The organism is Pseudomonas sp. A125 (assembly GCF_055409485.1).
The window spans coordinates 57,672-100,241 of record NZ_JBUZVP010000029.1 but is presented as its reverse complement, the minus strand read 5'-3'; the positions used below and the strand labels follow the sequence as shown (position 1 = coordinate 100,241).

At 60.6% G+C, this 42,570-nt stretch carries 43 protein-coding genes and 1 pseudogene (1 of these 44 cut by a window edge); 13 read left to right on the top strand and 31 right to left on the bottom strand.

Features of this window, described 5'->3' with window-relative positions; all coding sequences use genetic code 11:
• Positions 1 to 395: 395 nt before the first annotated feature.
• On the bottom strand, positions 396 to 677 hold the full coding sequence (locus ACZRN6_RS29405) for a hypothetical protein (protein ID WP_464009480.1): 282 nt from the start codon (positions 675 to 677) through the stop codon (positions 396 to 398).
• A gap of 254 nt (positions 678 to 931) precedes the next feature.
• Between ACZRN6_RS29405 and ACZRN6_RS29400 the strand changes: the two genes are divergently transcribed.
• Positions 932 to 1,954, top strand: coding sequence for an IS110 family RNA-guided transposase (locus ACZRN6_RS29400; protein ID WP_464009479.1), 1,023 nt, complete (start codon positions 932 to 934; stop codon positions 1,952 to 1,954).
• A gap of 322 nt (positions 1,955 to 2,276) precedes the next feature.
• Here the strand turns inward: ACZRN6_RS29400 and ACZRN6_RS29395 are convergent, their stop codons facing one another.
• The 3 genes from ACZRN6_RS29395 to ACZRN6_RS29385 all read right to left on the bottom strand — a co-directional run bounded on the left by ACZRN6_RS29395 (position 2,277) and on the right by ACZRN6_RS29385 (position 6,186).
• On the bottom strand, positions 2,277 to 3,575 hold the full coding sequence (locus ACZRN6_RS29395; protein WP_464009478.1) for an NAD(P)/FAD-dependent oxidoreductase: 1,299 nt from the start codon (positions 3,573 to 3,575) through the stop codon (positions 2,277 to 2,279).
• Entirely contained in the window at positions 3,572 to 4,660 is a 1,089-nt protein-coding gene (locus ACZRN6_RS29390; RefSeq protein WP_177122004.1) for a polyamine ABC transporter substrate-binding protein, read from the bottom strand. Before ACZRN6_RS29390 ends, ACZRN6_RS29395 begins: the two co-directional genes overlap by 4 nt.
• Before the next feature lie 167 nt (positions 4,661 to 4,827).
• Complete coding sequence (locus ACZRN6_RS29385; RefSeq protein ID WP_322145980.1) at positions 4,828 to 6,186, bottom strand: glutamine synthetase family protein; 1,359 nt, start codon at positions 6,184 to 6,186, stop codon at positions 4,828 to 4,830.
• Positions 6,187 to 6,327: 141 nt separating this feature from the next.
• Between ACZRN6_RS29385 and ACZRN6_RS29380 the strand changes: the two genes are divergently transcribed.
• The gene (locus ACZRN6_RS29380; protein ID WP_322145981.1) at positions 6,328 to 7,230 is read left to right on the top strand and encodes a helix-turn-helix domain-containing protein; all 903 of its coding nucleotides are present in this window, start codon (positions 6,328 to 6,330) and stop codon (positions 7,228 to 7,230) included.
• A gap of 181 nt (positions 7,231 to 7,411) precedes the next feature.
• Positions 7,412 to 9,556, top strand: a complete 2,145-nt coding sequence (locus ACZRN6_RS29375; RefSeq protein WP_464009477.1) for a TonB-dependent siderophore receptor — start codon at positions 7,412 to 7,414, stop codon at positions 9,554 to 9,556.
• A gap of 59 nt (positions 9,557 to 9,615) precedes the next feature.
• Here ACZRN6_RS29375 and ACZRN6_RS29370 read toward each other — a convergent pair whose 3' ends face one another.
• The 3 genes from ACZRN6_RS29370 to ACZRN6_RS29360 all read right to left on the bottom strand — a co-directional run bounded on the left by ACZRN6_RS29370 (position 9,616) and on the right by ACZRN6_RS29360 (position 12,149).
• Complete coding sequence (locus ACZRN6_RS29370; RefSeq protein ID WP_322145983.1) at positions 9,616 to 10,053, bottom strand: carboxymuconolactone decarboxylase family protein; 438 nt, start codon at positions 10,051 to 10,053, stop codon at positions 9,616 to 9,618.
• Positions 10,054 to 10,148: 95 nt separating this feature from the next.
• Complete coding sequence (locus ACZRN6_RS29365; RefSeq protein ID WP_464009476.1) at positions 10,149 to 11,180, bottom strand: catalase family peroxidase; 1,032 nt, start codon at positions 11,178 to 11,180, stop codon at positions 10,149 to 10,151.
• Between the two features lie 51 nt (positions 11,181 to 11,231).
• Positions 11,232 to 12,149 carry an anti-sigma factor gene (locus tag ACZRN6_RS29360; RefSeq protein ID WP_464009475.1) on the bottom strand — a complete coding sequence of 306 codons (918 nt, stop codon included), beginning with the start codon at positions 12,147 to 12,149 and terminating at the stop codon, positions 11,232 to 11,234.
• A 438-nt stretch (positions 12,150 to 12,587) separates the two neighbouring features.
• On the opposite strand from ACZRN6_RS29360, the gene ACZRN6_RS29355 reads away from it, so the two are divergent.
• Positions 12,588 to 13,127 (top strand): RNA polymerase sigma factor, encoded by a 540-nt coding sequence (locus tag ACZRN6_RS29355; RefSeq protein ID WP_322145986.1) that lies wholly within the window; start codon positions 12,588 to 12,590, stop codon positions 13,125 to 13,127.
• A 41-nt stretch (positions 13,128 to 13,168) separates the two neighbouring features.
• Here ACZRN6_RS29355 and ACZRN6_RS29350 read toward each other — a convergent pair whose 3' ends face one another.
• Positions 13,169 to 14,206: an AraC family transcriptional regulator gene (locus ACZRN6_RS29350; protein ID WP_322145987.1), complete on the bottom strand. Its 1,038-nt coding sequence runs from the start codon at positions 14,204 to 14,206 to the stop codon at positions 13,169 to 13,171.
• A 203-nt stretch (positions 14,207 to 14,409) separates the two neighbouring features.
• Between ACZRN6_RS29350 and ACZRN6_RS29345 the strand changes: the two genes are divergently transcribed.
• On the top strand, positions 14,410 to 15,351 hold the full coding sequence (locus ACZRN6_RS29345) for a SphA family protein (RefSeq protein ID WP_322145988.1): 942 nt from the start codon (positions 14,410 to 14,412) through the stop codon (positions 15,349 to 15,351).
• 117 nt (positions 15,352 to 15,468) lie between these two features.
• On the opposite strand, the gene ACZRN6_RS29340 is transcribed toward ACZRN6_RS29345, so the two are convergent.
• The 4 genes from ACZRN6_RS29340 to ACZRN6_RS29325 all read right to left on the bottom strand — a co-directional run bounded on the left by ACZRN6_RS29340 (position 15,469) and on the right by ACZRN6_RS29325 (position 19,771).
• Entirely contained in the window at positions 15,469 to 16,677 is a 1,209-nt protein-coding gene (locus ACZRN6_RS29340; protein WP_464009483.1) for a DSD1 family PLP-dependent enzyme, read from the bottom strand.
• Between the two features lie 59 nt (positions 16,678 to 16,736).
• Complete coding sequence (locus ACZRN6_RS29335; RefSeq protein ID WP_464009482.1) at positions 16,737 to 18,065, bottom strand: D-arabinono-1,4-lactone oxidase; 1,329 nt, start codon at positions 18,063 to 18,065, stop codon at positions 16,737 to 16,739.
• A gap of 77 nt (positions 18,066 to 18,142) precedes the next feature.
• On the bottom strand, positions 18,143 to 18,511 hold the full coding sequence (locus tag ACZRN6_RS29330; protein WP_322145990.1) for a c-type cytochrome: 369 nt from the start codon (positions 18,509 to 18,511) through the stop codon (positions 18,143 to 18,145).
• A gap of 429 nt (positions 18,512 to 18,940) precedes the next feature.
• On the bottom strand, positions 18,941 to 19,771 hold the full coding sequence (locus tag ACZRN6_RS29325) for an arylamine N-acetyltransferase family protein (RefSeq protein ID WP_464009474.1): 831 nt from the start codon (positions 19,769 to 19,771) through the stop codon (positions 18,941 to 18,943).
• Between the two features lie 157 nt (positions 19,772 to 19,928).
• On the opposite strand from ACZRN6_RS29325, the gene ACZRN6_RS29320 reads away from it, so the two are divergent.
• The 5 genes from ACZRN6_RS29320 (at position 19,929) to ACZRN6_RS29300 (ending at position 25,161) form a co-directional block, all read left to right on the top strand.
• A complete protein-coding gene (locus ACZRN6_RS29320) occupies positions 19,929 to 20,174 on the top strand; it encodes a DUF6555 family protein (protein WP_322145992.1) in 246 nt (81 codons plus the stop codon).
• Between the two features lie 492 nt (positions 20,175 to 20,666).
• On the top strand, positions 20,667 to 22,490 hold the full coding sequence (locus tag ACZRN6_RS29315; RefSeq protein ID WP_464009473.1) for a phosphoenolpyruvate carboxylase: 1,824 nt from the start codon (positions 20,667 to 20,669) through the stop codon (positions 22,488 to 22,490).
• Positions 22,472 to 23,353 carry a hypothetical protein gene (locus tag ACZRN6_RS29310; RefSeq protein ID WP_464009472.1) on the top strand — a complete coding sequence of 294 codons (882 nt, stop codon included), beginning with the start codon at positions 22,472 to 22,474 and terminating at the stop codon, positions 23,351 to 23,353. The genes ACZRN6_RS29315 and ACZRN6_RS29310 overlap by 19 nt, the downstream gene beginning before the upstream one ends.
• A 70-nt stretch (positions 23,354 to 23,423) precedes the next feature.
• Positions 23,424 to 24,473 carry an NAD(P)-dependent oxidoreductase gene (locus ACZRN6_RS29305; RefSeq protein WP_464009471.1) on the top strand — a complete coding sequence of 350 codons (1,050 nt, stop codon included), beginning with the start codon at positions 23,424 to 23,426 and terminating at the stop codon, positions 24,471 to 24,473.
• 34 nt (positions 24,474 to 24,507) lie between these two features.
• Positions 24,508 to 25,161 (top strand): RraA family protein, encoded by a 654-nt coding sequence (locus ACZRN6_RS29300; protein WP_322145995.1) that lies wholly within the window; start codon positions 24,508 to 24,510, stop codon positions 25,159 to 25,161.
• A gap of 73 nt (positions 25,162 to 25,234) precedes the next feature.
• Here the strand turns inward: ACZRN6_RS29300 and ACZRN6_RS29295 are convergent, their stop codons facing one another.
• Both ACZRN6_RS29295 and ACZRN6_RS29290 read right to left on the bottom strand, forming a co-directional pair.
• Positions 25,235 to 25,429: a DUF6021 family protein gene (locus ACZRN6_RS29295; protein ID WP_322145996.1), complete on the bottom strand. Its 195-nt coding sequence runs from the start codon at positions 25,427 to 25,429 to the stop codon at positions 25,235 to 25,237.
• 24 nt (positions 25,430 to 25,453) lie between these two features.
• The gene (locus tag ACZRN6_RS29290) at positions 25,454 to 25,627 is read right to left on the bottom strand and encodes a hypothetical protein (protein WP_322145997.1); all 174 of its coding nucleotides are present in this window, start codon (positions 25,625 to 25,627) and stop codon (positions 25,454 to 25,456) included.
• Between the two features lie 152 nt (positions 25,628 to 25,779).
• Between ACZRN6_RS29290 and ACZRN6_RS29285 the strand changes: the two genes are divergently transcribed.
• Positions 25,780 to 26,301 (top strand): DUF3087 family protein, encoded by a 522-nt coding sequence (locus ACZRN6_RS29285; protein ID WP_322145998.1) that lies wholly within the window; start codon positions 25,780 to 25,782, stop codon positions 26,299 to 26,301.
• A 94-nt stretch (positions 26,302 to 26,395) separates the two neighbouring features.
• Here the strand turns inward: ACZRN6_RS29285 and ACZRN6_RS29280 are convergent, their stop codons facing one another.
• The 10 genes from ACZRN6_RS29280 to ACZRN6_RS29235 form a co-directional block, all read right to left on the bottom strand.
• Positions 26,396 to 26,872 carry an MEKHLA domain-containing protein gene (locus ACZRN6_RS29280; protein ID WP_322145999.1) on the bottom strand — a complete coding sequence of 159 codons (477 nt, stop codon included), beginning with the start codon at positions 26,870 to 26,872 and terminating at the stop codon, positions 26,396 to 26,398.
• A gap of 4 nt (positions 26,873 to 26,876) precedes the next feature.
• A complete protein-coding gene (locus ACZRN6_RS29275) occupies positions 26,877 to 28,007 on the bottom strand; it encodes an MFS transporter (RefSeq protein ID WP_322146000.1) in 1,131 nt (376 codons plus the stop codon).
• Positions 28,008 to 28,082: 75 nt separating this feature from the next.
• Entirely contained in the window at positions 28,083 to 29,447 is a 1,365-nt protein-coding gene (locus ACZRN6_RS29270; RefSeq protein WP_464009470.1) for an MFS transporter, read from the bottom strand.
• Positions 29,448 to 29,539: 92 nt separating this feature from the next.
• Entirely contained in the window at positions 29,540 to 30,076 is a 537-nt protein-coding gene (locus ACZRN6_RS29265) for an alpha/beta fold hydrolase (protein WP_464009469.1), read from the bottom strand.
• Between the two features lie 4 nt (positions 30,077 to 30,080).
• Positions 30,081 to 30,857 (bottom strand): DNA-binding domain-containing protein, encoded by a 777-nt coding sequence (locus ACZRN6_RS29260; RefSeq protein WP_322146003.1) that lies wholly within the window; start codon positions 30,855 to 30,857, stop codon positions 30,081 to 30,083.
• Positions 30,854 to 31,705: an MNIO family bufferin maturase gene (gene bufB, locus ACZRN6_RS29255; protein ID WP_464009481.1), complete on the bottom strand. Its 852-nt coding sequence runs from the start codon at positions 31,703 to 31,705 to the stop codon at positions 30,854 to 30,856. The genes ACZRN6_RS29260 and bufB overlap by 4 nt, the downstream gene beginning before the upstream one ends.
• A 55-nt stretch (positions 31,706 to 31,760) precedes the next feature.
• The gene (gene bufA2 / locus ACZRN6_RS29250) at positions 31,761 to 32,033 is read right to left on the bottom strand and encodes a BufA2 family periplasmic bufferin-type metallophore (RefSeq protein WP_464009468.1); all 273 of its coding nucleotides are present in this window, start codon (positions 32,031 to 32,033) and stop codon (positions 31,761 to 31,763) included.
• 24 nt (positions 32,034 to 32,057) lie between these two features.
• The gene (locus tag ACZRN6_RS29245; RefSeq protein WP_464009467.1) at positions 32,058 to 32,825 is read right to left on the bottom strand and encodes an alpha/beta fold hydrolase; all 768 of its coding nucleotides are present in this window, start codon (positions 32,823 to 32,825) and stop codon (positions 32,058 to 32,060) included.
• Between the two features lie 45 nt (positions 32,826 to 32,870).
• Positions 32,871 to 33,299: a DoxX family protein gene (locus ACZRN6_RS29240; RefSeq protein WP_464009466.1), complete on the bottom strand. Its 429-nt coding sequence runs from the start codon at positions 33,297 to 33,299 to the stop codon at positions 32,871 to 32,873.
• Positions 33,296 to 33,568: a BufA1 family periplasmic bufferin-type metallophore gene (locus ACZRN6_RS29235; RefSeq protein WP_322146006.1), complete on the bottom strand. Its 273-nt coding sequence runs from the start codon at positions 33,566 to 33,568 to the stop codon at positions 33,296 to 33,298. The genes ACZRN6_RS29240 and ACZRN6_RS29235 overlap by 4 nt, the downstream gene beginning before the upstream one ends.
• A 578-nt stretch (positions 33,569 to 34,146) precedes the next feature.
• Here ACZRN6_RS29235 and ACZRN6_RS29230 point away from each other — a divergent pair.
• Positions 34,147 to 36,972 (top strand): ATP-binding protein, encoded by a 2,826-nt coding sequence (locus tag ACZRN6_RS29230; RefSeq protein WP_464009465.1) that lies wholly within the window; start codon positions 34,147 to 34,149, stop codon positions 36,970 to 36,972.
• Between the two features lie 48 nt (positions 36,973 to 37,020).
• Here the strand turns inward: ACZRN6_RS29230 and ACZRN6_RS29225 are convergent, their stop codons facing one another.
• From ACZRN6_RS29225 to ACZRN6_RS29195, 7 genes and pseudogenes are all read right to left on the bottom strand, one after another.
• Complete coding sequence (locus ACZRN6_RS29225) at positions 37,021 to 38,100, bottom strand: sigma-54 interaction domain-containing protein (RefSeq protein ID WP_322146008.1); 1,080 nt, start codon at positions 38,098 to 38,100, stop codon at positions 37,021 to 37,023.
• Positions 38,101 to 38,200: 100 nt separating this feature from the next.
• Positions 38,201 to 38,866, bottom strand: coding sequence for a methionine ABC transporter permease (locus tag ACZRN6_RS29220; RefSeq protein WP_322146009.1), 666 nt, complete (start codon positions 38,864 to 38,866; stop codon positions 38,201 to 38,203).
• Complete coding sequence (locus ACZRN6_RS29215) at positions 38,863 to 39,609, bottom strand: methionine ABC transporter ATP-binding protein (protein WP_322146010.1); 747 nt, start codon at positions 39,607 to 39,609, stop codon at positions 38,863 to 38,865. The genes ACZRN6_RS29220 and ACZRN6_RS29215 overlap by 4 nt, the downstream gene beginning before the upstream one ends.
• Positions 39,606 to 40,400, bottom strand: a complete 795-nt coding sequence (locus ACZRN6_RS29210; RefSeq protein ID WP_322146011.1) for a MetQ/NlpA family ABC transporter substrate-binding protein — start codon at positions 40,398 to 40,400, stop codon at positions 39,606 to 39,608. Before ACZRN6_RS29210 ends, ACZRN6_RS29215 begins: the two co-directional genes overlap by 4 nt.
• Before the next feature lie 14 nt (positions 40,401 to 40,414).
• On the bottom strand, positions 40,415 to 41,452 hold the full coding sequence (locus tag ACZRN6_RS29205) for an isopenicillin N synthase family dioxygenase (RefSeq protein ID WP_464009464.1): 1,038 nt from the start codon (positions 41,450 to 41,452) through the stop codon (positions 40,415 to 40,417).
• 86 nt (positions 41,453 to 41,538) lie between these two features.
• Positions 41,539 to 42,057, bottom strand: a pseudogene (locus ACZRN6_RS29200) (thioredoxin family protein); the annotation flags it as partial.
• Positions 42,058 to 42,134: 77 nt separating this feature from the next.
• Complete coding sequence (locus tag ACZRN6_RS29195) at positions 42,135 to 42,323, bottom strand: hypothetical protein (RefSeq protein WP_322146013.1); 189 nt, start codon at positions 42,321 to 42,323, stop codon at positions 42,135 to 42,137.
• A 209-nt stretch (positions 42,324 to 42,532) separates the two neighbouring features.
• Between ACZRN6_RS29195 and ACZRN6_RS29190 the strand changes: the two genes are divergently transcribed.
• Positions 42,533 to 42,570, top strand: partial view of a response regulator gene (locus tag ACZRN6_RS29190; RefSeq protein WP_322146014.1) — the 5' end (the start) only. The gene runs 703 nt beyond the window's last position; the window shows 38 of its 741 coding nt (coding positions 1–38); the start codon lies at positions 42,533 to 42,535; the stop codon falls past the right edge of the window.

Genomic DNA, 42,570 nt, shown 5'->3' with positions numbered 1-42,570 from the left:
AGCGTGGTTGACGGGGCGCCTAAGATCAAGATCACAAGCAGATCAAGAACACAGCGGCCTACAGGCCGGCTTGAGTGTTAAAAGCAACAGCAAAATCAACGGCCGGCACGGTTCAAATGTAGGAGCTGGCTTGCCTGCGATGCAGACGCCTCGGTGCATCAGATACACCCAGTTGATGCCATCGCCGGCAAGCCAGCTCCTACAGAAAAGCAGCTCTGCTTTCGCTTTGGCTTTTAACACTCAGGTCGGCTTTCCGGCCGGCTGAGTGTTGTAGATCGAAAGCAACGGCAACGGCGAAAGCGGGCACGGTCAATGTAGGAGCTGGCTTGCCTGCGATGGCATCGCCGCGGCGTGTCTGAAAGACCGAGTTGCCTGCATCGCCGGCAAGCCAGCTCCTACAGAAAAGCAGCTCTGCTTTCGCTTTGGCTTTTAACACTCAGGTCGGCTTTCCGGCCGGCTGAGTGCTGTAGATCAAAAGCAACGGCAACGGCGAAAGCGGGCACGGTCAATGTGGGAGCTGGCTTGCCTGCGATGGCATCGCCGCGGCGTGTCTGAAAGACCGAGTTGCCTGCATCGCCGGCAAGCCAGCTCCTACAGCTTTTGCCCTGGCTTTTAACACTCAGGTCGGCTTTCAGGCCGCCGTGCACTTGATCTTGCTTTTGATCTGACTGCCCCATTCAGCCCGAGGCCGAACGCAGGGATTGAGGAGCGGGTAAACCGGCAGGACGCCGGTTTAGCCGCGACGGGCCAGGGACGGGCCAGGGACGGGCCGTCGCGGCGGCCCGCGGAGCAATTCCTTCGTTCGGGCACACCGAGCCTAAGCGAGGTGCCGACAGGCGGGGCAGAGCCCTAATGAGATGGTCAGCCCGGCACGGGCCCCCCGGTAAATCTAGACTTACCGGGGGGCCCACTTTCGCTAAGGAGACCGCTCATGAACAGCTTGGCATTACTTGGTCTTGATATTGGAAAAAGCACCTTTCACCTCGTAGGGCACGACGTACGCGGCCATGAGGTGCTGCGCAAGCAGTTCAATCGAAATCGACTGCTTCAGTTCTTGGCAAAGCTTGAGCCCTGCACGATAGTAATGGAGTCCTGCGGCGGCTCACATTGGCTCGCCAGGAAGCTTATTTCCTTCGGCCACCAGGTGAAACTTATAGCTGCGCAGCATGTGAAACCGTACGTCACCGGCAATAAAAATGACTACATAGATGCCGAGGCAATTTGCGAGGCGGCGTCCCGTCCCAAGGCACGCTATGTTGCGATCAAGACGGTGGAACAGCAGGTGCTCTCGACCCAGCACCGCCTCCGAGAGGCATTGGTGTGTCAAAGAACTCAAACCATCAATCGTATCCACGGATTCTTGCTGGAATTTGGAATTGCGCTACCGGCGACCAAAGCAGCCATGAACCAAATTCATCAAATACTGGATGACCCTGCCGCTGAGTTGCCTCAACAGTTGACGCAGTTTATCGAGCATCTGTTGGAAGACATCAAACGGCTTACGGTAGAGATTAAGTCCATCGACCACAGCATCAAGGAACAGTTGGCAGCTGATGACGCGGGAACACGCCTAATGAGCATCCCCGGCATCGGCCCCATCATCGCTAGCGCGCTGCTGGCCGACGTCGGGGACGCTTCCAATTTTCACTCAGCGCGAGACTTCGCTGCTTCGCTGGGGCTGGTGCCGAGGCAGTACTCAACAGGTGGCCAAACCGTCCTTTTGAACATCAGCAAACGTGGTGATAAATACCTTCGAAAGCTCTTGGTTCAAGGCTCGCGGGCAGTTTTGGTGCGCATAGATAAACGCAACGACGCCTTGGGGGCTTGGTGCCGAGACCTGCTGACGCGAAAGCACCCAAACAAGGTTGCCTGCACCCTGGCCAATAAACTAGCAAGAATCGTATGGGCCGTTTTAGCTCGCGGAGGTAGCTACAACGCGCAGTTGATGACTTGATCGAAACACTACCGGCTTTTGCGACGACAACGATGATGACGATAAACAGCTCAAATCCCGCCTGAGAACCTGGTAAGCAAAACAGCTTTTGAAGCTGAAGCCCTTTTCAAGGACAGACGGGAGCGACTATTCATCAAGGGCCAAGCGGTGAAACTGCCGACTATGAGCCCGGATACATTAGCGCAAGCATGCTTTACCGCTCATCGTCTGTGGTTGCAGGGGGTGGGCTGACCATACATTTGCTTACTTTGGGGCTTTTCCAAAGTGAGTCGCTGTAAAAGCGAAACCATAAACCGCCGTTACCGCAAAAACGGATATGTACTCAGCCAACCATCTCCCGCACCCGATACCACAACATCCCCAACGCCAGCAGCGGCGAGCGCAACACCTTTCCCCCCGGGAAAGTCATGTGCGGCACCTGGCTGAAAATATCCAACCCGCGGCTCTGCCCCGCATGAATCCCCTCAGCCAACAACCGCGCACACCAATGGGTAACGTTCAACCCATGCCCCGAATACCCCTGGGCATAAAACACATTCGGGTATTGCTTCAACCGTCCAACTTGAGGAAAACGATTGGCCGTAATCCCAATCTTCCCACCCCACTGAAACTCAATAGCCGTATCCACCAACTGTGGAAAAACCTTGAGCATCTTCGGCCGCATATACCCCGCAATATCCAACGGATCCCGCCCCGAATAATGACAAGCCCCACCAAACAACAACCGCCGATCCGCCGAAAGCCGGTAATAATCCAACCCCACTTTCTGATCACACAACGCCAGGTTCTGCGGAATCAACTGACTCGCCACCCCAACCGACAACGGCTCGGTAGCAATGATGTAGCTCCCCGCCGGCAACACCTTGCCGCTCAATTTGGGCTCCAGCTCCTCCAGATGCGCATTACACGCAAGCACCAGGCTACCCGCCCGCACGGTGCCGCCAGCGCAACGCACCTGTACCGTCGCACCATGAATCAACTCCAGTACCGGACTGTTTTCGAAAACCCGCACACCAAGTGATTCGGCGAAAGCCGCCTCCCCCAACACCAGGTTCAGCGGGTGCAAATGCCCGGACCCCATGTCCACCAGGCCGCCGGCATACACACCGGAGCCCACCACCTGCGCCATATCCTGCGCCGCCACCAACCGGGTCTCAGGCACATAACCCAAAGCTGCCAGGCTTTCCAACTCCCCCTGAAACGCCAAGAACTGCGCCGGCGTATTCGCCAACTCACAAAACCCCCAGCGCAGGTCACAGTCAATCCCGTACTCGCGAATCCGCTCGCCCACCAGCGCCACCGAATCGATCCCTGCCCGCTGAAGGTAACGCACGCCCTCCTCGCCCACATATCGGGCAAAGCCCGACACATCATGGCCAATGCCACGGATCAACTGCCCACCATTACGCCCACTGGCGCCCCAGCCAATCCGCCGGGCCTCCAGCAGGATCACCGACAGCCCACGCTGGGCCAGTTCGATGGCAGTGTTGACGCCGGTGAACCCACCGCCGACCACACACACATCGGCCGTCAGGTCCGCCCCAAGCAGCGGGCGCTCGGGCATGGCGTTGGCTGAAGCCAGGTAATACGAACGGGCGTGGTCGGACGCGGAAGGGTTCATTTGTTGGTCTTCACTTTGCTCCAGGACCGCGTCATCAAGCGCATGACGGCCGGCGTAGGGGTGGTCGAAATGTAGAGTTTGTCGAGCACTTCCTGGGACGGGTAGATCTCAGGGTTGTTCACCAGCTCCGGCGCCATGAAGGCCTTGGCCGCCGGGTTAGGGTTGGCGTAGCCGACGCTGGCGCTGACCTTGGCGATCACCTCTGGGTCCAGCAGGTAGTTGATAAAGGCGTGGGCGGCTTTCGGGTTGGCGGCATCTGCCGGGATGGCGAGCAGGTCGAACCACAGGTTGCTGCCTTCCTTGGGAATCGAGTAGGCGATGTTCACGCCGTTCTTGGCTTCCTTGGCGCGGTTGGCCGCCTGGAACACGTCGCCGGAATAACCGAAGGCTACGCAGATGTCGCCGTTGGCCAGGTCCGAGATGTACTTGGAGGAATGGAAATAGGTGATGTACGGCCGCAGGGTCAGCAGCTTGGCTTCGGCCTGTTTGTAGTCTTCGGGATTCTCGCTGCGTGGGTCCTTGCCCATGTAGTTGAGGATCGCCGGGAACAGTTCATCCGCCGAGTCGAGGAACGCTACGCCGCACTCGTGCAGCTTCTTGATGTTTTCGGGTTCAAACAGCACGGCCCACGAATCGATATGGTCGATGCCCAGCACTTGCTTGACCTTGTCCACGTTGTAGCCAATGCCATTGGTGCCCCACAGGTACGGCACCGAGTGCTCGTTGCCCGGGTCATTCTTCTCCAGCAACTTGAGCAGCTTGGGGTCGAGGTTCTTGTAGTTGGGCAGTTGCGAGCGGTCCAGTTTGAGGAACGCGCCGGCTTTTACCTGGCGCGCCAGGAAATGGTTGGACGGCACCACCACGTCGTAGCCCGTGCGGCCAGCGAGCAGTTTGCCTTCCAGGGTTTCGTTGGAGTCGAATACGTCATAGATCACCTTGATACCGGTCTTGGCCTGGAAGTCGGCCAAGGTGGTCTCGCCGATGTAGTCAGTCCAGTTGTACACGCTGACCGTCTGCGCGGCGTGGCCCGCGCTGCTGAATAACGCCGCCAAGGCCAGCGGGAGAAGCTTTTTCACCAGACGCATATCGACACCCCTTTGCTTGATTGATTTTTATGTATTCACCCAGCCATTGCGTAGCAGCTGTCGAGCCCCGGCGAGGCTGCGTAGCGTTGTATCAGACACAATTGCGGTGGGCCCGACGCAGCCTCGCTAAGGCTCGACAGCTGCTACGGGCAGGGTTGGACGTGTCGTCAGACACTCAGCAGCAGGAACTCACGCTCCCAGGAGCTGATCACCCGCTTGAAATTCTCGTGTTCGGCGCGCTTGACCGCGACGTAGCCGCGCACAAACTTGTCCCCCAAATACTGTTTGACGGTGTCGCACTCTTCCATGCGTGCCAGGGCGTCTTCGATGGTGATTGGCAGGCGCAGATTGCGGCGCTCGTAGGCACGGCCTTCTACCGGCGCGCTGGGCTCGACCTTTTCGATCATGCCGAGGTAACCACACAGCAGGCTCGCGGCGATGGCCAGGTACGGGTTGGCATCGGCGCCCGGCAGGCGGTTTTCGACACGCATGGCGTCGGGGCTGGAGCTCGGTACGCGCAGGCCGACGGTGCGGTTTTCTTCGCCCCACTCGACGTTGACCGGTGCCGAGGTGTCCGGCAGGAAGCGGCGAAACGAGTTCACGTTGGGCGCAAACATCGGCAGCAGCTTGGGGATGTACTTCTGCAAACCACCAATGTGGTTGAGGAACAACTGGCTTTTGTTGCCGTGCTCATCCACAAACACCTGCTTGCCGGTGGCGATCTCCACCACGCTCTGGTGCAGGTGCATGGCGCTGCCGGGCTCGTCGGCCACGGGTTTGGCCATGAAGGTCGCGGCCACGTTGTGCTTGAGCGCGGCCTCACGCAAGGTGCGTTTGAACACGGTGATCTGGTCTGCGAGGTCGAGGGCATCGCCGTGGCGGAAGTTGATTTCCATCTGCGCCGGGCCGTCTTCATGGATCAGTGTGTCGAGGTCCAGGCCTTGGGCTTCGCACCAGTCGTAGACGTCTTCGAACAGTGGGTCGAATTCGTTGGCGGCATCGATGGAGAACGATTGGCGGCCACTTTCGGCACGCCCGGAACGGCCCAGCGGGGTCTTCAGCGGCAGGTCCGGGTCTTCGCAGCGCTGGGTCAGGTAGAACTCCATTTCCGGCGCGACAATCGGCTGCCAGCCTTGGTCGGTATACAGTTGCAGGACCTTTTTCAGCACGTTGCGCGGCGACAATTCGATGGGGTTGCCCTGCTTGTCGAAGGTGTCGTGGATCACGATCGCGGTGGGCTCGATGGCCCATGGTATGACGTAGGTGGCGTTGGCCACCGGGCGGCAGATCATGTCGATGTCGGCCGGGTCCAGCAGGTCGTAGTAGATATCGTCGTCGACAAAGTCCCCGGTTACCGTTTGCAGCAACACACTTTCCGGCAGGCGCATGCCTCGCTCATGCAGGAACTTGTTGGTGGGCGAAATCTTGCCGCGTGCGATGCCAGTCAAATCACTGATCACGCATTCGACTTCGGTAATCTTGTGTTCTTTCAGCCAGGCGGACAGCTGATCGAAGGGGGCGTTCATAAGGACCTCGTCATGGGTTGGATGATGCGCCGGCGGGCTTCCCTCGCGGCGCATTGAGGTCTATCTTGGGCCAGCCGTCCAACGGCATCTATCCACTTTGCGCCAACCACAACGCACCAATAGAGTGCGCCCAGGTTACCCATGACACAGGCAACAGCTTTGCGCGTACAGGCCTTCACCACCGGTGATGTGGCCGCTCAATGCAGTGCGACACCCGGTTGGGTGCAGCAGTACCAGCAGATGTCCCCGGGGCATTTTGCCGGGCAGATTCGCTACCTCGACCTGCAAGGCGTGGAGGTATACGAAGAGCAGATGAACACCCGGGTGGAGCAAAATTTCAACGCGCCGCCGGGCTCGCTGGCGTTCTGTTTTGATGGCAGCGACAACGCGCTGTATGTGCTCAATGGCGAGAGCCGCAACACTTGGATCACCCCGGAAAACTACCGCGAAGTGGCGGTGGTGTTCGGTCCGCAGTTCGTGCAGCGCCATGGGCTGGATGTAGCGAACCTGGAGGGGTTGTTCATGGCCCCGCTCAACTCCCTGCAAAACGCGTTGTTCAGCCGCTGGCTCAGCGGCACGCTGACACGGCTGTCGGCGACGTTCGACCCGCCGAGTCGTGATGCCCTCACCCAGCAGCTGCTGGACGATTGCCTGTTCATCCTCGACAACGCGTGCGTGTGCCTGGACCAGGGTTCATGGCAACGGCGTACCGAGGCGCGAATCATCATGGCGCGCATTGGCGAATGGGCAGCGGATAGGCCGGATGAAACCGTCAACCTGCTGGAACTGGCGCGCATTGCCGGGGTGCCGTTGCGCCAGTTGCAGCATGGGTTCAAGACGTATACCGGAATGAGCCCGGCGCAGTGGTTGAGGCTGCGCCGGTTGAACAGTGCACGGCGCGAGTTGTTGAATCCGCCGTCAGTGGAAACCACCGTGGCCGAGGTGGCGATGAACTGGTCGTTCTGGCATCTGGGACGGTTTTCCAACAGTTATCGGGCGTTGTTTCAGGAGTTGCCGAGCGAGACCCTCAAACGCCACAAATAAATGTAGGCACCCGCCCCCACATTTTGACCGCGTGATTCAGCCATTTCAGCGGTACCGAATCCGGCCCCGCCAGGTACGACACCCGCGGCGTCTCAAAGCGAACCATTCTCGAAAACTTGTAAAACGCCGCCGTTATGCCTAGCTTATGCGCCCTCTGCTCTGCGCTCTCAGGCCTTCCCCCATGGTTTTGCGTCTTCGCCCCGCTGTTCGTTCACATTTCGCCCTTGGCTTGTTACTCAGCGCAGGTATTGGTAGCAGCCAGGCGGCTGACATTGAATTGCCGCAGGTGAAGGTCCAGGGCCAGGATGAGTCCGGCTATAACAGCGATACCGCCTCGGTGGGCGGGTTCAATGAGGCGCCGTTGCTTGATACACCGGCCTCGATCGCGGTGTTCAACGAGTCGCTGATCAAGGACCAACAGGCTCGCTTGCTCAGCGAGGTGCTGCGCAATGACGCCTCGGTGGGCGACAGCTACGCGCCTGTCGGCTACTACGAAAACTTCGTGGTACGCGGCTTCTCGCTGAATGCCGCCAGCAGCTACAAGATCAACGGCCGCACCATCACCGGCGAGCAGAACGTAGCCCTGGAAAACAAGCAACGCGTGGAGTTGCTCAAGGGCTTGTCGGGTATGCAAAGCGGGATTTCCGAACCCAGCGGCGTGATCAATTACGTGACCAAGCGCCCGGAGGATGTGCGCTCGGTGACGGTGTCCACCGATGATCGCGGCAGCGGTTACCTGGCTACCGATGTAGGCGGTTGGTTTGGCAGCGAGCAACAGTTCGGCCTGCGCGCCAACGTGGCCCATGAAGACCTCAATTCCTATGTCGAACATGCCAATGGCCACCGGGATTTCCTGTCCCTGGCGTTCGACTGGAACATCAGCCCCGATGCGGTTTTACAGTTGGATGCCGAGTATCAGAACAAGCAGCAGCGCTCGGTGCCGGGTTATCAGTTGCTGGGCGGGACCGAGGTGCCGCACAACGCGTCGCCGAAAAAATTGTTGGGGCACCAGAGCGGCGCGAACCAGGTGGGCATTGATTCGCTGAACCTCAATGGCAAGTTTGAATACCGCTTCAGTGACCAGTGGAAAGGCAGCGTGAGCGCAGCGCGCAGCAAGGTGGTGATTGATGATTACAGTTCGTTTGCGTGGGGTGGCGACACTGCCGGCAACGGTAATTACTTCAGCCCGGAAGGCGACTACGGCATCTACGACTTCCGCAGCCCGGATGACACCCGCCGCGATGATGAAATCCAGGCCGCGATGACCGGGTTATTCAACACCGGTGGGCTGGGGCATGAGCTGACCTTTGGCACCAGCGCGTTCCGCCGAATCGTGGACAACCGTGAGCCAATCAATGAATGGGTCGGCACGGGCAACATCAACCAGGAACCGGAAAATTTCCCACGCTACGAGGGCGAACTCAATCCCAGCCACCGTCGCCTGGATAGCCGCCAATACGGCCTGTTCCTGACTGACACCCTAAGCTTCAACGAACAATGGCAGGCCGTGCTGGGTGGCCGTGAAGTACGCCTGGACGAGCGCGCCTACGATACCAACGGCGATGAAGCGCGCCATACCCAGCAATACGTGTTCCTGCCCCAGGCTGCGCTGATCTACAAGCCGATCGAAAACCTGTCGCTGTACACCAGCTACAGCAAAGGCCTGTCCTTGGGCGGCACGGCCCCGTGGTATGCCCTTAACAACCTTGACACCCTCGCCCCCACTGTCTCCCGCCAGATCGAAGCCGGCGTCAAATACGACTGGCACCGCATCAGCTTCGCCGCCGCGATCTTCCAGACGCGCCAAGCCTATCAATACGCCAAGCCGGATGACGGCGGTGACTACACCTACGTACAACAAGGCGACCAGAAAAACACCGGCCTGGAACTGTCTGCCAATGGCTGGGCCACCCAGCGCTTGCAGATTGCTACCAGCGTCGCGGCGATTCGCGCACGGGTGACGGGCAGCGGCACTCCGGACTACGAAGGCCATCAGGCGATCAACGTGCCGAAGCTTCGCGCGAGTGTGTATGCCGACTATGCCCTGCCCTGGGTCGATGGCCTGGCGTTGCTGGGCGGCGTGCAATACAGCGCCAGCAAGTACGCCAATCGCACGGGGGACGTGGAGGTGGGCGACTACGCGATCGTCAATGTCGGCAGCCGCTACACCACCAGGCTCGATGGCTATGAAACGGTGTTGCGCCTGAGCGTCGACAACCTGTTCGACAAGCGTTACTGGCGCGACACCGGCGAATACCTGGGCGATGACTACCTGTTCCAGGGCGCACCGTTGACCGCACGCTTGAGTGCAACGGTTAACTTCTAGAGCGCCTGGGGGCTGCTGCGCAGCGGGAGCAAGCCTCCCGCCCCACCGGCTCTGCGTTGTTACTTAGGCATCTTGCGAAAGCCCACTGCCAAACGGTTCCAACTGTTAATGGTGGCAATCGCCACGCTCAGGTCGACTTGCTCCTGGGCGCTGAAATGCGCGGCCAGTTCGGTGAAATCTTCATCCGGCGCGTGCGTCTGGCTGACCAGTGTCAGGCTTTCAGCCCAGGCCAGCGCAGCGCGCTCACGCGGGGTGAAGAACGGCGTTTCACGCCAGGCCGACACGGTGTACAGGCGGCGCTCGGTCTCGCCACCCTTGCGGGCGTCGGCGGTGTGCATGTCGAGGCAGAAGGCGCAGCCGTTGATCTGCGATACGCGCAGGCGCACCAGTTCCAGCAGGGGCAGTTCGATGGACAGTTTGCCGACGGCGGCCTCCAGGGCGAGCATGGCTTTCATGGCGTCCGGGGAGGCGGTGTAGAAGTCGGTACGGGTTTGCATGGTAGTACTCCAGAACAGTGGGGATTGGTGTCTAGAGTAGTGAGCAGTTGGCGTGGGGCAAATAGCCAATCCGGGGGAAGATCAGGTAGCCAATCTCAGTGCCCGGCCTGTTCCTCGACGCGGCGCTTGTGGGACTCGGCATACGCGGCCTCGCGTGCCAGCAGCAGCGGGTCATCGGACGGTTCGATCCCGGCGGGCAGTTCCAGGGGATTAAAGTCGATGTCACGGCAGGCACCGTCGATCTGCGGTTGTTGCCGGTCGATCACCAACACGCCCGCGTCGATCTGCCGTCGCTGTTCTTCGGGCCAACGCAGGGTGGCGTCGGTGGTGGAATCCCCGGGCCCGGCCAGGGTGATCATGAGGTGCCAGCGCGCTGGCGACCGCGCCACTCGGTTGGCAAAGCCGAACGCGAGAAAGTCCGGGTCACTGGCCTCTTGCGCAGTCATTGATGTGTAAGGCGTCTGCGGCACCATGCTCCAGCGCACAAACCGCACCTGGCCCTGGGCATCGGTCATGCGAAACGCATTCACGCTATAGAACGCGGTGTTGTCGAACCCGGATGATGCTGGATGGTCTGCCAGCCAGGCTTCGAATGGTTGAATCTCGGGATGCGCCTTTTTGAACGCGTGCATTTTCTGCGGGTCGGGGCCGCTGGCGCCGTACTCCGGCATCGAGGCCCGCAGTTGTTCATAGAGACCCTCGGGCGTGTTGACCGGGAACACTGGCACCGAATTCATCGCGGTGTACCAGGTTTGGCCATCGGTGCCGGTGAGGCTCAAGGCCATGCTGCGGATCATGCCGTGGGCATCGGCCTGGGCCGGGTCGCCACCGGCCGCCGACAACCGGCCGATTACCGGCACGCTGCCGCGCTGTAACACCACGGCGCTGGAGATTTCTACAGCACTACCACTGCTTTCAAACCTGCCCGTGATGCACAGGCCCTTGGCGTGGTTGCGCCGAAATCCTGGATGAGCCCCACCGGAGGCCGCTTCCATCTCATCAACGATTTGTGCCGCAGTAGGGGACGGGGAAAGTGCCCAGGCCAGCCAACCCGCGTGATAACCCCAGGTACCGAGGGCAAGGGTGACAGCTGCAAGGAGGAAAATCAGACGATGGGGCTTTTTCATCAAACTACCTGGAATCGCAGCATTGGGATCCAATGCCCGATCCCGGTACTGTCATTTCTGGATATCAGCGACCCACAATGGTGCGCGGGAAACAGCGAACAATTGTCCGGCCGTACGGTCCGCGACAAGCCGGGCAACGGCCTTGAGGTCCACGCCTTCGGGCTCGCCGATCAGCGCGTAGCCCAGCTCAGACTGGCGCCAGGTAACAACGTTCATTTGTGCCACGCTTTGTTGGGCCAGGGACTGGTCCGGCTTGGGCTCTTTCATTACGCACAAGGCTACCGGCGCACCGTTTTCGGGCAAGTAGACCAGCTGGATCAGCGCCTTATTGTTAAAGCGCAAACGCTGCACGCGCTTGAAGGTCAGCCCGGCGGAACTCAGGTCCGGCACGCGCAGGGCCAGGCCATCGACCTCGCGAATATCGGCCAGGGTCTTGGTCACCACATCGGTAGGCTGCGCGCCGTAATCCACGGTTTCACGGGTGTACAAATGCTGATAAGCAGCGGCCTGCTGCACCCAGGGCAAAGTCTGGGCAACGGCAGGCGCAGCGGCGTCAAACCCGGGTTTGAGCACGCCGTTGAGTACGCCAACTTGCAGCACCAACGCATAACAGGCGGCGCCGGCGGCGAAGGTCAGGGCTGTCCATGCAAATTTAGGTCGGTACTGGCCGAACAAGCGGGCAAAAACGCTGTCTTTTCTAACAGTCGAGGGTGCAGATACCGGCGCCGCATGCTGGGCAGCCGAATGCTGTGCCGCCAATGCTGCAATATTGAGCTTGAGGCTCTCGGGTACCGGCGGCAACTTTTGCCGGGCAAACGCTTCCTCATACGGCAGGCAGGAAGCCATCAACTGGGAGACGCGCTGGGCCAAATCCGGCGAAGCGTCCATAAGCCGCTCAAGCTCCTGGTTCTGTTGCGGCGACAGTTCGCCGTCAACATAGGCCATGAGCAGGGCATCGTCCGCTACCATTGGGTCATTACTCCATTTATTCATCATGACTACGTTACGTGATCTCGGCCTTGTGGGCCAATGCGGCTGGTCAACGGGTAGCTGAGAGCCATCATATTGATATCAGTGAGCATGCTGCAACAGGTAGAAACACTAAAAGACAAACCGAAAATACTTTAAAACAGGAGCAAATACTCTAAGACAACACCTGTGAATCGAAAATATTCCCTCGGCCGTTTAAATATTATATGTTTCATATTGCGTCTGTATCTTTCCAGTGACAATGGCACAATAATTAGTTGGCCCGCTTTGTGCAATCGCACCAAATATCGCTACTCTGCACGCGCTTTCCCAGGATCCTCGGCAACGCAATGGACGCCCAGACATTGGCATCCGCTACGGCATGACCTCGTAGCCTGACCGCTCCATTTTAGGCATCCAGAAATAATAAGAGGAAATATGTCGATCACCGGTGCAGATTTACCCGCACTGCTGCCAGAACTGCTGCCGCGCCTCTGGGCGTTTGCGTTGCGGATTTCGGGCGACAAGCACGATGCCGAGGATCTGGTCCAGCTTGCCTGTGTGCGTGCACTGGAACGGTCCCACCAATTGCAGCCGGACACGTCAGTGTTGAGCTGGATGTTTTCTATCGTCCATTCCACCTGGATCAACGAACTGCGCTCACGCAAGGTGCGCAGCCGTTCGCGCATGGACTGGAACGACGAGTTTCTCGAAACCGTCAGTGATCCCGAGGCGCCCAACCCCGAGTCCGACCTGATGCACCGGCAGATACTCGACGCCGTGCACAAGCTGCCCGAAGGCCAGCGTGAAGTGATGTTGCTGGTGGGCGTGGAGCGCTTCAGCTACAAGGAAGCCGCCGAAATGCTCGAATTGCCGATCGGCACAATCATGAGCCGGTTGTCGCGGGCCCGTCAGGCGATCGGCGCGCTTTTTGATTCGCCGAAAAGCAAACCTTTGCGCGCTCGCTCAGACGCGTAGTCAGCACCTCTATGGCGTCCTGAAGGGGACCACCCCAGGGATCACGCCAGCCCTCCTCCCTCCCCTCGAAATGCACTGGGGCTCAGGCCGGTCCAGCGCTTGAATGCCCGCCGAAAACTGCGCACATCGCTGTAGCCGACCTCCTCGGTAATACGCTCGATGGACAAGCCCGGGTTGCTCAACAAGCCCATGGTTCGCGCCCGCCGCACCTGTTCCAGCAAGCCTTCAAACGTCAGCCCGTGCTCGGTCAGGCGCCGACGCAAGGTGCGCCCGCTCATGTTCAAGTCACTGGCAACCTTTTCCAGTTGGCTGCCCTGTAAATCCCGGGAAATAGCCCGCTCCACGGCCTGGATCAAATCCATTTTCTGATGCAACTGGGCGCTTTCCAGTTCCAGCAACTCCAGCGCCTGGCGCAGCGCCAGGGCGTGATGGTTGGGCAGGCGCACGTCCAGCCAGTGGCTGGCCAGGACCATGCGGTTATGCAGGCAGCCAAAGCGCACATCCACGCCAAACAGCCGGTGATACTCGGCCACATAGGGCGGCGCGGCGTGGATAAATTCCACCCGCAACGGCATGAACCCCTCGCCCACCAAGGCCCGGCCATACACCATCAGGCTGGCGAAGAATTCTTCGGCGGCAAACACCTGTACTTCGGCGTAGGGCAGCAGGCATTCGATATCGACGAAAACTTCCTGGGCGCCTTCATGGGTGCGCGAGGTGGCGATGCCGCCGGAGGTGTGCTGATGGCGCTCGCCAATGGCAAACGCATCGCGCAGGGTCTTGCACAGTGAAATCACATGCCCGAGCAGGCCCAGGGTGCCGAGTACATTCTGATGGCCCACCCACAGGCCCAGCCCCTGGTCGGGCAACACCTTGAGTGCACGCTGGATCATCGCAACCGCCTGGCGATAGGAAATCCGCTGGGCCGGGTCGTCCAGGTCGGCCAGGGTAAACCCCAGGCCACGGCACAGGTGCTCGGCACTCGCGCCCTTTTGCGCGACCACGTGTCCGAGGGTTTGCAGCAGAAATGGCGAGACCAGGGCCAGGTCATAGTGCGGATCAACGGCTTTCCTTTGCATGGATCTTCGATTCCCGACTGAGTGCTTCAGTTCTTGTTTTGGAAACATCCTGACAATCATAGGCGCTTGCAAGAGGCGCCGCACTCTGGATGAAAGCTGTCCGCCAAAGTCCCCCTATGTGGCCGCCAATACCCTGCCCTGCCGGGCGCCGAGGGCTTATTTCTATAGGCAGCGTGTTTCTAACAATAATAATGAGCCCAGACATGAACCCGACCCGTGCGTTTCATCCCGTGCAACTCGCCCTGTTAACCCTCATAAGCCTGCCGGCCCTGGCCACCGAAGGCGGCGTGGACAATATCGGCCCCGGCACCGACGGCTTCTACATCCTGCCGCTGGACGTCAACAACCTGCCCGACCACATGTTCGCCTTCAACCTCTATTACAACCATTACGAAGCCACCAGGCTCGACATCAGCTCACTGGGCGGCAAGGTATCGGATGTGAAGATCAAGTCGGACGCGATCATCCCGCGCCTGGATTACCTCAGCCCGCTGCGGGTCTTCGGCGGGCGCTTGGGGGCCTACATCGCCCAGCCGTACCTGAAGCAGCAGGTGTCGCTGTTCGGCATGTCCGACACCCGGGAAAGCATGGGCGACACCACCGTGGCGCCGATCATTCTCTGGGACCTGGGCAAGAACCTCACCGTGGGCACCGCCCTGGAAATCACCCTGCCCACCGGCGAATACGACGCCACGCGCCTGGCCAATACCAGCAACAACTTCTACACCTACAAGCCGCTGGTGTCGGCCACCTGGATGCCCAACGAGCGCACCGAGCTGTCGATCAAGACCACCTACAGTTTCAACAAGGAAAACCCCGACACTCATTACCGTTCGGGGCAGATTTTCCACTTCGATTATTCGGCCAGTTATAAAGTGACCGACAACCTCAGCCTTGGGGTCAACGGTTACTACCTCAAGCAAACCACCGACGATAAGCAGTACGGGCATACCGTGGTGAACATCTACGGCGAAGACGTGGATGACGGGGTCAAGGGCCAGGTGTTTGCGATTGGGCCGGCGGTGTATTTCACCTTCCTCAAGTACGCCAGTGCCGAGGTGCGCTGGGCCAAGGAGTTTGATGTGCAGAACCGGCCGGAGGGCGACATGCTGTGGGCGAAGGTGACGATACCGTTTGCCTTGTAAACCCGGTTGAACATGTGGGAGCTGGCTTGCCTGCGATAGCATCACCTCGGTATCACTGAAAAACCGAGTTGCCTGCATCGCAGGCAAGCCAGCTCCCACATTTCTGGTCGGTTTTCTTCAGGTGTAGACCGGCCAGGTATCGACGATTTTCCCGCCCCGCACCGCCAGCAAATCCCCGAACTGCAGCAGCACAAACTCACTCTGGGTCGGACGCAAAAACACCTGGTCTTCGATGCTCAACCCCACCTTGGGCGAACCGTTGACCATCTCCTGATTGGAGCTGCGCCCGTACAGGTCATTACTCTGCAAGCCTGCGGGCGATTCAAATTCAGCCATCCAGTTACCGCCATAAATAAAGAACGTGCCGCGCTGATTCGCATCCCACCACGAGAACAAACGTGACTTGCCATCCAGCGCCGGGATATCCACCGGACCAGTGCTTTTCAACACAGGCGTGGCGATATAGGCCGCTGGCACATGCTCACTTAAAGACGGCAAGTCATAGTGGGTAGGCTTGAGCAACGCGGTGCCCACCGACACCTCGCTGCTGAGTTTTTCCTGCTCATGGATGCGGTAACTCGGGCTCCCCGCCGTGTTCAACGTCAGCCCGTCGCGCCATAGCGGCGCAAAGTGCTGGCGGGTGTAATCCACATAACCGCTGTAGCGCTGCATGACCTTGTCGAACAAATCCTGCGGCGAACCCAGAATCCCTGGCACCCCCATGCCCACAAACGGGTCGTAACCCATGAACCCGGCAAATTCCAACTGCTGCGGGTGCGCGCTGATCAGCGTCAGCATCTGCCCCAGCACCGCGTTGTCACTGATGCCGCCGCGATGCAGGCCCACATCCAGTTCAATATTCACCCGCAGCCTGGTGCCCAACCCTTGGGCCAGCGCCAGGTATTGCTGCAGGCGCTCGGGCGTGTCCAGCAGCCATTGCAGCTGCCGGGACGGGTCGAACGGGCCTTTGTGGGTTTGATAAAACAGCTCGGCCGAACGCACCGGCAACGGCTTGCCCAGCAGGATATCGGCGTCGGGAAACACCTGGGCGTCATGATTCAGAAACGGCTGGTGAAACGACATCAACCGCTGGGTGCCCGCGCGCTTGGCGATGTAGGCCAGCAGCCCCGGCGACGGCAGGGATTTCTCCACCAACCGCAGGTGTTTTCCGCCACGCTGCACCGACTGCATCACCACGTCGATGTTGTGGTCCAGGCGGTCCAGGTCGATCAGCATCACCGGGCGCATCGGCCCGTGTTCCTTGAGTTCCTGGTTGAGTGTGCGGAAATATTCGCTGTAAGGACTGCCCCGGTCGCCCGGCCTCAGCAAGATCGCACCACCCACCAGCAGCACGCCGGTGCCGAGCATGAAATGTCTGCGGTTCATCAGGCCACTCCCAAAATTGACGACAGGTGCGCATTGAGGAATTTGCCGCTGGGGTCCAGCTCGCGACGTATCCGGGTAAATTCCTCCCAGCGCGGATACAGCGGCTGCAAGGTGCGCGCATTGAGGGTGTGCAACTTGCCCCAGTGCGGGCGGCCGGCGTATTTCCAGAAGATCGGCTCCACGGCGGCGAAGAAGTTGTGGTGATCCATGGTGTAGTGCTGGTGCACGGAGATCGAACAGCTGTCGCGGCCCTCGAACATGCTCAACGGGATGTCATCGGCCTTGACGTAGCGGTACTCGATGGGAAACCAGGTACGCAGGTCCTTGTCGTTGATCAACTTGAGAATTTCCCGCAGGCAGGCCGGGCCGTGTTCGGCGGGCACCGAGTATTCCATCTCGTTGAAGCGCACGTTGCGCACGTTGGCGTATACCTGGAACGACTCGGCGACGCGGTCATCGAAACTGGCGAAAAAGCGCAGGCTGTTGAGCAAGGTGCGGCGTGCGTCGGGGAAATCGCTGCCGTATTTGTCGAGCTTTTCGATGATCGATACAAACTCATTGCCGCCCGCCTCGGCCGGGTCGACGGGCGGCGTTTGGGGGTCGGTGGTTTCATTCAGGGCGATCGACAGCGCGTAGTCGGAATGGGTCACCACGAGCATTTCCCAATGCTGGTTGTCCCGGGTGTTTTTCGCCACGTCTTCCAGCAGCTCTTCGGTCTTGGCGATCCACTGGCGCTCCCGCAGGCGGTACGGTGCGCGGTTTTGCAGGCGGATCTGGGTGGCCACGCCGAGGGCCCCGAGGGACACCCGGGCGGCGCTGAACACTTCGGGATGGCGGTTCGCGTCGCAGTCCAAAACCTCACCCTGGGCCGTCACCAGTTGCAGGCCGGTGACGCAACCGGAATACGAGGTGAAACCCACACCGGTGCCGTGGGTCGAGGTGGAAACCGCACCGGCCAGGGTCTGGTAGTCGATATCCGCCATGTTCGGCAGCGCCTGGCCGACGTCTTTCAATGCCTGGTCCATGCGCGACATCGGCGTGCCGGCGGCGAAGGTCGCCTGCAAGGCCTGCGGGTCATGCGCCAGCAGGCCATTGAAATAACTCAGGGACAGCAGCGTGCCATCGGTGGGCACCAGGGCACTGAAGGAATGGCCCGAGCCTACCGGGCGCACCTTGCCCGGTGCCTGGCCGATGACCTGCACCAGTTCATCAAGATTTTTCGGCGCCAGCCGGGCCAGGGGCAAACAGCTCTGCGCCCCCGACCAGTTGCGCCACGGAATCAGCCGCGGTGCCCGGGCCAACTGGGCCAGCACCGGGTTACTGGTCAATGCCATGAATGCGCCGGTTACCGCGCCGCGTTGCAATAATTCTCGCCGTGAAAGCGCCATTGCCTACCCCGTTATTTTTATTGGATGTGTTGGCCCGACATAAAGCTGATCAGCCCCAGGAATTGCTCTTCGGAGCACTGCACGCACAGGCCCATCGGCGGCATACCGCTGTAGCCGTTGATGGTGTGGTCCAGCAGGGTGTCCGGGCCCTGGGCGATGCGCGGGCTCCAGGCCGGGCCGTCACCCGTCAGCGGCGCGCCCGAAGCCGGGTTGGCGTGGCACAGCTTGCAACTGGTGTCGTAGACCTGGGCCAGGGCCGCGTCACCGGGCATGGCATTGGCCGCCGTGGCGCGTTCGGGTGGATGTTTTGGTTTGTCGTTACAGGCTGTCAGCAGGCAGGTCACGGCCAGCAGCAGACACATACGACGGGGGTTGATTGCCCGCATAGCCACCCTCTCTCTTATTGTGTGAAAGCGTGACTCACACTAAGCCAGCCAGGGCGCGGCGTTGAGGGTATTGGGGGCCAGAAAGGGGGGCTTGGGCGGACAGCTGATTGAGCAACCGCGTGGCTCAATGTGGGCGCGAGCAGGCCCGCTCCACATTTAGAATCGAGGGGGTCTTAGAAAGCTATACCCACCTTGAACCCCATCTTCGTCACGCTTGCGCTTGGGGCGGCCATCGATGGTGCCCGGTGCCGCAACCAGGGCCAGGACCGAGGAGTTCCTGAGGATTTTTTCCGAATAGTCTGGACATCGTTTTACGTCTCCTTGGTAGGAGGCAAATTATTCAGGAAACGCTTCGAACCCGCATTTTGGCGGACGGTTGGAATTAATTTGCAGCCTTTTTACCTGAAACGCTTCAGCGAAGGCTCTATATCAACCCTCTTGAATGGGAGCCAACAAACCACCGAGAACCGGCCGCAACTGTGGATGCTCGGGCAGGCGAATGCCAAAGCTGGCTTGCAGCAGGGTCAGCAGCTCATCCACGTTATCGATTACGCGCTTTTCGCTGGCCCGGTCCAGGTAGTGAATCGCGTACTGGCCATTGTTCAGCGTGCGGCGAAAACCCGGGCCGATCAACGCGACCTTCAACTGCCCCAGGAACGGCGAATCGGGATGGGTGGAGACGTACCAATTGCCGATTTCGTAGTCGATGCGCGACTGCACCTGCAGGTCGAACACATACAGGCCACGCCACTCACCGGCGACCTGCGCCCATAAGGTGTAGTTGCCTTCGTTCAGGCTCAGTCGATAGGGTTCATGGGCCGTGGCCTGGGTGGCATCGGTGTCCAGTTGCAACGGGCTGCTAGGCACCATGCCACCAAAGCCGACATCGCTGATGTAGCGCACACCGTCCAGGGTCACCAGGCTCAGGCGATGGGTGCGCGCCGTGAGTGCATCGGGCGGCCCGCCCATCACCACGCGCCCGGTGATGCCTCGCGCGTCGAAGCCCAGCTCCTGCAGCAAAGCCAGGAACATCTGGTTCAGCTCGTAGCAATAACCGCCACGCCCGTCGAACAGGACTTTGTGCTCGATGCTCGGCAAATCGATCGGTACGGGTGCGTGCAGCAAGGTCGACAGGCTTTCAAACGCGAAGGTACAGACGTGGCGCAACTGCAAATCCTGCAGGGTTTGCAGGGTGGGCGGTGGCGGCGTGTCGTAGCCCAGACGTTGCAGATACAAGTGGCTGTGGGTCAGCTCAGGCATGACGCGATCCTTGAGTCGGTGCGAAAAGACCACTAATACCCTGTAGGTCGTTGTTTGCCAATTGGGATATGACTCAAATGCAAGCCCTGGGAGGCGCAAACTTTCTGAACCTTTCTGAACTGATTTATATCAATTCAGTACAAGACAGGGAGCCATGATGAGTACCGCAATGATCTACACCATCCACTACTTGCTACACGGCGAAGCGAAAACCTTTGTGGTGCGCGCCGAAGTCATGAACAACGCCGAAGCCTGGCATTGGGCAGCGGTTGACGCCGATGTTGCCCACGTGGGCCGCATTGGTCGCCCGGGCCATGAACGGGTGAAAAAAACCACGCGGCCCTGGGCCGAGAAATTTGGCATTACCGAGGTAACCTGGACGGCTCCGAAGCACTTGGGCTGAATGAAAACGGCCCCTCCCTCGGGCGGGGCTTGCGTGAACCCAACCGCTGCACATCTGGCAGCAGCGCTTGGATTTAGCCTCATGAAGAATTATTTAAGGTTCGACAGTGCTTTCCCCCGCCCTTTCCCCTCGTGGCCTTTCGTGCCACGTTCGTTCATCCAAAAAATCAAAAGCTTAGAAAAATAGCAGCGCACAAGTCAGCATTTTGGCGGGCTAATTTGAATAGCCTCCTATCTTTTTATCGCGCTATTTATTCCAAAAAGGTCTTTTACGCGCAAATTGGCGGCATGGTGTATTAGCGCCGGAATGTAACAAGTTGTTTCACGTTTATTACCGTATTTCGGTATCGCAAAGGGGGCTTCCTGTCGGAGAACAGGATTATTCCGTTCGTTCCGACGCAGTGGTTTACGCCTGGGAAATTGATAATTTTGCTTCCGCCACCAACGGGGGATGCAAACAAGGGATCTGAATTAATTATCGAGGCTTGAACCCATGAACCATGTGATCAACTCAATACTTGAAGATACGTCGACCAGTTTGTCCATCCGGCATACCAGCCCTGCCCTGCTACATGACGTATTGTGGCGAGCCCTGGAGCAGGCGCTCAAGGCAACCCCGGAAGACGCTTCCCAAACCCCACACACCCGGGCCTGTTTGAGGATCTACGCCGAAATCGACACCCTTTCCTACTTGGACAAGGCCGACTCGAAATTGGCCGCCGCGCTGGGGAAAGCCTTCTTCGAATCACGCTCCAGCAAAGACGTCGAGGCGTTCTGGAAGTTACTGTTGATCAAGCAACTGTTGTTCGAGTTGTCTGTGCGCAGCGTCGCCACTCATATCACTTCGCAGACCAACGACAGCCGATTGCCTCTCACACCCGAGCCCGTGCTACTGACCGGTCACGGCCAGGTAAACATCAGCCTGGGCCTGCTGTGCAAAGAGACCGACCAACTCAGGCATTCCGTGGTGCAGGCCTTGCAGAAACTGGCCCAGCATGTCGAAGACAACGGGCTGAAAAAGCCTTTTTCCACCCAGTTGATCTTGTTGGAGCTGTACAACGCCGTGTGGTCGGGCAGCAACGGTATCGACATCGAGTCACAGATTTTCTATGCCGACAGCGTTTATGACGCACTCCCCGACGTCTATCAGACATTGGGCCTGGCGACCCAGGAAAAGTGGCTGACCTTGTTTACCTGGCTGTACGGCGACAAGGATGGCCGCCCCTACGATACCAACCAGCACACCGAAACCCTGGTGATTGCGCTGGAACACGCGATTCGCGGCCGCTATATCGCCGACATCAACGGCTTGATCCAGAACGGCGGCGCGCGGCATCGCCTGGAAGAGATTCGCGCACGGCTGGACAAGGATCACCCCAAAAGCTTTGAACATCCCAGCGACCTGGCCGATGCGCTGGGCGGTATCCGTTTCGCCCAACCGGCCGCCATCGACCGGCTGCTGCTACGGATTCACGCCTTCGGCTTTCACTACCTGGAGATCGAGTTTCGCGAGAACGCGCAAATGTTCGGCAGCGTGGTTGATGAAATTCTCTCCAGCCAATGGATGCAGGACATCGGGCAAGGCGCAGGCCAGCGCTATCGCGACCTGGATGAGCCCGCGCGCAAGGCCGTGCTCGTGGCTGCGCTGGAACACAAGGGTGGCGTGCCTCCGGCTGCCCTCTGGCAAGGATATTTGCAACACACCGGCGCGGCTTATGAAGAGAAAGCCCAGCGTTATGTGGGCCAGGACTACATCGCGCTGCTTGAGCAGGACCCCGACTACATCCGCATGTACGACGCTCGCAACGCCGTCGAACGTTTCGAAATGATCGACCGCTATCGGGACCGGATGAACATCCACGGGATTGCCGAATACACGTCGGCGCTCAGTGTCCTGGAAGTGCTGTTCTTGATGAAGGCCGCCAATGTGCGGGACGGTATCGACATTGCCCTGCAGCCCGAAGACCTCAGTGGCGCCGAGCAGACGCTGCTCACGGTGCATGAAGTCTACGAGAACCCGGTGTACCGCCAGCACCTGGCGTCTCGCGGCAACCGCCAGTACATCACGTTTGGCCCCAGTGACACGGGCAAGCAAGGTGGCAAGGCGATGCACAAGCTCAACATGGCCATCGCCAACCAGCACAAAGTGATCGCTGCCAGGTACGGTATCGAGGTGATTGCACATGTGATCATGGGGGGCGAACACGCCCGTTGTAACGGAGTGATCGCCGAGACCATGCAGGAATTCGGTGCTCTGGAGGTTCGCAAACCCGATTCATGCTGGCAGGGTGCGCGGAAATGCGCAGCCATCTGCTAACCCGCAACCAGTCGGTCAACTTCCTCGACCAGTTGTACCGCATGCACGCCGAGTCGCAGCCGCAGCTGTCCGAGGGGGTGATCGCCGGCAGGATCCAGCGCTGGGCTGAAGTGGTGCGCCGCTACCAGGCGAAGTTCTTCGAGCATCCGGCGCTGCCATCCCTGCTGCGAGACATGGCACGATTCGACGTGGTCAGGGCCACCGCCAAGGGTACCCGGCCGCCTTCACGCATTTTCAACATCAAGGTCTTCGAATCCCGTCCGGATGCCATTCGTGCGATACCCTGGACCCGAGCCCTGTTGGCCAGTGGGTTGCACAGTGAACTGATCGGTGTCGGGCAGTTTGCCGAAGAACCACCCGCACAGTTGCTGAAGGCATTCAACGACGATGACAGCTTTCACAACTACGTCAAAGGCATGGCATACGCCATCGCCCGAACCGACCTCAAATGTGCCTGGCTGACCTTGACTGGCAGTATTCCCGGCAAGGACCACATCCTCGCGCTGGCTCAAGCCCTGGAGACCGAAACCGTCGGTACGGCCGAACAGCTGCTGGCCAGCCTGCACCTGGAGGTCATCGAAGGTAAGCGTTTTGTGTACAAGGCCACCACCGGCGACGAACCTCAGGACCCGTGGAAAATCAAAGAGCTGACCCTGCTCAACCTGTGGCCCAGCCTCAAGGCTGAGGCATCGCGCAAGGAGAAAAACCTGCGGATTTATCGGCTGTTCCTCATCTACGCCAAAACCAACCCGGACTTCATCAAGTCCACGTCGTTGAACGACTTCTACAGTGGTTTCCTGGCGGCGGTCAGTACAGACACCGGCCTGGTCGATCCCGTCAGTACCCGTCACTTCACCTGGTAAAACACCCCCGCTATCCATCGCCAACCCGGATAGCGGGGGCTGCCGGCACTCCCTCAAAAGGACCATGCACATGGCATTCGCCACCCTGATATTGGATGCACCTGACCCACCGCTGCTATTTGAGGAAGTCGATCGATTCCTTGAACTGGGCCTGGCAGTCACCCTGAACCTTCACTATTTCACCGACAAGGACACCATCACCCGCCACTATGGCGAGCGCATTCAGTACGCCCGGATCAACTGCCACGACAACCCCGCCTTCATCGCGGCGGTGAACCAGGCCGGTGGTTACAGCGTGTTCAAGACGCGCTTGAACATCCCCCTCGATGGCGAATTGATCAGCGCCGCCACCGCCCCTGCCTTGGCCACACCGCTGCGTGCCATCGCCCAGGCCGGTGTAGGGCTTAACCATATTGACCGCCAAGCGGCTGAGTGTTTCGGCGTGACAATACTCAATACACCCGGCTCCAATGCCACCGCGGTCGCGGAATACGTCGTGGCGCAGGCGTTGTATTTGTCCAGGGTCCTGCACCACTACAACGCGCAAACCCATAAAGGCCATTGGTCCAAGGGCAGCCTGGCGCCCGGGCTGCAATTTGGTGAATTGACGCTGGGGCTGGTAGGCACTGGAGGTATTGCCCAGGCGGTGGCGCAAAAGGCCCGGGCGTTGGGTATCAAGGTTATCGCCACGGGTTCAGAACGCTTTACGGAGCAAGTCGCACGGGACCTTGGTCTTGAGCGAAAGCCAACCCTTGAGCAGTTGTTGAGTGAAGCCGACGTTGTCTCCATCCATACACCGCTCACACCCATCACCCGGGGCCTGTTCGACAGCACGGCATTCAGCCAGATGCGCCAGGGTTCGATCCTGATCAACACCGCCCGCGGTGGCATCGTTGATGAGGACCAATTGGCAACCTTCATGACTCGCTTTCCCGGGCACATCAAGGCAGTCGCCATTGATACCTTTGCCCAGGAGAAGGACCGCTTCAGCTCACCGCTCACCGGCATCGCCAACGCACAACTGACCCCGCATATCGCCGGCAACACTGCAACGGCGATCCGCACGGCTTCACGCCAGATCGTCGACAAGATCCACGCATTCAGCACTGCTGCGACATAACGGTAAACCCACAGGACACAAGGAAGCCCTCACCATGCAAACGTCCATTCATGAACGCCTGAAAGCCTTGAGTTGCACCGACCTGAGCGATGCCATGGACCGCCTGAAAATTGTTTGCCAGTGCACCGACATCATGCCCCTGGACCGTTCTTTCAATCTGGCGGGCAAAGCCTGGACCCTGCGTTACGGCCCGATCGGGTTGGACGGAGGCTCGGTAGGTGACTACATCGACGACCTTGAAGAAGGCCAAGTGGTGGTGATCGACAACCAGGCACGGCTCGACACCACCGTATGGGGTGACCTGCTGACCTCAACTGCTGCGCGCAAACATTTGGCGGGGACGGTGATCGATGGTATCTGCCGCGATGTCGACCGGGCGCTTGAACTCAACTACCCGATCTTCTCCCGCGGCAATTGGATGCGTACCGGCAAGGACCGGGTGCGCGTCGAGGCGATTCAGGAGCCGGTGACATTGGGCGGCGTGCGGGTACAGCCAGACGATTGGCTGCGAGGCGACGGTGATGGATTAGTGGTAATTCCTGGCCGCCAACTGGCTCAGGTGCTGGCAGTGGCCGAAGAGGTGCATGAGGCAGAAGAACAGATTCGCGCAGCGATCGACGCAGGCGTTCCCTTGCGCCAGGCGCGGGCCGACTACGGTTACCACGCATTGCAAACGCCCCGCAGCTAATACCCTTCAGCGGCTGCGACGGCCCCTTCGTCATGAGGTCACGGACGCCATGACGAAGGCGTGTACCGCTACTTCACTGCTTCAAATCTCCCAACGGATCGTAGGCCGGCTTCTTGCCGGTTGCGTCGGGCTTGTCCAGCGGTGCAATCGCTGGGCCTATCGGGTCAACCTGCGGGTCTGCGACGTCTGGGGAATCGGGGTCGAAACCCAATTCGTCCTTGCCGCTGGAATGCTCCGATGAATGTGGGCCACTTTTACTGTTGCTCATAGCTACCTCCTTGACGCGCCGGGTTTACAGCGGGCGGGCCTTGTCGTGCAGGTTTTCCAGGTTTTCCTCGACCCGCTCTTCGTCGTCTTGCCGTTCGGCAGGATCGTTAGGGCGCAGGGCGTCGTTGTCGCGTTCCTCCTCGCCCGGGGTGCGGTCGGGATTGGGTGTGCCGGGCGGCTGTTGCTGGTACCGGGTCATGATTCACCTCGCTTGGGGTCGGTTGCCTACGAGATTTAGAGAAATCGCGGTGGGGCATCGTTCAACCGGATTACCGTCACTCCGACGGGCGAACCATGAGAAGATGCCGCCCGGCGCTATACCCCTACTCAGCCAATGGAGACTGCACCCGGATGTTTGAGCTTAAACCGTGCGACCCGATTGTTTTTCGCCAACAGACCCGCCGCAGCACGCTGATTGTCGCGGCGCTGTTCGTGGTGCTGGCGATGGTGCTGTCCAGTTTGGCGGTGATGCTGTTCGGTGAACCCGGGGGCGATAATTTTCGCTTTAATGTCGGCGGTGTGTTTGCCGGGGTGTTGATCACCTTGGCCCTGGTGCGGGGGCCGTTCTGGAGCCAGGCGTGGCTGGCGCCGGCGGTGTATGGCTGGCAGCTCAAGCGCAGTTTGATGAGCGTGACGAATGTGATGCACAAGGTGACTGAAGGCGTGAAGGCGAATGATCCGGTGGCGATCAAGTTGCTGCGGTTTTACCACCTTGGCTTGATGCAGATGCACGAGCTGGACGCCAATTCCAGCGCTCAGGCGCAGTTGGTGCGAGAGGTTGATGAGCACCTGGAGAGGATGCGCGGGCTGGGGATTGAACCTGACCAAACGCGGCTTGATCCGGGTTGGGTCGAGGCGCTGAAGGTGCGCTGATTGCGGGTATATCCGGTTACTTTTGGCTGGGCCAGCATTCCGGGCGCTTGCCAAAAGTGCCCTGTTGTAAGAGCGCACCCTGTTCCGTCAACCGTTACCGCAGCAACGGATAGGTACCCCGCCCCCCCTCATCCAGCCAGAACAACGCTGCCTGCCCTGCCCCCTCCAACAGGTTCCACACCACCCCGGCATGAATCATGAACGCCTGTTCCTGCGCATCCACGCGCCATCCGCTGTAGCCGTCGGCAATTCCCCTGGCGCCAACCTGCTCCATCAGCACCTGCCGTGCCGGGCGATCCAGTTCCGAGGCGCTGAACCGCGAAGGCATCCCGATAAACGCCTCACGCGGATACTTGAAACAACCCAACGCACACTCATTCACATAGGTAAAACGCGGATCAGCGCCACCATCATGCGCGAGCAAACTGTAGGGCGCCTGCTCATGCAGCCAGGTAAGCCGCTGCTCCAGGCCCAACCCTTCAGGCGCCGGCAACCCCTGCCCCGTCCAATGCCTATAAGCCTCATCCAGCAAACGTACGAAGTTCTCGTCAGGGGACACTGTCAGCCTCATCTCATCAAATTGAAATCTTCGCGCGCCAGCAAAACACCGCACTGACCGCAATCGCCGCCCCCGCCACCCCAAACACCCAGGGCGCCGATGCCACCGGCAACAGCAAGCCTGCCAGCAAAGGCCCAAGTCCCGCGCCCACGTCACGCCACACGGCATTCGACGCCAGCGCCGAAACCCGCATCGCGCCCGGATTGCGCTCCGCCACCAAAGTCGTCACCAACGGCAACTGCAACGCCCGCAACACCAACACCGCCGCCGCACCGGCAATTACCCAGTGGCTACCAAATGCCCCCAGCGCCAGCGCGCTGAGAAACGAAAACAGCAACAACATGGACGTGGCGCCAAAATGCTGGGCCGCGCGCCCACCCAACGGGCTCAGGAGCAATTCCGAAACATACCGCAAGGCCATCAGGCCACCGGCAATCAGCACGGCATTGCCACCCAGCATCTTCTGCGCCTGAATCGACAGGCCGAAGATAAACAGCCCATCCAGTGCCACACCTTCGATAAACGACCACGTTGCCACACTGTCTGGCAACTTGAAACGCCGCCCGGGCGTGCCATGCAAATCATGCCCGGCCGTCGGCAAGCCACGCGCCATCCACAGGCCCAGCAAGCAACATACCGCCAGAATCCAGAAGATTGGCCGTGGCCCCACCTGTAACGTCAGCCAGCCACCCAGCGGCAAGGCAACCATCGGCCCCAGGGCAATCAACGCCCGCGAGCGCCCCGCCCGCCGCGCCGCGCCCAAGGGTTCGGAGGTAGCCAGTACTTGAGTGGAAAGGTTCAACGCCGCAAAACACAGGCCCCAGACCAACCGCAGCCCAAGCAAGGCCGCAAACCCGGACAGCATCGAGTTGCCCAAGGCACACACCGCCGCCGCGCCGGCGGCGATGGAGCACGTCAGCCGGTCACCATTGCGGGCGTAGAAATTCAGGACATGCTTGTAGCCGAAGATCCGCACCAGGCGGTTGGCCGCCAGCAGCACCCCGGCCTGGGCCAGGGTGATACCGAATGCCTGGGACTCCATCGGCAATACCAGGTACAGCAACACGTCACTGGGCAGGCACAGGCCAAGGGTCAGCGCGGCACGGCGGGAGTTTGAATCAGCACTGCGTTGGGCCAGGTCAGACATAAAGACTGAAACATTCAGAATTATTTAGGCGACCACGGTAGCCGTCTACCTCAATGCTTTACAAGGCCCAAATAATTAAACCTTGGCGCCGTCCTGCATCAGGCGCAAACCGCTGGCCACCGCGCCCACCAGGGCAAAACCGCAACCGAGCCACAACGCGTACTGCGGGCCGCTGCTCAGGGACAAGTGGAAACACAGCGCCACCAGCGAAGCGCCCAACGTCTGCCCCATCAACCGTGACGTGGCGACGATGCCGCTGGCACCGCCACTGCGAGCGATGGGCGCACTGGTCATGATCGCCTTGAGGTTGGGCGACTGAAAGAAACCGAACCCGGCGCCACACAACGCCATGCGCCAACCGATATCAAACGTCGAAGCGTCGTTACCCAACGTCGCCAGCGAGGCCATGCCCGCGCTCAACATCAACAGGCCGATGCCGCACAGCAACGCCAGGGAGATGCGGTCGGCCAGTCGCCCGGCGATCAGCGCCATTACCGCGACCACCGCCGGCCATGGCGTCATCAGGAACCCGGTGGCCACCTGGCTGTGACCCAGCACCGTTTGCAACAGGAATGGCAGCGACACAAACGCCAGGCCCTGGGCGCTGAATGCGCAAATTGCGGTGAGTGCCGACAAGGTAAACAGCGGGCGCTTGAACAGATCCACCGCCAGCATCGGCGCCGGGTGCCCGGCCTGGCGACGGATCAGCAACACCCCGCACAGCAGCGCCACGCCGATCAGGCCCAGCGTCAACACCGCCTGCGCACCGTGCACCGCCGAACCCAGGCCCAGCACCAACAGGGCGAACAACCCGGCGCAGAGAATCGCTGCCAGCCGGTCAAAGGCATGCCCGGTAATCGGGATCACTGGAATCGCACGCGCCCCCAGCCACAAGGCCAAAACGCCCAAGGGCAAGTTGATCAGGTACAACCAGTGCCAGGTGGCCACCGACAGAATCGCCGACGCCGCAGTGGGCCCCAGCGTAAAGGCCAGCCCCACCACCAGCGAGTTATAGCCCAGCCCCCGGCCGAGTATTTTTGCCGGATAGATATGCCGCAACAGCGCAATGTTGACGCTCATGATCGCCGCCGCGCCCAGGCCTTGCACCACTCGGGCGGCGGTCAACGTCGGCAGCGACCAGGCCAGCCCGCAAAACAGCGAGGCCACCACAAACACCAGCAAGCCGCCGAGGAACACCCGGCGATGGCCCACCACATCACTCAGGGAGGCAAAGGGCAGCACCGCAGCGATGGTTGCCAACTGGTAGGCATTGACCACCCAGATGACCGAGGCGGAATCGGTGCCGATGCCTTCGGCGAGGGTCGGCAACGCGGTGTTGACGATGGCCGTGTCGAGGGTCGCCATGCCGATCCCCAAGGAAATGGCGATAACCGCCGCAAGACGTTTATCACTGGGCAACCCATCAGCTACTGAAGACATGGACAATCCGCACACGTGGCAAAGGTGTTTAGATTACGGGCAGCGGCCGTTTTTTTCAGCGAGCAAATGGGCGACTGTCCAAATATTCATGTTCAGGTGCGCCATTGGCCCATCCGGGCCATCTGCGCCAGCACCTCCGCCAGGGCAGGCTGCGGTGCACTGTTGACGGTGACCAGGGCCACGCAACGGCTTGGGCGCAAGGTCGCTGCTGCCGTGACAGCGCGACCGCCGAGCTCGAACCCACCGAGCACCGCCTCGGGGATGTGCAAGGCGTTCATCAGGTCCAGCACGTCCTGGCCGAGCACCACTTCCTGGGTGCTGGCGGGTGCAGCCTTGTCCAATTGCGTGGTGGTGCCATGGCCACGCAAGTACGGGGTGATCACCCGAAAACCTTGGGACGCCAGGTGTGGCACAACCTCGGAAAAACGCTCAAGGTCGCCGTCCGCGCCATGCAGCAAAATGATCGGCCTGCCCGCTTCCGGGCCGGCCTCGTAGTAGCCGATATCCAGCAGGTCGGTGCTGACCTGGCGGATACGCCAGCTCGCGGGCGCCGCCATTACAGGCAGGGACAGCGCGGCTGAAGCAATAGCGGTGCACATCAGAAAGCGACGACGGTTGAAAAAAGACATGGTGTTATAGCTCCGAAAAATGCGTCACAGGAAGGTCGTCAACGACCCCCACAATCAACTCGCTGCCGAACCAGCCAGCCAGCAACTCACCGGCTTTCGCCACGCCTTGCGCTTCCCCCAGGCGCTCCACCAGAAACTCGCACAGCCCGGCAAAACTGCCGTCGCTTTGCAGGTGCACCAACGCGTGCAATTCCAGAGCGTCGACTTGCCGCAAACGCGAGGTAAACTGCCGGCGCCAAACCAACAGCCCACCGGCCTCGGCCAGCATCACCGCCTCGGGCGCCGTGGTTTGCTGCCACAACGCCGACCAGATCGCCTCGGCATTCGTGGTCAGCCCATGACAGCGCAGCGACGGCGTGAGTTGCAGGTGTGCCGTGTCCCAATCCACCGCTGCTAATACGTCCATCGCCAACGGGCTGGCATCGGCGGCAACAAATGCCTCGTTGAGCGACGACTCGATCCAGGCCAGCTCTTGCACATCCGGGTTGTTGGGAAACAGCTCGTGCAAGGTCAGATGAAAGCCTTCGGGATAGACGTCCAGCGTCCAGGCATGCGGCGGATACCGGTCGATATGGCCGATGGCAGCGGCCAGAAACGCCTCATCACCCACCCAACGCCGCAGGTTGGGAAACGCCTGCTCCAGGCAACCCACCAACTGCGCGCGGTAGTTGTTCTGGTAAACCGCCAGGCCGGCTGTTTTGTTGCCAAGCAGTTGGGCCGACTCATCCGATGCACTCACCAGCCAGGTGTGAAAGGCCTGCTGCCATTGCGCCAGGGTCATAGACGCACCTGCGCACGCTTGTAGGCCTCGCTAGCACCGAGCATCCGGGCGATCGACAGTTCTTCAAGCAGCTCGGCCAACGGCGGAATCTCGTCGTCGCGCTCGATCATCGTGGCGACCGGGCCGAGCAACGCAACGGCCTTGGCATACACATCCCAGACGCCGTCACACACCGGGCTGTCATGGCTGTCGATCAACAGTTCGCGGCCCTGGCTGTGACCGGCCAGGTGGATCTGCCGGACCCGCTCGGCCGGAATCCCATCGAGAAACGCCAGGGCATCAAAACCATGGTTGCTGGCGCTGACAAACACATTATTGACGTCCAGCAGCAGCTCGCAGCCGGTGCGCCGGGACATGGCGGCGATAAATTCCCACTCGCTCATGGACGCGCCATCAAAGGCCAGGTAGCTGGACGGGTTTTCAAACAGCATCGTGCGGCCCAACACCTCTTGAGCCAGGTCGATGTTGGCGCAGACCCGGTCCAGCGCCTCAGCGGTGTAAGGCACTGGCAGCAAGTCATGGGCGTTGAACCCGCCACTGCGGGACCAGCTCAGGTGATCGGACACAAACAGCGGTTCGACCTCATCCACCAGCGACTTGAGGCGCTTCAGATAATCACGGTCCAGCCCTTCAGCCGTGCCGATCGACATCGACACACCATGCAGCGCCACCGGATATCGCTCGCGAATCTGGCGCAGGATATGCCGGGGTTGGCCGCCGGCGACCATGAAGTTCTCAGAGATCACTTCAACGAAATCCACCGCCACCGAGGTCTCCAGGAACTCGCTGTAGTGCTCCTTGCGCAGCCCCAGGCCGTAGCCCGGGAAACACGGGTTGGGTGTCGGCATCATGAGGTCTCCGTTGCAAAAATAGGCGACGGGCCCAAGCGGGCCCGCCGGGGTCTTACTTAGGTTCAGTAGTGGTGCCGCCCAGCTTCAGGCATTCGGACGGGGTCTTGACGACCACGCCTTGGCCCTTGCAGCTGTTGAGGCCCTTGCAATCGTTTTTGGCGGTGGCGCACAGGCTTTCGCCCTTGCAGTTGTTCACGCCGTAGCAGCGGCCTGGTTGTTCCGGCTGGTCGGCGGCGCTGGCAGCAGCGGCGAAGGCGGCAGACGCCATGGCGATCAGGGCGGCAGCGGTGGCAAGGCTCAGGCGGGATTTGATGGAAGTACTCATGGGTATTGCTCCTCGGGGTGGGGTTTATTTGATGACGGATGCAGCGTCTTCGATGACCTTCGCCACAGCCTCAGGCTGGGAGATGTACACCGAGTGGCTGGCCTTGATTTCGGTGACCTTGGAGCCGGCGCGCTTGTACATCCAGCGCTGCAAATCGGGGCTCAGGGCACGGTCTTCGGTGGACACCACCGCGTAGGTCGGCTTCTTGTGCCAGGCCGCGGCCCACACGGTGCCGCCGAACAGCGCGGTGGTGGCTGGCACTTGGGAGGCAGCCATGAAGTCGGTGCGGTTGGTGGTCAGGTCGGCGGCAAAATCCGCGTTGAATTTGGTGCGATCAAAAAACAGATGGCCGTCGCGGGTCGGCATCACGTCGTTGCTTGGCGCCGGCATCGAGGACAGCAGTTGGCTCATGTTCTCGCCCACCTCCGGTTGCAGGGCGGACACATAGACCATCGACTTGACCTTGTCGCGGTCGCCGGCAATCGAGATCACCCCGCCGCCGGAACTGTGACCCACCAGCACCACTGGGCCGACCTGCTGTTCCAGCACTTCACGGGCCTCGGCCACGTCGGCGGCGAGGCTTTCATGGCCCTGATGCACCACGGTGACCTTGTAGCCCTTGTGAATCAGGATGTCGTGCACCACTCGCCAGCCGGAGCCGTCGACGAAGGAACCGGGCACGATCACCACGCTTTTACCAGTGCCTGGCTGTGCCTTCACAGCATCGGCAGCCGACGCCAATACCGGTGCGCCGAGCGCTACGGCAATCGCCAGGGAAGAAAGAATACGCATGCAAGTCTCCACAGGCCTTGGGGCCTGATGATTGTTGTGAAAGGGTTAAAGACGTTTGCCGAACACCACGCGGTCCAGCGACCACGCCCCGCCGCCATACGCCAGCAACGGCAGCAACAGCCCGGCCCAGCTCAGGTGGGTCGGCCAGGCGTCGGGGTACACAAACACCTCGATCACCAGGGTCATGCCCAACAGCGCGGCGGCCGCGGGGCGGGTCAAAAGGCCCAGCACCAGTAACAGCGGGAACAGATGCTCGGCGTAGGTCGCCAAGTGCGCAGCCCACTCCGGTGGCACCAACGGCAAGGCGTATTCCGAGCGAAACAAGGTGTAGGTCGACGGCTTGAGTTGCAGCAAACCGGTCACCTTGGTGCGGCCCGAGAGGAAAAACACCGAAGCGATACCGAGGCGGGCCACCAGCAACAGCAGCGCCTCAGGCAGCACACGCTTGAGCACCGCAGGGGCCAGGGCAATCATGGCTGTTCCGTGAGGCTGCCAAAGCCCTTGGGGGTTTTGATCTGGGTGCAGGTGCCTTTGTCCACCAGTACCCAGGCATTGCCCTGGTAATCCGCCTTGGCGGTACCGGCGCAGGATGTCCCGGCACCGGCGGCGCAATCGTTGGCACCGGCGAGGGACACGCCGAAGCATTTTTCCTGGGGCTTGGGCTCGTCGGCATGGGCGGTGGCGGCGAAGGCACCGAGTGACAGGGCGAGGGTGGCGGCAAGGGCCGCGTAATGGCGCTTCATGGATGAATCTCCTGGCTTGACTGAATGTGGCCAGGGCGCTTGTGCGGTACGTGACCACTTGCGCCATCTGGTAGACAGATTTAAAGCCAGGCGTGTATCCGGTCTGTGTCGCGTTGCCTTCCTCTATTCATGTGGGTGTATCAGATCGGTGCTGATACACAGTCTGATACACAGCCAAAAAAACCGCGCCAAACCACCGTCGCTTTATTCGGCATCCCGAACGACACAATTCGAAATATTCGCCTTTCCGAACATTTGTCTTCGCCGGCCCTCGACGACCGCAGAAATCCCCATAAATTTCATACGGTTGTTGTCATCTTTGTTACATGCCAACTGGCATACATTCTGCTTTATCAGTATTTACAGTAATAAAATGTTTCAGATTCGAAACAGTCTCATCCGCTGAAACCCAAGGGTGTCACGCCCTATAACAAGATTCCACGCCCCAAAGGAGGGCGGTAATTCTCACTATTTTGATCGACTTCAACTCTCCAAGCCTGCTGCCGCACGTAAGCACCCAAAAGGGCGAATGGCCTGATGGCCAATAACAAGCCCGACTACAAAAAAAGGACAAATTGATGAGTTCGAGCAAATACCCCACAGTGTCCTTCATGGACCTCGCCCCCCAGGCCCCGGACCACGCCGAGCATGCTATCGGTTTTGGCCCCTTTCTCTTGTTGGCGCGCCAGCATGTATTGCTGCGCAACGGCGAGCCGGTGACCCTCGGCAGCCGCGCCCTGTACTTGCTGATCGCCCTCGCCAGCCGGGCTGGCGAATTGCTGGAAAAGTCCGAACTGATCTCCTTCGCCTGGCCCAAGGTGGTGGTGGAAGAATGCAACCTGCGCGCGCAGATCGTGGCGTTGCGCCGGGCGTTGGGGGATGACGGCAACTTCAGCTACATCGTCACCGTGCCCGGCCGGGGCTACCGGTTTGTTGCACCAGTGACGATGCAGGCAGTGGGTGAAAGCCTCATCTCCCAGGCCCTGGCACAGGCGCCGACCGTGCAAGCGCCCACCCTGCAACCGCCGCCGTGCACGCTGATCGGGCGCGACCCACTGATCCTGAGCCTCGCCGACCTGGTCCTGAGCCAGCGCTTCGTGACCATCACCGGCCCCGGCGGCATCGGCAAGACCACCGTCGCCCTGGCCGTGGCGCAACGGCTGCAGGGTCGCTTTCACCAGGGCATGTGCTTCGTCGACCTGGCCCCCGCCACGAGCGGCCAATGGGTGGCCGGGATGCTCGCCAACGCCCTGGGCATTCAAAGTGTCAGTGATGACCCCCTGCAAAACGTGGCCTCGATGCTCGCCAACAGCCCGCTGCTGCTGGTACTCGACAACTGCGAACACGTGCTGCAAGCCACTGCCGACGCCGTCGAGGTGCTGCTGCGCAGCGCACCGCAGTGTTGCGTACTGACTACCAGCCGCGAACCGCTGCGGGCCGAAGGCGAACGGGTACACGACCTCGCACCGCTGCTGGTGCCGGACGAACACGCAAGCTTGAGTGCCGAGCAAGCCATGACCTGGTCGGGCATCGCGCTGTTTATCGAACGGGTCAAGGCGCTGGACCCAGGCTTCATGTTCAAGGACGCCGACGTCGCCGCCGCCAGCGCCATTTGCCGCAAGCTCGACAGCAATGCCCTGGCCATCGAAATCGCCGCGGCGCGTGTGCGCACCTTTGGCATTCAGGACTTGGTGGGCTTGCTGGACGGCAGCTTTCGCCTGCAGATGACCGGCCGACGCACCGCCCTTGCTCGTCATCGTTCATTGAGCGCGACGCTGGACTGGACCTACTCGATGCTCAGTTGCGACGAGCAGGCCATGTTGCGTCAACTGGCAGTGTTCACCGGCTCCTTCACCCTGGACGCGGTCAAGGCCATGACCGCCAGCGGCAGCCTTGATGGCCGCAACGCCCTGCCCTTGCTGGAAAGCCTGATGGACAAGTCGTTGCTGATCGCCGGTGAATCGCAGTTGCTCAAGCGCTACCGCCTGCTGGAGACCACCCGCGCCTACGCCCTGGAAAAACTCAACGAACACGGCGAGGCCGACGGCACCCGCCAGCGCCACGCCCTGTATGCCCTCGGCGTTTTGCAGGAGGCCGGGCAGACCCTCGACAGCCTTTCCCCCGACACGTGGGTCGGCCTCTACGGCCCGGAAATCAACACCGTGCGCGCCGCGCTGGAGTGGGCGTATGGTGCTTCGGGCCACGTGCCCACCGGCATCGAACTGACCCTGGGCGGCCTGCCGTTGTGGCTGCGCCTGTCGCGGGTCAGCGAGTGCCGCACCTGGGTCGACAAAGGCCTGGCCAGCGCCGCAACCACGCCGCTGGGGCAGCAACAGCGCATGCTGTTGCAAACCGCCCTGGCCAGCGTGCTGATGCTTACCTACGGCACCGGCGGGCCGATGCGCGAAGCCTGGCGCCAGGTGCGTGAAGATGCCCGCGACCTGGGCGATGCCGAGCACAAACTGCGGGCATTGTGGGGCCTGTGGAGTGATCGCTGCGGCTGCAACCAGTACGCCGAGGCGCTGGAGCTGGCGGAGCGTTACATCACCTTGAGCAGCAGCGGTAACCAGCAATTGCTGGGCAAACGCATGCGTGCGCTGGCGCTGTTTCACATGGGCGACCTGACGGGGGCGCGGCAGAATATCGACGAGGCGTTGGGTTCACCGTCGGCGCCGCGCTCACACATTATCGACGTGCATTTTGACCAGCGCATCGCCGCCCGCTGCCTCAAGGCGCAAGTGCACCTGCTCGAAGGCGACGTCGACCCGGCCTTGCGGATGATCGGCAACTGCGTCGACGAAGCCATCACCCTCCATCATCCGGCGACCCTCTGGTACACCCTGTGCCTGGGAGCGATCCCGCTGGCGTTGCTGGCGTCCAACCTGCCCAAGGCGCGCTATTACCTGGGCCTGTTGCAAGACAGCACGGTTCAGCAAGACCTGCCTATCTGGCGGCAGTTTCGGCTGTGCTTCGAGAGCATCCTGCTGATTCGCCAGGGCTCACCCGAGGAAGGCGTGCCGCTGTTGGGTGAGGCGTTGCATCAGTTGCATGGCCAAGGCGACAGCCAGCTCTATAGCTTGCTGCGCTGTGAATACGCCTTGGGCCTGGCGCGGCTGGGGCTTGAAAAACTGGCCCTGGAGGTATTGGAAGACACGCTGCAATTGGCGCTGGGCCGGCATGAGCGATGGTTTGTGCCGCAAATGTTGCGGATCAAGGCGCAGCTGATTTTGCGTCAGGCGCAATATGGGTCGGTGGACGAGGCCAAGGTACTGTTGCGCCAGGCATGGGTGGATGCACAGTTGGCTGGCGCGCATTTCTGGCGAGCACAGATTGCCAGTGATTTGGCCAGGCTGCAGGAGCCCCGGATGCGGATAGCGTCGTTGCCGCGGTTTCAGCATCGGTAGAAGTGGCTATCCGTTACTCCGGTAACGGATAAGTACACGCCCAAAAAATCAGGGCTTCACCCGCCCCTTGAGCATCCCATGATTAACCAGCAGCGTACGCATCGCATTACGCGTAACCCCCAGCAACTGCGCCGTGCGCAACTGGTTAAACCCGCAAAAACCAAACGCCTCGCGCACAATCAAGTCCTCGATATCGTGCAGCAACGTATCCCCCGGCACCTCGAACAAGCGCAGCAATTGCTCGCGCACCACCTCCTGGGGAATCCGTGGGGCGCCACTGTTGACGCTGGCATGCATCGCACTCAACCCCGCCGAAAACTTCAAGTGCGCCGGCATGATCGGCTTGTCCCCGGCCACCAGCAATGCCAGGTGCACCACGTTCTCCAGCTCGCGAATATTCCCCGGCCACGGATAATCCAGCAGCGCCTGGGTCGCCGACTCCGACACCATCGGCTCGGCAATTTTCAGCTTGGCACTGTAGAGCCGGCGAAAATGCTCAACCAGCGGCAGGATATCCAGTGGCCGTTCGCGCAACGGCAATACCTGCACCTGCGCGACGTTAATGCGGTAGAACAGGTCCAGGCGAAAGTTGCCCGCCTCCACGGCCTGTTCCAGGTCGATGTTGGTGGCCGTCACCAGGCGGATATTGATCTTGATCGGCTTGCGCGAGCCCACCCGCACCACTTCCTGTTCCTGCAACACCCGCAGCAATTTCACCTGCAATGGCAGCGGCAAGTCGCCGATTTCGTCAAGGAACAATGTGCCGCCATCGGCCTCTTCAAACCAGCCGATACGCCGCCCCGAGGCACCGGAAAACGATCCGGCCTCGTGGCCGAAAAACTCGCTTTCGGCGAGGTTCTCGCTGATTGCCCCGCAGTTCACCGGCACAAACGCACCGGTGCGGCCACTGGCACTGTGGATATAGCGTGCCACCAGTTCCTTGCCGGTACCGGTCTCGCCATTGATCAACACCGGGGCCTCACTGGGCCCCACGCGCTGCAAATACTCCAGCAGTTGCAGCGAACGCGGGTCGGCAAACACCAACGCCTTGGCGCGAATCGACAACGGGTCTTTTTCACCTTGGGGCAAAGTCAGGATCGGCGTGGGATGCCCGTGGGGACGGTTCATGAAGAGTGTTTCCCGGCGACGAGGGTGAAGGGACGAACGGGAACTTTACTCAGTCGGCCATATAACTAGAAATATTAAAAATTCATTAGTACATAACCTTTTAGCGACGATGCGCCAGCGAGCTCACGCACCGATCCCCCAGGCTTTGCACGCCCTGGACCAGCACCACCAGCACAATGACCGTCACCACCATGATCTGGTTGTTGAAGCGCTGGTACCCATAACGAATCGCCAGGTCTCCCAGGCCGCCCCCGCCAATAACGCCCGCCATGGATGAAAAGCCGATGAGCATTACCAGGGTCAGCGTCAACCCTGCGAGTAAGGCAGGCAGCGCCTCCGGCAGCAACACCTTGAGGATCACATGCCGAATGTCCCCGCCCATGGCGACGATCGCTTCGATGCGGCCCTTGTCCACTTCGGCCAACGCGTTTTCGACAATGCGCGCAAAAAAGGGAAAGGCGCCAATGGTGATCGGCACTACCGCGGCGGTACTGCCCAGGGTGGTGCCGACGATCAGCCGGGTCAGCGGAATCAAGGCAATCAGCATCACCACAAACGGCAATGACCGCCCCAGGTTAACCACCGCCCCCAGCACGCGATTCAAGCGCGGCAAAGGAAACAGCCCACCGCGACGGCTGATAAACAGAAGCACGCCCAGGGGCAGGCCGATCAGCAAGGTGAACACCGCCGCCAGCAGCACCATGTACAGGGTTTCGCCGGTGGCGTTGAGCAGCAAGCCCAGGATGTCGTTCCAGTCTGTTTTCATACCGCCCTCACCGCTGGCAGGCTGGGGGCCAACGCGCGGCCCAGGGTTGAGCCAGGGTCGGCCTGCAATTGGATCAGGCTGCCGCTTTCCACCACACGCCCATTGGCCAGGGACACTGCGCTGTCGCAGATGGCCTTGACCACGTCCAGCTCATGGGTGATCAACACAATGGTCACCCCCAATTGCCGATTGATGCTGCGCAGCAGTTCCAGGATCGAGGCGGTGGTTTGCGGGTCGAGGGCACTGGTGGCTTCGTCCGACAACAGATAGTCCGGGCGCGCCGCCAGCGCCCGGGCGATGCCTACCCGCTGCTTCTGCCCACCAGAGAGTTGCGAGGGAAACGCCTGGGCCTTGTCGCTCAAGCCCACCAGCTCCAGCAATTCCTTGACCCGGGCAGCGCGTTCCGCCCTGGGCTGGCCGGCGATTTCCAGGGGCACCGCCACGTTGTCGGCGACGTTGCGCGAGTGCAACAGGTTGAACCCCTGGAAGATCATGCCGATGCGCTGGCGTTGCTGGCGCAGTTGCTTGTCGCCCAGCAGCGTCAGGTCCTGGCCGTCCATGAGGATGCGCCCCAAGGTCGGGCGTTCCAGCAGGTTCAGGCAACGCAGCAAGGTACTTTTACCCGCCCCACTGCGGCCCACGATCCCGAAGATCGACCCGTCGGCAATCTGCAACGACACGTTATCCAGCGCCGCCGGCTGGCCGTCGGCGTAGGTCTTGCTGACCTGCTCGACGACGATCATTCGACGGCCACCGGAATCACCGAACCCGAGTATTTCTCGGTGATGAACTTGGCCACCTCGGGCGAGTTCAAGTCCTTGGCCAGTTGTTTGATCCGTGGGTCGTCCTGCAACTTTGGCGTGGTCACGAGGATATTCGCGTAGGGATTACCTTGGGCTTTTTCCAGGCCAAGGGCGTCCTTGGCGGGCGACAAACCGGCTTCCAGGGCATAGTTGCCGTTGATCACCGCAAGGTCGACGTCATCCAGGGCGCGGGGGATTTGTGGCGATTCGATTTCGAGGATCTTCAGGTGCCTGGGGTTCTCGGCAATGTCCTTGGGCGTGGCCTGGTCCTTGGCCGGGTCGCTGAAGCCGGGCTTGAGTGTGATCAGGCCGTTGGCTTGCAGCAGGTACAGCGCACGGCTCAGGTTGGTGACGTTGTTGGGCACCGCCACGGTGCCTTTATCCGGCACCTGGTCAAAGCGGGTGTGACGATGGGAGTAGATGCCCAGGGGCTCGATATGCACGGTGGCTGCCACCGCAAACTTCTGGCCAAGGGCCTGTTCCTGCGAGTGCAGGTACGGCAGGTGTTGAAAGAAGTTGGCGTCGACATCACCGTGGGCCAACAGCTCGTTGGAGTTCACACCGTTGGGAATTTCGATGATCTTGAGTTGCAACTGCGGGTCGAGTTTCTGCACGTATTCGAGGATTTGCGCATGGGGAATCGGGTCTGCCGCCACCCGCAGGGCGTCGGCGGCCTGGGCGTCGAAAGAGGCAATCAGTACCGCCAGGGCGAGGGCTGTTTTCTTGAGCATGGTGATGTTCCTTATCAGGTGGACAGGGCTGGAGGAATGGTGGCGTCGGCGTAAAAACGTTGGGCAACATCCGGGTGGGAGCGCAGGCGGCCCTTGAGGTAGTTCCAGCCGACTTCCCGCAACAAGGGGTTACGCGGGTCGCTGGTGGGGCCATGGGCATCGCGCAGCAACTCGGGCGGCAGTTGGTACACCGGCACCACCGCGTCCAGTTGCGCCCCCAGGAAAAACGCCAGGGACAGGCGCTCGCTGCCTAATGGCGGCGATTCAACGCGGTGCACGGTGGCGCGCAGGTAACCGTTGGTGGCCAGTTCCAGCAACTCGCCGATGTTCACCACCAACGTGTCGGGGCGTGGAGAAGCGTCGATCCAGCGGCCCTCCTCCACTTCCACTTGCAGGCCGGCTTGCTGGTCTTGCAGCAGGAAGCTGAGAAAACCGGAATCCTTGTGGGCACCGACGCCCTGGCGACTTTGTTGAGCGTGGCGGCCGGGGTAGCGGATCAGCTTGATGTGTTCGTTGGGCTTGTCGCCGTAGAGCGGGTCGAACGCGTTCTGCGGCAGCGACAAGGCCTGGGCAAAGGCGCGCAACAGGCGCAACGACATTTGCGTCATCGCCTGTTGCCAGGCCAGCAGCAACGGTTTGAGTTCAGGCAGCGCGGCGGGCCACTGGTTAGGGCCTTGCAGACGAGACCAGGCCGCGGAGTTCGCGCCCTGGTGCAGCGGCTCGCGCTCGGCGCCCAGGTCGAACTGTTCACGTAAATCCGGCTGGCCACGGGTGATCTCCGAGGCGGCGCGGTTGTAACCGCGAAAATGCGGGGAATGGATCATGCCGACAGCGAGTTTGTCGGCCTCGGGCAACGCGAAGAACTGCCGCGCCTGTTGCTGCACCTGCGTGAGCAACTGGGCGTCTATGCCATGGCCGGTCAGGTAGAAAAACCCGATATGCCGCGCAGCGTGGCGCAGGTCATCGAGAAACTGCCCGCGCTGGGCCGGGCTGCCGTCGAGCAGCGCCAGGTCCAGCAGGGGCAAGGTGTTGATTGCCAGCGGGTGCGACATCGTTAGCTCACTCCATGAACACGTGGTTTGGAATATGAAGCTAAACGATCTAAAAACCCGGCAATAAATACCTTTTTGGCATTAGCTTAGGTGGGTGCGTTAGCCGCCCTGGCTTCTTCCAGTAACGCCTGGATAACTTTCTCCTGAGTGTCGTAGCGGCCCTCGCCAAAATGGCTGTAGCGCACTTTACCGGTGGCATCGAAGAAGTAATGCGCCGGCCAGTACTGGTTATCGAAGGCGTGCCAGATCCTGTAGTCGTTGTCGACGGCCACCGGGTAGTGGATGCCCAGTTTCTTGACTTGGCTGCGCACGTTAACCAAGACTTTCTCGTAGGCGTTTTCCGGGGTATGCACACCGATCACCACCAACCCGTCCTTGGCGTATTGCCTGGCCCACTGGTTGACATACGGCAGGCTGCGCTGGCAATTGACGCAGTCGTAGGTCCAGAAATCCACCAGCACCACCTTGCCCTTCAGGGCTTGGGCCGTCAGCGGTGGCGAGTTGAGCCACGCCACGGCGCCGTCCAGGGAAGGCATGCGCTCATCGGACTGGCTGAAGCTTTCAGCATCCACATTGTCGATCAGGTAGTTGACCGCCTTGGGTACGCCGACCAAGGCCACGGCCAGTGTCAACAACAGCAGACCTTTGGAGGCGCGCAAGCGGCGCAGCAATGGAATCAAGCTCATGGGCATTCCCCTGCAGGCGTGGGCGTTTCGTCGCGCTTGCGACCCGCGCCGTTTTGCGCCACGGGCGTATTCTGGAAGCAGGTTTGACTGCCGGTGAGTTTTTTCGCGGTGGCGGCATTTACATCCGCCGCCACCCCCGCCATGGAAAAAGCCAGGGCGCTGAGAAAGCTGTTGAGTGGGGTCATGCAGGAGTCCTCGCAAATGGCCGGGGCCAATCGCCTCGACAGGTTGATTTGAACCTTGCGAGGTATCCCGAATGTGTCGACCAGGTCCGGTTTTTTGCGTCGACGTGTATCTCGTCATCGCCAGATACACTGCAATACAAAGGGCACAAGGCAAGGCCGCCGGCAGTGGCTAGACTGCGCAGCAATGACTATTCAACGAGGAAGGCAGCATGGATCACGTCGATCACATCCTGATTGTCGATGACGA

Coding starts and splice junctions, on each gene's coding strand:
- ACZRN6_RS29405 (WP_464009480.1), bottom strand. CDS start 677: ATGGGGCAGTCAGATCAAAAGCAAGATCAAGTGCACGGCGGCCTGAAA.
- ACZRN6_RS29280 (WP_322145999.1), bottom strand. CDS start 26,872: ATGAGGCTGACAGTGTCCCCTGACGAGAACTTCGTACGTTTGCTGGAT.
- ACZRN6_RS29300 (WP_322145995.1), top strand. CDS start 24,508: ATGCAAACGTCCATTCATGAACGCCTGAAAGCCTTGAGTTGCACCGAC.
- ACZRN6_RS29395 (WP_464009478.1), bottom strand. CDS start 3,575: ATGAACCCTTCCGCGTCCGACCACGCCCGTTCGTATTACCTGGCTTCA.
- bufB (WP_464009481.1), bottom strand. CDS start 31,705: ATGCCGACACCCAACCCGTGTTTCCCGGGCTACGGCCTGGGGCTGCGC.
- ACZRN6_RS29355 (WP_322145986.1), top strand. CDS start 12,588: ATGTCGATCACCGGTGCAGATTTACCCGCACTGCTGCCAGAACTGCTG.
- ACZRN6_RS29210 (WP_322146011.1), bottom strand. CDS start 40,400: ATGCTCAAGAAAACAGCCCTCGCCCTGGCGGTACTGATTGCCTCTTTC.
- ACZRN6_RS29290 (WP_322145997.1), bottom strand. CDS start 25,627: ATGACCCGGTACCAGCAACAGCCGCCCGGCACACCCAATCCCGACCGC.
- ACZRN6_RS29270 (WP_464009470.1), bottom strand. CDS start 29,447: ATGTCTTCAGTAGCTGATGGGTTGCCCAGTGATAAACGTCTTGCGGCG.
- ACZRN6_RS29275 (WP_322146000.1), bottom strand. CDS start 28,007: ATGTCTGACCTGGCCCAACGCAGTGCTGATTCAAACTCCCGCCGTGCC.
- ACZRN6_RS29345 (WP_322145988.1), top strand. CDS start 14,410: ATGAACCCGACCCGTGCGTTTCATCCCGTGCAACTCGCCCTGTTAACC.
- ACZRN6_RS29350 (WP_322145987.1), bottom strand. CDS start 14,206: ATGCAAAGGAAAGCCGTTGATCCGCACTATGACCTGGCCCTGGTCTCG.
- ACZRN6_RS29230 (WP_464009465.1), top strand. CDS start 34,147: ATGAGTTCGAGCAAATACCCCACAGTGTCCTTCATGGACCTCGCCCCC.
- ACZRN6_RS29370 (WP_322145983.1), bottom strand. CDS start 10,053: ATGCAAACCCGTACCGACTTCTACACCGCCTCCCCGGACGCCATGAAA.
- ACZRN6_RS29365 (WP_464009476.1), bottom strand. CDS start 11,180: ATGAAAAAGCCCCATCGTCTGATTTTCCTCCTTGCAGCTGTCACCCTT.
- ACZRN6_RS29310 (WP_464009472.1), top strand. CDS start 22,472: ATGCGCAGCCATCTGCTAACCCGCAACCAGTCGGTCAACTTCCTCGAC.
- ACZRN6_RS29305 (WP_464009471.1), top strand. CDS start 23,424: ATGGCATTCGCCACCCTGATATTGGATGCACCTGACCCACCGCTGCTA.
- ACZRN6_RS29375 (WP_464009477.1), top strand. CDS start 7,412: ATGGTTTTGCGTCTTCGCCCCGCTGTTCGTTCACATTTCGCCCTTGGC.
- ACZRN6_RS29380 (WP_322145981.1), top strand. CDS start 6,328: ATGACACAGGCAACAGCTTTGCGCGTACAGGCCTTCACCACCGGTGAT.
- ACZRN6_RS29245 (WP_464009467.1), bottom strand. CDS start 32,825: ATGCGTATTCTTTCTTCCCTGGCGATTGCCGTAGCGCTCGGCGCACCG.
- bufA2 (WP_464009468.1), bottom strand. CDS start 32,033: ATGAGTACTTCCATCAAATCCCGCCTGAGCCTTGCCACCGCTGCCGCC.
- ACZRN6_RS29205 (WP_464009464.1), bottom strand. CDS start 41,452: ATGTCGCACCCGCTGGCAATCAACACCTTGCCCCTGCTGGACCTGGCG.
- ACZRN6_RS29360 (WP_464009475.1), bottom strand. CDS start 12,149: ATGGTAGCGGACGATGCCCTGCTCATGGCCTATGTTGACGGCGAACTG.
- ACZRN6_RS29215 (WP_322146010.1), bottom strand. CDS start 39,609: ATGATCGTCGTCGAGCAGGTCAGCAAGACCTACGCCGACGGCCAGCCG.
- ACZRN6_RS29385 (WP_322145980.1), bottom strand. CDS start 6,186: ATGAACGCCCCCTTCGATCAGCTGTCCGCCTGGCTGAAAGAACACAAG.
- ACZRN6_RS29195 (WP_322146013.1), bottom strand. CDS start 42,323: ATGACCCCACTCAACAGCTTTCTCAGCGCCCTGGCTTTTTCCATGGCG.
- ACZRN6_RS29240 (WP_464009466.1), bottom strand. CDS start 33,299: ATGATTGCCCTGGCCCCTGCGGTGCTCAAGCGTGTGCTGCCTGAGGCG.
- ACZRN6_RS29315 (WP_464009473.1), top strand. CDS start 20,667: ATGAACCATGTGATCAACTCAATACTTGAAGATACGTCGACCAGTTTG.
- ACZRN6_RS29390 (WP_177122004.1), bottom strand. CDS start 4,660: ATGCGTCTGGTGAAAAAGCTTCTCCCGCTGGCCTTGGCGGCGTTATTC.
- ACZRN6_RS29265 (WP_464009469.1), bottom strand. CDS start 30,076: ATGTCTTTTTTCAACCGTCGTCGCTTTCTGATGTGCACCGCTATTGCT.
- ACZRN6_RS29260 (WP_322146003.1), bottom strand. CDS start 30,857: ATGACCCTGGCGCAATGGCAGCAGGCCTTTCACACCTGGCTGGTGAGT.
- ACZRN6_RS29285 (WP_322145998.1), top strand. CDS start 25,780: ATGTTTGAGCTTAAACCGTGCGACCCGATTGTTTTTCGCCAACAGACC.
- ACZRN6_RS29325 (WP_464009474.1), bottom strand. CDS start 19,771: ATGCCTGAGCTGACCCACAGCCACTTGTATCTGCAACGTCTGGGCTAC.
- ACZRN6_RS29225 (WP_322146008.1), bottom strand. CDS start 38,100: ATGAACCGTCCCCACGGGCATCCCACGCCGATCCTGACTTTGCCCCAA.
- ACZRN6_RS29295 (WP_322145996.1), bottom strand. CDS start 25,429: ATGAGCAACAGTAAAAGTGGCCCACATTCATCGGAGCATTCCAGCGGC.
- ACZRN6_RS29235 (WP_322146006.1), bottom strand. CDS start 33,568: ATGAAGCGCCATTACGCGGCCCTTGCCGCCACCCTCGCCCTGTCACTC.
- ACZRN6_RS29400 (WP_464009479.1), top strand. CDS start 932: ATGAACAGCTTGGCATTACTTGGTCTTGATATTGGAAAAAGCACCTTT.
- ACZRN6_RS29220 (WP_322146009.1), bottom strand. CDS start 38,866: ATGAAAACAGACTGGAACGACATCCTGGGCTTGCTGCTCAACGCCACC.
- ACZRN6_RS29330 (WP_322145990.1), bottom strand. CDS start 18,511: ATGCGGGCAATCAACCCCCGTCGTATGTGTCTGCTGCTGGCCGTGACC.
- ACZRN6_RS29320 (WP_322145992.1), top strand. CDS start 19,929: ATGAGTACCGCAATGATCTACACCATCCACTACTTGCTACACGGCGAA.